General features: G+C 31.3%; 36 protein-coding genes and 1 tRNA gene (1 of these 37 cut by a window edge). 15 read left to right on the plus strand and 22 right to left on the minus strand.

What is annotated here, in order from left to right:
• The 3 genes from AC1XJX_RS06990 to alaS all read right to left on the minus strand — a co-directional run.
• Positions 1 to 1,554: the 5' portion of a PQQ-binding-like beta-propeller repeat protein gene (locus AC1XJX_RS06990; protein ID WP_482003251.1), read on the minus strand. It extends 330 nt beyond the left edge of the window; only the first 1,554 of its 1,884 coding nucleotides appear in the window; the start codon lies at positions 1,552 to 1,554; the stop codon falls past the left edge of the window.
• 77 nt (positions 1,555 to 1,631) lie between these two features.
• Positions 1,632 to 2,588, minus strand: coding sequence for a GSCFA domain-containing protein (locus AC1XJX_RS06995; protein ID WP_482003252.1), 957 nt, complete (start codon positions 2,586 to 2,588; stop codon positions 1,632 to 1,634).
• Positions 2,589 to 2,592: 4 nt separating this feature from the next.
• Positions 2,593 to 5,208 carry an alanine--tRNA ligase gene (gene alaS / locus AC1XJX_RS07000; protein ID WP_482003253.1) on the minus strand — a complete coding sequence of 872 codons (2,616 nt, stop codon included), beginning with the start codon at positions 5,206 to 5,208 and terminating at the stop codon, positions 2,593 to 2,595.
• Positions 5,209 to 5,340: 132 nt separating this feature from the next.
• Here alaS and AC1XJX_RS07005 point away from each other — a divergent pair, with 132 nt between their 5' ends.
• From AC1XJX_RS07005 to AC1XJX_RS07030, 6 genes are all read left to right on the plus strand, one after another.
• A complete protein-coding gene (locus AC1XJX_RS07005) occupies positions 5,341 to 6,312 on the plus strand; it encodes a M23 family metallopeptidase (protein ID WP_482003254.1) in 972 nt (323 codons plus the stop codon).
• Positions 6,312 to 6,641 carry a MerR family transcriptional regulator gene (locus AC1XJX_RS07010; protein ID WP_482003255.1) on the plus strand — a complete coding sequence of 110 codons (330 nt, stop codon included), beginning with the start codon at positions 6,312 to 6,314 and terminating at the stop codon, positions 6,639 to 6,641. Before AC1XJX_RS07005 ends, AC1XJX_RS07010 begins: the two co-directional genes overlap by 1 nt.
• Before the next feature lie 92 nt (positions 6,642 to 6,733).
• The gene (locus tag AC1XJX_RS07015; protein ID WP_482003256.1) at positions 6,734 to 7,330 is read left to right on the plus strand and encodes a LemA family protein; all 597 of its coding nucleotides are present in this window, start codon (positions 6,734 to 6,736) and stop codon (positions 7,328 to 7,330) included.
• A gap of 34 nt (positions 7,331 to 7,364) precedes the next feature.
• Positions 7,365 to 7,805, plus strand: a complete 441-nt coding sequence (locus AC1XJX_RS07020) for a TPM domain-containing protein (protein ID WP_482003257.1) — start codon at positions 7,365 to 7,367, stop codon at positions 7,803 to 7,805.
• On the plus strand, positions 7,805 to 8,623 hold the full coding sequence (locus tag AC1XJX_RS07025) for a TPM domain-containing protein (protein ID WP_482003258.1): 819 nt from the start codon (positions 7,805 to 7,807) through the stop codon (positions 8,621 to 8,623). The genes AC1XJX_RS07020 and AC1XJX_RS07025 overlap by 1 nt, the downstream gene beginning before the upstream one ends.
• 52 nt (positions 8,624 to 8,675) lie before the next feature.
• Complete coding sequence (locus tag AC1XJX_RS07030) at positions 8,676 to 9,815, plus strand: T9SS type A sorting domain-containing protein (protein ID WP_482003259.1); 1,140 nt, start codon at positions 8,676 to 8,678, stop codon at positions 9,813 to 9,815.
• A 2-nt stretch (positions 9,816 to 9,817) separates the two neighbouring features.
• Here the strand turns inward: AC1XJX_RS07030 and der are convergent, their stop codons facing one another.
• Complete coding sequence (gene der, locus AC1XJX_RS07035; RefSeq protein ID WP_482003260.1) at positions 9,818 to 11,122, minus strand: ribosome biogenesis GTPase Der; 1,305 nt, start codon at positions 11,120 to 11,122, stop codon at positions 9,818 to 9,820.
• A 167-nt stretch (positions 11,123 to 11,289) separates the two neighbouring features.
• Between der and AC1XJX_RS07040 the strand changes: the two genes are divergently transcribed.
• Complete coding sequence (locus AC1XJX_RS07040) at positions 11,290 to 11,829, plus strand: GTP-binding protein (RefSeq protein ID WP_482003261.1); 540 nt, start codon at positions 11,290 to 11,292, stop codon at positions 11,827 to 11,829.
• A 96-nt stretch (positions 11,830 to 11,925) separates the two neighbouring features.
• On the opposite strand, the gene era is transcribed toward AC1XJX_RS07040, so the two are convergent.
• The 9 genes from era to AC1XJX_RS07085 form a co-directional block, all read right to left on the minus strand.
• Positions 11,926 to 12,807: a GTPase Era gene (gene era, locus AC1XJX_RS07045; RefSeq protein ID WP_482003262.1), complete on the minus strand. Its 882-nt coding sequence runs from the start codon at positions 12,805 to 12,807 to the stop codon at positions 11,926 to 11,928.
• Between the two features lie 122 nt (positions 12,808 to 12,929).
• Positions 12,930 to 13,634: an FKBP-type peptidyl-prolyl cis-trans isomerase gene (locus tag AC1XJX_RS07050; protein WP_482003263.1), complete on the minus strand. Its 705-nt coding sequence runs from the start codon at positions 13,632 to 13,634 to the stop codon at positions 12,930 to 12,932.
• Between the two features lie 285 nt (positions 13,635 to 13,919).
• A tRNA-Met gene (locus AC1XJX_RS07055) sits at positions 13,920 to 13,992 on the minus strand.
• Positions 13,993 to 14,113: 121 nt separating this feature from the next.
• Positions 14,114 to 14,293 carry a CPXCG motif-containing cysteine-rich protein gene (locus AC1XJX_RS07060; RefSeq protein ID WP_482003264.1) on the minus strand — a complete coding sequence of 60 codons (180 nt, stop codon included), beginning with the start codon at positions 14,291 to 14,293 and terminating at the stop codon, positions 14,114 to 14,116.
• Between the two features lie 69 nt (positions 14,294 to 14,362).
• Positions 14,363 to 15,187: a leucine-rich repeat domain-containing protein gene (locus tag AC1XJX_RS07065; protein ID WP_482003265.1), complete on the minus strand. Its 825-nt coding sequence runs from the start codon at positions 15,185 to 15,187 to the stop codon at positions 14,363 to 14,365.
• Between the two features lie 156 nt (positions 15,188 to 15,343).
• Positions 15,344 to 16,663, minus strand: a complete 1,320-nt coding sequence (locus AC1XJX_RS07070; protein WP_482003266.1) for a TolC family protein — start codon at positions 16,661 to 16,663, stop codon at positions 15,344 to 15,346.
• The gene (locus AC1XJX_RS07075; RefSeq protein WP_482003267.1) at positions 16,653 to 19,847 is read right to left on the minus strand and encodes an efflux RND transporter permease subunit; all 3,195 of its coding nucleotides are present in this window, start codon (positions 19,845 to 19,847) and stop codon (positions 16,653 to 16,655) included. Before AC1XJX_RS07075 ends, AC1XJX_RS07070 begins: the two co-directional genes overlap by 11 nt.
• A gap of 1 nt (position 19,848) precedes the next feature.
• Positions 19,849 to 20,997 (minus strand): efflux RND transporter periplasmic adaptor subunit, encoded by a 1,149-nt coding sequence (locus AC1XJX_RS07080; RefSeq protein ID WP_482003268.1) that lies wholly within the window; start codon positions 20,995 to 20,997, stop codon positions 19,849 to 19,851.
• A gap of 76 nt (positions 20,998 to 21,073) precedes the next feature.
• The gene (locus tag AC1XJX_RS07085) at positions 21,074 to 22,984 is read right to left on the minus strand and encodes an ABC-F family ATP-binding cassette domain-containing protein (protein WP_482003269.1); all 1,911 of its coding nucleotides are present in this window, start codon (positions 22,982 to 22,984) and stop codon (positions 21,074 to 21,076) included.
• A gap of 86 nt (positions 22,985 to 23,070) precedes the next feature.
• Between AC1XJX_RS07085 and AC1XJX_RS07090 the strand changes: the two genes are divergently transcribed.
• A complete protein-coding gene (locus AC1XJX_RS07090; protein WP_482003270.1) occupies positions 23,071 to 23,454 on the plus strand; it encodes a DUF983 domain-containing protein in 384 nt (127 codons plus the stop codon).
• On the opposite strand, the gene AC1XJX_RS07095 is transcribed toward AC1XJX_RS07090, so the two are convergent.
• The 8 genes from AC1XJX_RS07095 to AC1XJX_RS07130 form a co-directional block, all read right to left on the minus strand.
• Positions 23,455 to 24,495 carry an NAD(P)/FAD-dependent oxidoreductase gene (locus AC1XJX_RS07095; protein WP_482003271.1) on the minus strand — a complete coding sequence of 347 codons (1,041 nt, stop codon included), beginning with the start codon at positions 24,493 to 24,495 and terminating at the stop codon, positions 23,455 to 23,457.
• Positions 24,496 to 24,596: 101 nt separating this feature from the next.
• On the minus strand, positions 24,597 to 25,487 hold the full coding sequence (gene porN / locus AC1XJX_RS07100) for a type IX secretion system ring subunit PorN/GldN (RefSeq protein WP_482003272.1): 891 nt from the start codon (positions 25,485 to 25,487) through the stop codon (positions 24,597 to 24,599).
• Between the two features lie 94 nt (positions 25,488 to 25,581).
• Positions 25,582 to 27,144, minus strand: a complete 1,563-nt coding sequence (porM, locus tag AC1XJX_RS07105; RefSeq protein ID WP_482003273.1) for a type IX secretion system motor protein PorM/GldM — start codon at positions 27,142 to 27,144, stop codon at positions 25,582 to 25,584.
• A gap of 59 nt (positions 27,145 to 27,203) precedes the next feature.
• The gene (gene porL / locus AC1XJX_RS07110; protein ID WP_482003274.1) at positions 27,204 to 27,842 is read right to left on the minus strand and encodes a type IX secretion system motor protein PorL/GldL; all 639 of its coding nucleotides are present in this window, start codon (positions 27,840 to 27,842) and stop codon (positions 27,204 to 27,206) included.
• 77 nt (positions 27,843 to 27,919) lie between these two features.
• Positions 27,920 to 29,281, minus strand: coding sequence for a T9SS ring complex lipoprotein PorK/GldK (gene porK / locus AC1XJX_RS07115; protein WP_482003275.1), 1,362 nt, complete (start codon positions 29,279 to 29,281; stop codon positions 27,920 to 27,922).
• 162 nt (positions 29,282 to 29,443) lie between these two features.
• Entirely contained in the window at positions 29,444 to 30,610 is a 1,167-nt protein-coding gene (locus AC1XJX_RS07120; protein WP_482003276.1) for a formimidoylglutamase, read from the minus strand.
• Positions 30,611 to 30,780: 170 nt separating this feature from the next.
• Positions 30,781 to 33,270, minus strand: a complete 2,490-nt coding sequence (topA, locus tag AC1XJX_RS07125; protein ID WP_482003277.1) for a type I DNA topoisomerase — start codon at positions 33,268 to 33,270, stop codon at positions 30,781 to 30,783.
• A gap of 140 nt (positions 33,271 to 33,410) precedes the next feature.
• On the minus strand, positions 33,411 to 34,193 hold the full coding sequence (locus tag AC1XJX_RS07130) for a hypothetical protein (RefSeq protein WP_482003278.1): 783 nt from the start codon (positions 34,191 to 34,193) through the stop codon (positions 33,411 to 33,413).
• 183 nt (positions 34,194 to 34,376) lie between these two features.
• Here AC1XJX_RS07130 and miaB point away from each other — a divergent pair, with 183 nt between their 5' ends.
• The 7 genes from miaB (at position 34,377) to groL (ending at position 40,975) form a co-directional block, all read left to right on the plus strand.
• Complete coding sequence (gene miaB, locus AC1XJX_RS07135; RefSeq protein ID WP_482003291.1) at positions 34,377 to 35,825, plus strand: tRNA (N6-isopentenyl adenosine(37)-C2)-methylthiotransferase MiaB; 1,449 nt, start codon at positions 34,377 to 34,379, stop codon at positions 35,823 to 35,825.
• 1 nt (position 35,826) lies between these two features.
• Complete coding sequence (locus AC1XJX_RS07140; protein ID WP_482003279.1) at positions 35,827 to 37,095, plus strand: sigma-54 interaction domain-containing protein; 1,269 nt, start codon at positions 35,827 to 35,829, stop codon at positions 37,093 to 37,095.
• Between the two features lie 19 nt (positions 37,096 to 37,114).
• Entirely contained in the window at positions 37,115 to 37,624 is a 510-nt protein-coding gene (gene lptE, locus AC1XJX_RS07145) for an LPS assembly lipoprotein LptE (RefSeq protein WP_482003280.1), read from the plus strand.
• Complete coding sequence (locus AC1XJX_RS07150; RefSeq protein WP_482003281.1) at positions 37,624 to 38,553, plus strand: hypothetical protein; 930 nt, start codon at positions 37,624 to 37,626, stop codon at positions 38,551 to 38,553. Before lptE ends, AC1XJX_RS07150 begins: the two co-directional genes overlap by 1 nt.
• Positions 38,553 to 38,909 (plus strand): preprotein translocase subunit SecG, encoded by a 357-nt coding sequence (secG, locus tag AC1XJX_RS07155; RefSeq protein ID WP_482003282.1) that lies wholly within the window; start codon positions 38,553 to 38,555, stop codon positions 38,907 to 38,909. Before AC1XJX_RS07150 ends, secG begins: the two co-directional genes overlap by 1 nt.
• A 141-nt stretch (positions 38,910 to 39,050) precedes the next feature.
• A complete protein-coding gene (locus tag AC1XJX_RS07160; RefSeq protein ID WP_482003283.1) occupies positions 39,051 to 39,326 on the plus strand; it encodes a co-chaperone GroES in 276 nt (91 codons plus the stop codon).
• 20 nt (positions 39,327 to 39,346) lie between these two features.
• Complete coding sequence (groL, locus tag AC1XJX_RS07165) at positions 39,347 to 40,975, plus strand: chaperonin GroEL (RefSeq protein ID WP_482003284.1); 1,629 nt, start codon at positions 39,347 to 39,349, stop codon at positions 40,973 to 40,975.
• A 91-nt stretch (positions 40,976 to 41,066) separates the two neighbouring features.
• Here groL and AC1XJX_RS07170 read toward each other — a convergent pair whose 3' ends face one another.
• Complete coding sequence (locus AC1XJX_RS07170; protein WP_482003285.1) at positions 41,067 to 41,420, minus strand: heavy-metal-associated domain-containing protein; 354 nt, start codon at positions 41,418 to 41,420, stop codon at positions 41,067 to 41,069.
• Positions 41,421 to 41,513: the final 93 nt, after the last annotated feature.

Consider the following 41,513-nt stretch of genomic DNA (forward strand, 5'->3'; position numbering starts at 1 on the left):
AGGACTAGTTCTATTCATACCAGCCTTAGCTGCGTGTGCCATTGCCAAACCTGTTGAAGCTACAGCCATAATACCAGCAAGCGCTTTTACAAATCCACTTTGAGATGGTGATTTAAAATATTCATGAAATAGTTGACTCCCATCATTGCCCAACATGGCTACGTTTTGTGAAGAACTCAAAAATATATTACCATTTCGCATCTCCATAGTATTTGCTACTTCTTTTTCATCAAACTTAACTTTTGAAAACTCGCTTACATCACCTGAATTTGCATCGATTGCAAAAATTTCACCATCTGCAGCAATTAGATATCTATATTTAGAACTATCATAAGTTGAAGCTACGGCCACCGTATTTTTATATTTTAAAGGTTTATTCCAAACTTGGTCTCCAGTTTTTAAATCGACTATATTAGCATCTTCACTTGTTATGTAAATTAAACCCTGTGGAGATTCTGCCATAATCATGATGTTTTCTCCTGTTTTTAATGGTTTTTTGAATAAAGTTTGACCATCAAACGAAATTTTGTTGATACCACCTTGCTGAATTCCAAACAAAATACCATCGTCTTGAACATAGAAATGCTGAACAAAACCTTTAGTTTTTGGAGCTTTTTCCCATAAATCTTCTCCAGTTGAAGCGCTTAAAAAGGCAATTTCAGATTCTTCAGCCGCAACTTTATCACTTACTACCGCTAACCCTTTAAGTAAAATTTGAAAATTTGAAACGTTTCCTTGAACTTTTCTATCATCCTTCCAGAGTTCGGCACCATTACTTCCAATTTTATGTATTCGAGTATTTTTACCATTAACAGTTGTTTCAAACCCATAAATTTCTTTTTCGGTTATATCTGCAACCATCCAGTTAACCCCCTTTATTTTACATTCCCACAAATCTTCTCCTTTATGTGATTTTGCAAGCAAACCTTGGGCTGTAGGAATAATTAAAAAATCCTTAAGTAATAATGGCACACCTGTAACACTAAAATCTTTAGCAATCCCAACTCTACCTGGTTTATCTAAAAAGAAACTATAATCTAATTTTTGTGAACTTAAATCGTAAACTGCCACTTTAGGAGTTATTTTCTCAAACTTATCGCCATTTTTTTGTATGCCACTCACTATCAATTTATTCTGTGGCAACACGATGTTACAGGTATAAATTTGATTCCAATTATCAGTTTCTGAGTTAAAAATTACTTTTCCATTTATGTAATTAATTACAGCTCGTTTTGTTTTAGTTAAACCTGCAAGTTTAGAACCAGCACCCTGAGAAACTACTATGTAAGGAGATTCTGGAATAAACTCCGTTTCTTCTGGTGTTAACCTCCCAAAATTATTAAAAGTAAATGTAGGTTTGCTTTGTTTAGGATCAATCCCAACTAAACCATCGTTGGTAGCAGCAACTAATATACCACCAACTGTTAAAGTCATCTCATTAATTTTTGCTCCTAAATCATAAGTGTTTTCTGGAGTTTCAGCTTTTTGGGCGATAATGTTGTTTACTATTAAAATCCCTAATAATAGTAATACCTTTTGTTTTAATTTTCTCATTGTTGATTTTTATTGTTAATAACAGTTCAAAATTGCAACAGAAAGAAATAGTAATCAATACGATGAATTACGTATATTTAAAAAATGATTTCAGGAAACTCTTTTTGAATTTGATTCTTTTTAGTCTCTAATTGTTGAAGAAAATTAAGATGTGCTTCAGATTTTGGATTAAAAGGTTTATGAAGTATTCCTTTCTGAATAAAATCTATAACATTCATAGTTTTTAAGGATTGTTGAGAGATCCAAACCTTTACAAAACGTTCCCAAATGTAATGGATAGCTGATTGATTTGGATGCACCATATCTTCTGCATAAAAACGATAATCGCGCAGTTCATCCATCATGATTTCGTAGGACGGGAAGTAAAAGCATCTCGACTGTGTTTGATGTGACAAAACATGATGTATAGCGGTAATTAAATGTGATTTACTTAGTGTATTTTCAACAAAACCATCTTTTAAATGTTTTACAGGCGATACCGTAAAAACAATAGAAGCTTTTTCATTTACGCGCTTTATTAAGCTAATAATGGTGTTCAAAGATTGGGTAACATCATCAACCGAAAGTAATTCCTTTTTAAACTGCTTTTGAGAAACTTTATGGCAATTAGCAACAATGGAGTTAATTTCAATAAATCTGTAAACCCAAGCAGTTCCTAGAGTAATTATAATATGGGTTGCATCGTGAATTTGTTTATTAGTTGATTTAAGCTGACTGTTTAAATCAATTAATAAATCTTCTTTTGAATTGTTACTAAGTTTTGAATGTGTATCAAAACAATGCCATTGTTCGTTATTATAAAAAATATCAGCTTCTGAATATTCCTTTTGATTAATACTATAAGTTATTAAAGTTTCAATAGCCTTTGGATGAAACAAAATACCAAATGGGTTTTGATAATTTTGAAACTTAAAGTAAACTAATTTCTTACCAATATTTTCAGAAAAACAAGAGCCAAATAATAAAATATTTGAGTCATAATCTATTTGATTATGTGGTTGTGATATTAATGGTATTTCAGTTAAAAGTTTCAAATAATTATGAAATATAATCTTTTGCTCTATTTAAAGCCTCATATATACCATCAGGATTTTTACCACCTGCAGTCGCAAAAAATGGTTGTCCGCCACCTCCACCTTGAATATACTTACCTAGTTCTCTAACTATTTGCCCTGCATTTAAGCCTCTACTAGCAACGAGTTCTTTAGATATATAGCATGATAATAAAGCTTTTCCATCATTTTCACTACCAAATAATAAAAAGAGATTATCAAATTGACTTCCTAAATCAAAACTTACATCTTTAATTCCTGCGGCATCTAAATCTAATTTTTTAACTAAAAATTGAACACCGTTAATTTCTGTTAATTCATTTTTTAAATCACCCTTTATATTTTTAGCTTTATCATTTAATAAAGTCTCTATTTGCTTTTTAAGATTACTGTTTTCTTCTTGTAAATTTTGAAGCGCTTTTACTGGCTCGATAGCGTTGTTTAGCAAATCCTTCATTTCAAAGAAAACTCGATTATTTTCAAAGTAAAAATCTTTAACGGCATCATTAGTAATTGCCTCAATACGACGAATACCAGCTGCCACAGCACCTTCGGAAACAATTTTAAAATACCAGATATCTCCGGTGTTTTTTACGTGTGTACCACCACAAAGCTCGATGGATTGCCCAAAACGAATAGCCCTTACGGTATCACCATATTTTTCACCAAACAAACTCATAGCGCCTTCTGCAATAGCTGCATCTTTTGGCATATTTCGCTTTTCTATTAAAGGTAATTTACCATCAATTCTAGCATTTACAAAAAGCTCAACATCACGTAATTCCTCAACTGTAAGTTTAGAAAAATGTGAAAAATCAAATCTTAAGTATTTTGAATGAACAGCACTACCTTTTTGCTCTACATGGTCTCCTAAAACTTCTCTTAAAGCTTGATGTAATAGATGTGTTGCTGTATGGTTAGATTCTGTTCTTCTACGTAGTTTTTCATCAACAACAGTGTTAAAAGTTTCATGTAAATGACTTGGTAAATTTTTAACAAAATGAATAATAACGTTATTCTCTTTTTTTGTATCAACTATGTAAACCACATCGCCATGAGTATCTTCTAAATAGCCCTTGTCACCAACTTGCCCGCCACCTTCAGGATAAAATGGTGTGATATTGAAAACCAACTGATACATTTCTCCGTCCTTCTTTGAAGTCACTTTTCTATATCTAGTTATTTTAACTTGAGCTTCTAACGTATCGTAACCAACAAATTCTTGCTCTACATCATCAACTAAAATTACCCAATCATCGGTACTCATTTCACTTGCAGCACGAGAACGTTTTTTTTGTTTTTGAAGCTGTATATTGAAACCTGCTTCGTCTAATTTTAATCCTTTTTCTGATAAAATTAAGGCAGTTAAATCTATTGGGAATCCATAAGTATCATAAAGCTCAAAGGCTTTATCACCCGAAACAGTATCACCTTCAGTCTCATCTACAACCCTATTTAATAAAATTAAACCCTGATCTAGCGTTCTTAAAAAAGAGGCTTCTTCTTCTTTAATCACATTTTTAATAAGTTGTTTTTGGGCTTTTAGTTCTGGAAAAGCAGTACCCATTTTTTCACTCAAAACGTCTACCAATCTATAAATAAAGGGCTCTTTTTGATCTAAAAAAGTAAAACTATACCTAATAGCGCGTCGTAATATTCTTCTAATTACATAACCTGCGCCTGTATTACTCGGTAATTGACCATCTGCAATTGAAAATGCTACGGCACGCACGTGATCTGAAATTACTCGAATAGCAACATCAACTTTATCTTCTTGTCCGTAATTTTTATTTGTAATGATTTCAATTTCCCTAATTATAGGTAAAAAAACATCAGTATCATAATTTGATTGTACACCCTGTAAAACCATACAAAGACGCTCAAAACCCATTCCGGTATCGATATGTTTATTTGGTAAAGTTTCTAAAGTTCCATTCGCTTTTCGGTTGTATTGCATGAACACTAAATTCCAAATTTCAACAACCTGTGGATGGTCTTTATTTACTAATTCTTTTCCTGAAATTTTTGCTTTTTCTTCAGCAGAACGTATATCAACATGTATTTCACTACATGGCCCACACGGACCTTGATCGCCCATTTCCCAGAAATTATCTTTTTTATTGCCTTTTAGAATACGATCTTCAGAAATAAATTGTTTCCACAAACAGTAAGCCTCAGTATCCATTTCCAGATTATCCGCATCATCACTTCCTTCAAAAACAGTAACATACAATATATCTTTATCAATACCGTAAACCTCTGTTAACAATTCCCATGCCCAAGCAATAGCTTCATTTTTAAAATAATCGCCAAAACTCCAATTACCTAACATTTCAAAAAGTGTGTGATGATAGGTATCATAGCCAACCTCTTCTAAATCATTGTGTTTACCAGAAACACGTAAGCATTTTTGAGTATCAGCTATTCTATTGTTTTTTGGTTGCGCATTTCCTAAAAAATATTCTTTAAAAGGAGCCATTCCAGAATTTACAAACATCAGAGTAGGATCATCCTTAAGTACCATGGGGGCAGACGCTACTATACTATGTTTTTTACCTTCAAAAAAACTTAAAAATTTAGATCTAATATCTTGTGACTTCATTAATCTATTCGTTACTGTATTGTTAAATTATATTAATTGCAAAACAATTTTTATATTTACTCGTTTATAGTTAGTTAATTTAAAATATTAATTGCTTATTACATGAAGTGCAAAAATAGTATAAATTAAGAAATGAGTAAGGTAAAATATTATTACGATGCAGAGTCGCTTTCTTACAAGAAAATAGAACGTAAAAAACGTAATACTATTAAGTATGCTTTTTTATTTTTATTAGCCTCTACTTTTTTTGCTTTTATTTTTGTTTTTATTGCTAGCCAATATGTTGAATCTCCAAAAGAACGTGCTTTAAAACGAGAATTGCAAAACGCTCAATTACAGTTCGAATTATTAAATAAAAAAATGGCTGAGGCTGAAAATGTTTTATCCAATATTGCTGACAGAGATAATAATATTTATCGGGTTTATTTTGAAGCAAATCCTATTCCAGAAGAGCAAAGAAAAGCAGGTTTTGGCGGTATTAATAGATACAAAAGTTTAGAGGGTTTTGATAATTCTAAACTAATTATTGAAAGCAATAAACGCTTTGATATTTTACAAAAACAAATAGTAGTTCAATCCAGATCGTTAGACGAAATAGCCAAACTTGCTGAGGAAAAAGAAAAGCTTTTAGCTGCAATTCCTGCTATACAACCTGTAAGTAATGAAGATTTAACCCGTATGGCATCTGGCTACGGGATGCGTTCTGACCCCTTTACTAAAGTAAGAAAAATGCATTGGGGTATGGATTTTACAGCACCAAGAGGTACGCCTATTTACGCATCGGGTGATGGAATTGTTGTAAGGGCTGATGCTAGCGCAACTGGATATGGAAAACATATAAGAATAGACCACGGTTATGGTTATGTGAGTTTATATGCACATTTATATAAATATAATGTTAGAAAAAATCAAAAGGTTAAACGTGGCGATTTAATAGGGTTTGTTGGTAGTACCGGTCGATCTGAAGCTCCACATTTACACTATGAAATATTTAAAGACGAACAACGTATAAACCCTATAAACTTCTATTACGGTAGTTTAACTGCTGAAGAATTTAACAAGTTATTGGAGCGTGCTTCATTAGAAAATCAATCTCTAGATTAATGCATATCAATTTACCTGAAAAACGATATTATGGAATTGGCGAAGTGGCCAAAGCATTTGATGTTAATACCTCATTAATTCGCTTTTGGGAAAAGGAATTTGATGTACTTAAACCTAAAAAAAATGCTAAGGGCAACCGTAAATTTACACCAGAGGATATAAAAAATCTTAAATTCATCTATCATTTAGTTAAAGAAAGAGGATTTACTTTAGAAGGTGCTAAAACGCACTTAAAAGAAGAAAAAAAGCAAGCCCTTACTAGCTTTGAGATTGTAAGTAAACTAGAAGATATAAAAAATCAACTTATAAAGATTAAAGAGCATCTTTAATTTTCTAAAAAACACCTGAAAAATGTAACTTTTATATAAGTTCAATGTCTTATTATCAAATTAAACAACAACCATAAAAAAATCAAACAATTATGAAGAAATTTTTACCATGGATTATTGTCGCTATTTTAGTATTAGGAATTTATTCTTGGGCTAAAGGCTTTAATAACACTGCTGTAAACCTTAAAGAAACTGCTACAAAAACATGGGCAAATGTTGAAAGTAGCTATCAACGCAGGAACGACTTAATAGGTAATTTAGTAAAAACCGTACAAGGTGCTGCTGATTTTGAAAAAGGAACGCTACAAGCCGTTATTGAAGCAAGAGCAAAAGCAACTTCAGTAACTATAGACCCAACTAATATAACACCTGAACAACTAGCAAAATTTAATGAAGTACAAGGTGGGTTATCTGGTGCTTTGAAAAGTTTATTAGTAACTGTTGAACGTTACCCCGATTTAAAAGCTAATCAAAACTTTTTAGAACTACAAAGCCAATTAGAAGGAACAGAAAACAGAATTAATGTTGCAAGAGATCGTTTTAACGAAACTGTAGAGCCTTATAACAAACACATTAAAACATTTCCAAACTCTCTATTGGCAGGGATGTTAAATTTTGATGATATGAGTTATTTTAAAGCTGAAGCTGGAAGTGAAAAAGCGCCAGACGTTAACTTCAATTTTAAATAATTAACTTTTAACCTTTTACAAGAAACAAAATGATATGTCTAATAAAGTTGAAGACTTTTTAAGCGCAACTGAAGAAGAAGAAATTATTGAAGCTATAAGAATAGTAGAATTAAATACTTCTGGAGAAATACGTGTCCATATTGAAAAAACTTCTGATAGCGATGCTTCAAATCGTGCTTTAGAAGTTTTTCATTTATTAAAAATGGACAATACTAAACTTCAAAATGCTGTATTAATTTATGTTGCTGTAGAAAAAAAGACATTTGTAATTTATGGTGATGTAGGCATCAATAAAGTTGTAGCCAATAATTTTTGGGATAGTACAAAAGATGTTATGCAAGTGCATTTCAAGCAAGGGAATTTTAAGCAAGGTTTAGTTGACGGCATATTGAAATCTGGCGAACAACTAAAAAAATATTTCCCATATACAGACTTAGATATTAATGAACTTTCAAACGAAATCTCTAAAGGTTAATGTTTAAATTCAAACATATTATCGTATTATTTCTATTAATCTTTGGGATTAACCATACTGTTATTGCTCAGTTTGAAATTCCAGAGAAGCCTCAATTTGAAACTAGTTTATATGACTATATTGACTTACTTTCAGCCTCTCAAAAAAATGAATTAGAGAAAAAATTAATTAGATACGCAGACACTACTTCTACTCAAATTGTTGTTGCTATTATAAATTCCACCGAAGGCGAAAACATTAATTTTTTAGGAGCCAATTGGGGCCAAACCTGGGGAATTGGCGGTAGTAAAGAAAGTGATAATGGGGTTTTTATCCTATTAGCATACAAAGACAGGAAAATTGCTATTAATACTGGTTATGGTGTTGAGCATGTTCTAACCGATGCTATGTCTAAACGTATTATTGAAAGAGACATTATTCCCTATTTTAAGCAAAATGATTATTACGGTGGTTTAAATAGAGGCTCTGATGCTATTTTTGAAGTACTTACAGGTGAGTATCAAGGAACCAGACAATCAACCAATACAGAATTCCCTGTTGGACTCATATTTGTTCTTTTTTTTATATTTATAATTATAATGATTTCAATATCAAAAAAAAACAAAGGTGGCGGTGGTAACAATAGAGGTCATCGATCAACAGGTTCAGATATTTTAGAAGCTATTATTTTAAGTAATATGGGACGTGGCAGTTATCGCCGTGGCTCTAGCGGTTGGGGCGGAAGCTCCAATAATGGAAGTTTTGGCGGCGGAGGCGGTTTTGGAGGCGGCTTTGGCGGTGGCGGCTTTGGAGGCGGAGGGGCATCAGGTGGTTGGTAGATTTATTAAAGGTTTTTTATTATCTTCCAATGTTTAAAAACTCTAACAAATCATGAAGTTTCATTTTCTTTTTTACTTATGCTTGTTTTCTATTTTTCAGATAAAAGCACAATCCGTTGTTACTTCAGATAAATTTAATTTACCTCAAACGGTTGCAGAAACTTCAGGTTTAATTTACTACAACAACAAACTAATTACCCATAATGATAGTGGCAATGCCGCAGAATTATATGAAATAAATACCATTAATGGTTCTATAAACAGAACCGTTAATATTACCAATGCAAGTAATATTGATTGGGAGGATATTGCTCAAGATAACACTTATATATACGTTGGCGATATTGGAAATAATAATGGAAGCAGAACCGATTTAAAATTTTATAGAATTTTAAAAACCGATTTTGATACAAACACCAATATTACGGCTGAAGTTATTAATTACACGTACGAAAATCAAACTGATTTTACTCCCAATCCTAACAATAATGATTGGGACTCTGAAGGTTTTGTGATTTACGATAATTATATTTTGATTTTTTCTAAAAACTGGGCAAATAATGAAGTTGATGTTTATGCCATACCAAATACTATTGGCTCACATAGTGCAATTAAAGTTAGCAATTACAATGCAGAAGGCCTAGTAACTGGTGCAGATATAGTTGGTTTAAATAAAATATATTTGTCTGGATATTCCGAAGCTGACCTAACCCCCTTTTTGATTGAAATTTACAATTTAAATATTAACACACCATCAAATCTGGATGTGTTTACAAGTAGTAATACTGTTAAATTAGATATTTCTTTGGGAACTTTAAATCAAGTTGAAGCTATTTGTTTTATCGAAACTAATGGTTTTATTGACACGCTTTATATTTCTAATGAAAAGATTACAGCAGGTAGTTTTACCATTCAAGAGGCTAAAATTAGGGAATTAACTGTAGATAATTCTATTTTAAACACTTCAAATTTTATAAAAAATGATGTTATAAAACTATATCCTAATCCATTTGAAAATGTGATTCAGCTAAGTGACAACGTTGAAAGCATTAAAATTTATAACAATTTAGGTAATTGTGTTTTACAACAAGATTTTACAAAAACTATAAATACTTCTAAACTAACTTGTGGTTTTTATATTATTTCATTAAAATACAAGAACAGCGTCATCACAAAAAAAATACTTAAATAGCATTATTTCTTACGCATATAAACACTTACCGGAACTCCAGTAAAATCAAAATGCTCGCGAAGTTTATTTTCTAAAAAACGCTTGTACGGATCTTTTACATACTGAGGTAAGTTACAGAAAAAAGCAAACTGTGGCTGTGGCGTAGGCAATTGCATGATATACTTAATCTTAACGTACTTTGCCTTATAAGCCGGTGGTGGATAGTTTTCTATAATTGGCAGTAAAATTTCGTTAAGCTTGCTTGTTTTTATTTTTTTAGTTCTGTTTTGGTAAACCTCAACAGCCGTTTCAATTGCTTTAAAGATACGTTGCTTAGTTAAAGCAGAAATAAATATAATGGGTACATCTGTAAAAGGTTCCATTTGTTGACGTATAGCTTTCTCATACTCCTTAACCGACTTATGATCTTTCTCAACTAAATCCCATTTATTCACCAAAATAACAATCCCTTTTCTGTTTCGTTCTGCTAACCAAAATATATTTTGCACTTGTCCATCAAAACCTCTAGTTGCATCTAAAACCACTAAACAAACATCACAATGCTCAATAGCTCTGACACTTCGCATTACAGAATAGAATTCTAAATCTTCTTTTACCTTAGCTTTTCTTCTAATTCCAGCAGTATCAACTAAATTAAATTCAAACCCAAAACGATTATATTTAGTATCAATGGCATCACGGGTAGTTCCAGCTATATCGGTAACAATATATCTATCTTCGCCTATTAAGGCATTTATAAAAGATGATTTTCCAGCATTAGGGCGACCTACAACTGCAAAACGAGGTAATTCTACTTCAACTACTTCCTCTTTTTCTGGCAAGGCTTCAACTAATGCATCTAATAATTCTCCTGTTCCACTACCATTTATACTAGCAATAGTATAATATTCTCCTAATCCTAAAGCATAAAATTCTACAGCATCCTCAGCACGTTTTGCATTATCAACTTTATTTACAGCTAAAAAAACAGGTTTATTTACTTTTCTAAGCAACTTTGCCACATCTTCATCCATGCCTGTAACACCACTTTCAACATCTACTATAAAAATAATAGCATCTGCTTCATCAATAGCTAACTCAACTTGTTTATCAATTTCTGCCTCAAAAACATCATCACTTCCTAATACATAACCTCCTGTATCAATTAGAGAAAACTCTTTTCCATTCCAATCACTTTTTCCATAATGACGGTCTCTGGTAACCCCACTAACTGCATCAACAATAGCTTCTCTACGTTGTATTAAACGATTGAAAAATGTTGATTTCCCTACATTGGGTCTTCCTACTATGGCTACTATATTACTCATAATTTTATTTTGTAAAACAGCTTGAAGCTGATAAATGATATTTCTCTTTAGAAATATTTTGCAAAAATAGGAAATCTACTTGACGCAAAGTTGTTTTTTGTTAAAGATTGAAAGTATTTATCATTAAACTAAAAATTAGTAATTTACTGTACTTAAACTAAATAATAATGGTACTTGGTAATGATGTTGTTTTACGACCGCGATTTAAGCTTAAAATACCTCACCATAGTGAGTCCATTTTAAGTGATTTTCAAAATGCAAAAACAATACAATCTGATTTTATAGTTTCACAGGTTGACGAACATGTTTTTATCCGATTTCCTAAAGACAAACAAAATTTTTGGTCACCTCAATTACATCTTCAAGTGGAACCAATTGATGATTATTCTTCTGAAATTAGAGGTTTATTTGGCCCAAACCCAACTGTTTGGACTATGTTTATGTTTTTGCATTTCTTAGTTGCCTGTTTATTTATTGCTTTTGGAATTTGGACTTACACCGATTGGACATTAGAGCAAAACTTTACAATTCCCGCCAGTTTAGCTATTTTTATGATGTTAGTTTGGGTGTCTTTATACTTTGCTGGCAGCTATGGAAAAGCTACAAGTATAAACGATATAAGACTATTAAATAATTTTATGAACGAAATATTAAAAATAGAAAAAGCCCCGACTGAAAATGAACAACCAAAGCTTTTTAAAAACTAACTAACTCAAATATAAATCAAATAGCAATTTGATGTGTGTAAATATCTGATTGTTATATTAACTAATTGTTACCCTATCAAAAAGTTTCTATTACTTTTAATTGTTATAGCCAAAACGCTTTAACTGATTTTGATTACTTCTCCAATTTTTATTCACTTTTACATACAATTCTATATGTATTTGTTTACCAAAGAATTTCTCTAAATCTTTTCTAGCTTCTACACCAACACGCTTTAAAGCAGTACCTTTATGACCAATAATAATTCCCTTTTGTGTTTCTCGCTCAACCATAATAACGGAACGCACTCTAATGATATTTTCTTCCTCAAAAAACTCTTCGGTATCAACCTCAACAGCATAAGGAATTTCTTTTTTGTAATGAATTAGAATTTTTTCACGTATTGTTTCATTAATAAAAAAACGCTCTGGCTTATCAGTTAATTGATCTTTTGGATAAAATGGGGGCGAATCTGGAAGTAATTCAATAATTCTATCAAATACATTTTTAACTTGAAAACCCTCTAAAGCAGAAATTGGAATAATTTCAGCATTTGGTACTTTCGAAGCCCAAAGCTGCACTTGTGTCTCTAGCTGCTCTTGGTCTGATTTATCAATTTTATTAAGCAATAATAAAACAGGGATTTTTGAATTTGTTATTTTGTTGAAGAAAGTTTCATCTTTTAATTCTTGTTCACCAATTTCAACCATGTAAATCAGTACATCAGCATCCTCAAAAGCTGATTTAACAAAGCCCATCATTGATTCTTGAAGCTCGTAAGCTGGCTTTATAATCCCAGGTGTATCACTTAAAACCACCTGAAAATCATCTCCATTTACAATACCCAAAATTCTATGTCTTGTTGTTTGAGCTTTAGAAGTTATAATAGACAACTTCTCACCAACAAAGGCATTCATTAATGTGGATTTCCCAACATTAGGATTACCAATAATATTTACAAAACCTGCTTTATGGCTCATTTTTTATTTTTTAATACGATGCAAAGTTACAACCTTGATAGGTTTCTTTTACAAAAAACTTAATAAACAAAAAAACAGGAAGAACCTTCCTGTTTTTTTGTTTATTTAATGTTATATATTAATTAGTTCATTATTTCTAATAATTCTAAATCAAAAATCAATGCTGCATTTGGTTTAATAACTCCACCTGGTCTTGGGTTAGCACCATATCCTAAATCACTAGGGATAAACAGTTTATATTTAGATCCTACAGGCATAAGTGTTAAACCTTCCGAAAATCCTTTTACAAATTGATTCACTGTCATTTCAATTGGTGTACCTCTATCTACTGAACTGTCAAAAACAGTTCCATCAATTAAAGTTCCATGATAGTGTAGCTTCACTTTATCAGTAGCTAATGGTTTTGCTCCAGTACCTTCTTTTAAAACAAGATATTGTAAACCACTCTCTGTAGTTACTATGCCACTTTTTGTTTTATTTTCTGCCAAAAACTTTTCACCTTCCTCTTTAGTTTTTTGAGCATCTTCTTGTCTCTTAACCATTTCCTCTTGTTGCTTTTTTTGGAAATAGTTTCTAACTAATTCTTGAGCTTTAACGTCATCAATCATTACTTTTAAAGAATCTATAGCGTTAATATAACCTTGAACAAATAAATCATTATCAAACTCCTTAAAACTAGCTTTTACATTTTTAGCTACATCCATACCAACTGCATAACTTACAGAATCTAATTCTGTTTTTAAAGGTTTATTTGATGGGCCATTTTTATCACAAGACACAAGTAGTAATACCATTGTTACTAGACTTAACAATTTCATTATTTTCATTTTTTTATTATTTTATTTTATAGTTTTGGTAAAAGTAATAAATTTATATTCACTAGAAAAGAAAAGATTTTTGGAGATTATTGTTTAATAATACAACTTAATTGAAGTAATCAATTAAAAAAACCTCTTGATTTATCAAGAGGTTTTACTTTTTTATAGTAGAGCGAACAGAAAAAATGTCTAACCTACTTATTAAAGAATTAGAGAAATTTAATTCCATAAATATTTAACTCAATATTTAAAAAATAAAAAACCTCCAACCAAAATGTTGAAGGTTCTACTTTGTAGCGGGAACTGGACTCGAACCAGTGACCTTCGGGTTATGAGCCCGACGAGCTACCTACTGCTCTATCCCGCGATATATTACTAAAACAATTTTCTTAGCTTTTAACTTTCGGTTCATAATGCCGACATAATTGTTTTGGATTGCAAATATACAACCCTTTTTAATTTCTACAAGAATAAATTAGAAAATATTATTATTCTAAATTATCAGCTTGAAAACCAATCATTTCTGAGCTTGAAAACTGAACAGAAATTTGTATTGGATTGCAACACACCTCACAATCTTCAATATAAGATTGATTTGATGTAGAATTATCTATTAACATAGATATGTTTTCCCAACAATATGGGCATGTAAAAAAATGTTCTATCATAGTCACATAGAAATAAAAAAATAGCCATCATTTTGACGGCTATTTGATACAATATTTATAAAATTTATTTTATTCTTTTTCAATATCCATTACAGCAGTAGAACTTTGCATCTCTAAAATCCCTAATGTTGGAGGATTTTTACCAGACACTGAAATATAGTCTTGGTTAAGCTTATTATCACTAACCATTACAGTCGATAATTTTGTTAAATTAATAATACTTAAAGGTAAATCTCCAGTAAACTCATTAGTTGATAATAATAACTCTTCTAAGTTTTTTAATTGTGCTATTTCAGAAGGGATATTTCCATCCATTTTATTATCCATCAAACTTAACTTTTGCAATTTAGATAAAGCGTAAATTTCATTTGGAATATGACCTGTTAAAAAATTACTTCCTAATAAAAGTTCTCTTAAGTTCGTCAAACCCATTATTGAACTTGGTATTTCTCCGGAGAATTTATTACTATAAAGCTTTAAATATTCTAATTTTTTTAACTCTCCGAGTTCAGTTGGAATATGACCTTCTAAACCATTCATAAATAATTCTAAAGAAATTAAATCTTTAAGATTTTTCATTGATGTTGGAAGTGTTCCTGATAATTTATTAAATCCAAAGTTTATTTTTCTTAAATGAACCAAATCACCAAGCTCTTGAGGAAGAAAACCTTCTAAATTATTAAACTGCAAATTAATTTCAATAATTTTATCGTTTTCAATTTTTACTCCATACCAAGATTCAACTGGCGTGTTTAAATCCCATGTAGAATGCCATTCTGATCCGTTAGTTGCATTATAAATAGCAATTAATGCTTCTTTTTCAGAAGAGGAAGTATTAGCAAATGAGAAAAATACTGTAAATAATAGGGCTAAAGTGAGCTTTGTGGTTTTCATATTTTGGTTAAATTCGGGATTAACTTATACGAAAGTACACAGGATATAGATAAAATACCAATTTATTCGATGAAAAGCATAAAAATTTAACAAATGTTACTAGACGAAATGCACTCTAAATAATTTTTAGCTTTAAATAAAATACATAAGTTCTAACTAAAACTCAATATTTAAAATCTCTCCACTAATATTCAATAATAATAGTTCTGCTAGTTTAGCTGAATATTTTGCCTGATTCCTTAATAATTCAGCATTTAAAAGATTAATTTGAGCTTGTCTGAATTCAATAGAATTTAATTGACCAATTTTAAATTTTTCTTGAGTTCTATCAAAATTATTTTGAGACGTTTTAATATTATCCTCTTGAAGTCTAAAAATTCTTAATTTATTTTGATAATCATCCCAAGCATTATTAAAATCCCGCTCTAGGGTTATTAAATATTCTTCTTTCTGAATTTCTTGAGCTTCAAGATTTTTTTGTGCATTTTTAACTCTAGTTATGGTAGTTCCTCCATCAAATAAATTCCATGATAAATTTAAACCAGCTGATAATCCTGTTGATGTATTTTGAAGAACAAACGCTAAGGGACTATTATTTGTAGATTCGTTCCAACCATAAGAACCTGTTAAACCAATAGTTGGTAGATAACTAGTTTTACTTGACCTTATACCATAATTATTAATTAAAATATTTTTGTCTATTTGCATTAAAGTAACGTTTCTGAGTTTGGCTTTTTCAAAAAGTTGATCTTTAATAAGTAAACTTTCAAAGCTTATATTGGAATCAACTTCAAAATCATTATGGATAGTATTCCCTAAAACAACATTTAAATCTCTCTTAGAGTTAATAAGTTGTTGTTTAGCATTCATTAAATTAATACTATCATTATTTATATCAACTTCAGCATTCAATAACTCTAATTTAGTACTTTGCCCATAATCAAACTGATATTTAGCCCTTAGTAATCTATCGTTAGATATATTGAGTGTTTGCTCCAATGCACTATTATTTTCTCTTAATTGTGCAACATTATAATAAACGGTAAACAATTGAAATACAGTGTTTTCAATGGTTTCTCTTGCTTGCAGCTCAGTTAGCTGATAACGCTCTTTAAATTGTTTATAATTATAAAGCCTCCCCAAACCATCAAACAAAGTGTAGTTTAGATTTATTGATGCATTATAACGTCTAGTTTCAGCGCCTTCAGCAATTCGAACGTCACCATTAGCAAGTTGTCCTTCCGTATTTTGCTTATCAATTGTTGCACCTGCATTTCCAGTTAGTGTTGGTAAATAACCAGAATTTAAAATACTTGCATTGTTTTTTGCAACTTCTACCTGAGTATTTGCGAATTTAATGCCATAGTTATTTTCTAAAGCTAACGAAACTGCTTTTTCAGGAGTAACTACCTCTTGCGAAAAAACATTTACAGTAGAAACCAATAAAACACTAAAAAAAATTAATTTAATCTTCATGCGCTTCTTTTTGTTCTTTAATAGCTCTTTCTACTTCTTCTTTGGTAACATGATTACCAGTTATCAACCACTTTATAGTAACTTTTGCGCTGTTTGTAGCAGATAATAAAATTGGTAAAACTATAAGTGTAAGTATGGTAGCCATACCAATACCATAAGCAATTGAAATAGCCATGGGTTGTAAAAACTGAGCTGCTCTACTCTTTTCTAATAAAAGCGGTGCAATACCAGCTATTGTTGTTAAAGATGTTAAAAAGATAGCTCTAAATCTGTTTTTTCCAGCCTCAAATATAGCTTTATCAAAAGACATACCTTCTGTTAAAAATGAATTGAATTTCCCTATCAAAACTAATCCATCATTAACCATAATACCAACTAAAGCAATGATACCTAACATAGAAGATATGTTTATAGGGAAATTATGTAAATAATGTCCCCATCCAACAGCTATGAAACTTAAAGGAATCATTAATATTAATAAAAAGGGTTGGCTGTAACTTCTAAAGGTAAAAGCAATTACTACATAGATCAAAAATATTACGACTGGTATAGTGGTTTTAGCAGAATTTGAAAGTTTATTAGCTTCACGATTTTGACCTTCGTAAGACACCGATATTGTTGGGTATTTTGATAAAATATCAGGCATAACATTCTCTTTAATATCTGTAAGAATTTCGGTAGGGCTTCCTTTTGAATCTGAAAGATCTGCATTCACTTGAATTTCTCGTCTACCATCCAAATGCCTGATACTCTCCTCGCCTCTTTTAATTTCGTAAGTTGCAATTTCACCAAAAGGAATGCGCTCTCCCGTAGGTGTAATAATTCTCATATCATCTAAATCGTTGATTGATTCTCTATTTGAGCGATCATAACGAACCCAAACTCTTATTTCATCTTGTCCGCGCTGAAAACGTTGTGCTTGTAGACCAAAAAATCCTGAACGCACTTGAGACATCACATCTCTAAGATTTAATCCTAAAGCGTAAGCTGATTCTTTTAACTCAATATTAATTTCTTTAATACCTTCTGGATCTGTATCAGTAATATCTGTTAGTTGTGAATTACTTTCTAACTTCGATCTTAATTCTTCAGTAGCGGCTTTTAACTCATCCGTATTGTAACCTAAAAGTGATACTGAAACTGGAGTACCTCCAAAATTTCTCCCAGAGCCAAATGTTAACAATTCCACACCATAAACCTCACCAACTTCTTTACGAATTGCATTGGTAATATCTTGAGCTGGGAAATCTCGTTCCTCACCTCTCAACAAGTTAACCGTTAAACTTGCTTTATTATTTCCAGGTCCTACATTTTTAACAACATTTTGTACAACCTGTTTGTTGTCGGTTTGTTTTTCAGTAAAAATCTTGTTAATTCTCCATGAAGCGTCTTCAATCATAGAAATAAGAGAATCTGTGATTTTTGGATTAGTACCTTCTGGCATTAATAAATTAACGCTTACACTATCACTATCTAAATTGGGGAAAAAGGCACTTTTTATAACACCTCCTTTGTAGGCACCAACTGTTAAAATCATAATTCCTAGAAAAACCGAAAACGTAAAAAATCGTTGCCTTAAGGCAAATTTTAAAACAGGACTGTAAAGTTTGTCTCGAAGATACCTCATCAAATTATCTCCATACTCATTAAACTTCCTTAGTTTTAAAAAGATTTTATCAATACCACGTTGCTTTTTTTCTTCCTTTGGTGTTAATGCATTTAATGCCTTAGAATGTGCAATATGAGCAGGCAAAATTACCAAAGCCTCAAATAAAGACACTACTAATGTTAAAATTACTATTAAAGATACTTCACTAAAAGTATCGCCAATTCGTCCGTCCAAAAACAAGAAAGTAGAAAATGCTAAAACAGTTGTTAATATAGCAGAAATAATAGGTGGTAAAACCTCTATAGTACCATCTATGGCTGCTTGTATTCTAGGCTTTCCTTTCTCGTAATGTTGGTAGATATTTTCTGATATCACAATGCCGTCATCAACTAAAATACCTACAACAATAATCATCCCAAATAAAGATACTAAATTTATAGTAATCCCGAAATATGAAGCGAAAATAAACATTCCTAAAAATGAAACTGGTAAGCCCAATGCAACCCAGAATGCTAAACGAGTGTTTAAAAATAAAGACAGAAATATGAGTACCAATAGAATACCCATGGCACCATTTTCAAGTAATAAGCGTGTTCTATCTCTTAAATTGATAGAACTATCCCTCACAACATCAATTCTTACACCTGTATTTTTCTGATTGAATTCTTCTATGTAATTATTAACATTAGCAGCAGAAACTAATAAGTCTTCATTATTTGTGTTTGTAATTTCAATATTTACAGACGGATTACCGTTAAAATAAGAAGCGTTTGGTGTCTCAGAAAATCGATCTCTGATAGTTGCAACATCTTGAAGAAGCACCACAGTTCCATCTTCTTTTGCTCTAACAATGAGATTGTTTAATTCGATGCCGTAGTAGGAACGATTATTAGCTCTAATTAAATAATCTTCAGCTTCGGTTTTAATATTCCCTCCTGTTGTGAGTATATTTGCTTGAGATACTGCTACTGCAACTTCTGAGAAGGTAAGATTATAAGCTAATAAATCATTTTCACGAACTGCTATTTCTATTTCTTCTTCCGGGTAACCAGAAACATTAATTTGAGAGATACCCTGGATAGCTCGCAAATCATTTTCAACTTGCCTACCAATTATTTTTAGTGTTTTTAAATCAACATTTTGACCATTAATTGCAAAAACAATGGTTTGTCTATAACTTTCTTGCTTAGAAACCACTAAAGGCTCCATACCAACTGGATAATTTGATACTCTATCAACAGCATTTTTAATTTCAGCTAACATGATATCAATATCTTCACCACGTACTACTTCAATAGCAATACTTCCGCCATTTTCTCTGGCTGTTGAAGTGGTTCTATCAATACCTTTTAATCCTTTTAAATTATCTTCAATTTTTAATATAATACCTTCCTCAATCTCTTCAGGTGCGGCACCAGGATAAGTAATATTAATATTAATGTTTTTGGCGTCTTGTAATGGTAAATAAGAAGATTTTAATTGTAATATTCCAAAAACTCCAAATAAAACAAAGCCTATAAGTACTACATTAACTGCAACACTATATTTAATAAAATATGAAATGATTTTTTTCATATTAGTTTTTTACTGATTTGGTTTGTTCTTTTGAATCATTATTGTCATCTGCTACTTTAACCAACATACCAGCAAATGCGCCTGCTAATGGTTTTGAAAGCATTTTAGTTCCATCTGGAACACCTTTAACAACGACGTCATTAGGAGAGAAAAAAACTGGCTCGATTTTTAAAATATCTAAAACACTATCTTTTAAGATAAATATTTCAGAATTATTAACTAATAGTTTTCTTGAAATTTTAATAGCATTTGGCTCATCAGCAGCTTCTAATTGTGCTTCTAAATACATGCCTTCTTTTAAATCATCTCCTTTAACTTCTACAAAAACTTTTATTGTTTGTGTGGTTTGATCAATTCTACTATTGATTCTGGTAACTTTACCTACATAAGCATTTTTTCCGTCTAAAGTTTTCAAATCAACAGACTCGCCAATTTTTAGCAAATCACTGTACGTTTTACCAATTGAAAGTTCAATTTCGTAAATAGATGTATCTATAAACTCACCTAATTTTTGACTAGATCTAATTAAGGTTCCTTTGGTAACCAAAGCCTCAGTAAGTACCCCACTAAAAGGTGCAACAAGTTTGTATTTCACTAAACGTTGCTCTAAATTTTTAACATTATAATAGCTAGAGACAATACCTCTTCCAGTGATAAAATAATTAAGTTTTTCGTCGTTTATTTTAGGCAAATGTGGCGTTGTTTTATTTAAATCAAAACTTCTTATATATCCATCCCAAATATTAAAATAGTTAGGAAAATCTAATCTTAAATCAGGTATAATTGACGTTATTAAATTGTAAAGATTACTTTTTGCAACTTGAACCGATGCAAAATACTCATTTGAATTAATCCTAATTAAAGTTTCTCCTTTTTTGTATGACTGCCCAGGTTTAAAATCGTGTGCTGTACTTTCAAAAATACCTTGAACTTCTGAATACAATTCAAAGCGATTTTTCGCTGTCAAATTACCGTTGGCAGGAATGACTATAGGAACACTTCTATTCTCTACAGTCTCTACAAAAACAGTTTTTATAACTTTTTCAGCTTTAGGCTTTACTTTAACATTACTTTTAATAATGTAATAGGCTCCAATAAAAGACATTCCTAAAATTACAATACCAATACCAAGGAGTATTATTTTACGCATTATTTGTGTTTGATGGTGAGGATACAAAATTACCCATTATGACCCATCGAATAGTTAAAAAAAACTTAAAAAAATACTAACCTTCGAAAGCTTCAATTTCGAATTGAATTTGTTCCCATTTATCCATACAACTATGTAACTCAGATTTCATTTTTTGATAATTATCAAAGAAGTTGGATTTTGAAGTAACTTCAGCATAATTAATTTCTAATTCTAAATCAATCGCTTTAATTTCCCGTTCTAACTGTCCAATTTTAGACTCTAGGTTACTTAACTTATTATTTAGAGATTTTAACTTTTTCTGATCTTCATAAGATTGCTGATTTTTTTCTTTCGGAGTCTCTTTTATAACCGTACGTTTTTCAACTTCTCTTAAACTATCAACTTTACGTTGTTCTAAGTAAAAATCTATATCGCCTAAATATTCTCTTAATTCATGGTCTTTAAACTCATAAACGATGTTGGTTAATCCTTGAAGAAAATCACGATCGTGAGATACTAAAATTAAAGTACCTGCAAACCGTTTTAAAGCTTCTTTTAATACGTTTTTAGATTTTATATCGAGGTGATTTGTTGGCTCATCCATTATTAAAACATTAAATGGTTGCAACATTAATTTGGCTAAGGCTAAACGATTACGTTCTCCACCAGAAAGAACACGCACATATTTATCGACCTCATCGCCTCTAAATAAAAACGATCCTAAAATATCTCGAACTTTACTTCTATTGGTTTCATTAGCAGCATCAATCATAGTATTCAAAACGGTTTTACTACCATCTAAATACTCTGCTTGGTTTTGAGCAAAATAACCTATTTGAACATTGTGTCCTAGCTTTAAATGCCCATTGTACTTTATATCGCCAACTATAATTTTTGCGAGTGTAGATTTACCTTGACCGTTTTGCCCAACAAAAGCGGTTTTGCTATCGCGCTCTATTAATAAATCTATATTTTTTAAAACTTGGTTATCTCCATAATTTTTTGAGATTTTTTCAGTTTCAACCACCACTTTTCCAGGTGTTATAGATACTGGAAAATTCAGAGTCATCACACTATTATCATCTTCATCAACCTCAATTCTATCAATTTTATCAAGCCTTTTTATAAGCGATTGTGCCATAGTTGCTTTTGAGGCTTTAGCACGAAACTTTTCAATAAGCTTCTCTGTTTGTTCTATTTGCTTTTGCTGGTTTTTTTGTGAAGCTAATTGTTGGGTTCTTAGCTCTTCACGTAAAACTAAATATTTAGTATATGGCTTCGGATAATCATAAATACGTCCTAAAGAAATTTCAATTGTTCTGTTAGTTACATTATCTAAGAACATTTTATCGTGAGATACAATAACCACGGCTCCTACATAATTTTTCAAAAAACCTTCTAACCAGATAATAGACTCAATATCTAAATGATTTGTTGGTTCATCCAAAAGTAAGATGTCATTGTTTTGAAGTAATAACTTAGCCAATTCAATACGCATGCGCCATCCACCAGAAAATGTATCGGTAAGTTTATCAAAATCTTGACGTTTAAATCCTAAACCTTGAAGAATTTTTTCGGTATCACCCTGATAATTATAACCCCCTAAAATTTCGTATTGATGTTGTAACTCATTAATGTCAACCATTAATTGATGATATACTTCACTTTCATAATCTGTACGTTCTACCATTTGAGTATTAACAGATTCCATTTTAGCCTCTAAATCCTTAATTTCTGTAAAAGCTTCATAAGATTCCTCAAGAACTGTTCTTCCTAAAACAAAATCAATATCTTGTTTTAAGAATCCTATTTTAAGTTCTTTATCAGTTGCTATTTGACCAGTATCTGGTTCCATTTCCCTAGATAAAATTTTAAGCATAGTAGATTTACCAGCACCATTTTTACCGATAAGCCCAATTCTGTCGCCATTTCCTAGTTTAAAAGTTATATCTTCAAAAAGGTATTCTCCTTGAAATGAAATTGATAAATTATGGATGTTCATCATAGAAATGTAACTTTTATTACAAAAGCTTCTTTATTAAAAATGTATTTTTACAGCATTATTTGCATTTGCAAAAATACATAATTATTATGTTTAAAAAAGGAACTAAATTATATAGTATTTTAACTGGAACTTGCCCTAAATGCCATCAAGAATCCATGTTTAAAAACCAAAATCCTTACAAGCTCTCTGAGGCTTTAAGTATGCACGAACATTGTTCTAACTGTAATACACGTTATAAAATTGAGCCTTCATTTTTTTACGGCTCTATGTATGTTAGCTATGGTGTAGGGATTGCTTTTGCTGTTGCAGCATTTGTGATTTCGCATTTTATCTTTGAGGCTGATATCGATAAAGTTTTTATTTCAATTATAGGAACATTAGTTGTTTTTATGCCAGTTATTTTGCGTTTATCAAGAAATATATGGATTAATCTTTTTATCCATTACGATAAATCGTTGGCTAAAAAGTAATTATTCAAACCTTTTAATATCAATATCATTATCTAAAACTGCATCATTTTCTATAAAATTGTAAAGTTTATTGGCAACATAGGGTCCTATCATAACACCACGAGTTCCCAAACCATTTAAAACATATAAATTTTTAAATTTAGGATGTTGCCCTACTAAAGGCCTTCTATCTTTAACTGTTGGCCTTACACCAGCTACTTGGTTTACAATTTTAAAAGAGCAATTAATAATTTTTTCTAGTTTATTTAGCAATTCATCTTTAGCAGTCTCTGTAACCTTATTACTTAAATCTTTCCACTCATAAGTGGCTCCTACTATATATAAATCATTTCCTAAGGGGATTATAAAAACAGCTGCTTTTAAAACATAATCAATATTTAAATCTGGTGCATGTATCGTTATTAACTCTCCTTTAGCTGGCACTAATGGTAAATAATTAAAATATGGGTTTTCTCTTATCCCAAAACCTTCTGCAAATACCATATTTTTTGCAATTATATTTTGATATTTAATACTGTTGTTTTCAAGAATTAATTGATTGTACTTAAAGATACTTTCATACAATGAATTATTATGAGATAATTCCATTTTAAATGCATCAAGCATCACTTTAACATCTACTCTACCAGTTTCAAAAACTTCACCAAACCCAAAGGGAGCATCAATGTTTTTATTACTATTTCGTATTATTTTAGTTGATAAATAATCTGAAAGTAATGGTTTATCTGAAGCTGCAAACCAATCATTTTGCTCTTCTAAAGAGGCGAATTTTCGATAAACGGGAATTTTATAATCTAACTTTAAGTTTAGTCTCTCTTCAAGTTTCGAATAAAATGTCACAGCTGTTTCCAATTGTTCTTTACTTTTCCAAACGGATGTAAATCGTTTTAAAACAACTGGATTATACAAACCGCCAGCGACTGTTGATGATAATTGAGAATTATTATCAAATACTATAAAAGACTTATTATTAGCTTTTAATTGTTCGCAAAAACTAATTCCTGCAATTCCAATACCAACAATTATATAATCTACATGCATGACTGCGCGAAGATAGTCAGAAAAATTACGCTTTATTTATATTGTTGAACAAAAAAAAACGCTCACTAAATAGTGAGCGTTTTTTTATAAATTTTTGAATTTTAATATGTCCACATATCTAATTCAAAATCTCTAATTTTATCTTTAATCCTTTCAGATTCTAATAATTGCATTAAAGCATTTTGAGATACATACTCGCTTACTGCTCTATCGCCTTGTACATTTTCTTCTCTAAAAATATAACCATGAAAACGTCTTGCGTTTAGCATATGATCAAAAGAAAATGGCATAGAACTATTTTCATTGTTAAAAGATTTAGCCGCGTGTAATACCTCTCTGGCATCTGGGAAAAATATCCAAAATAATGGTACTAAATCTGGTTCTTCTTCATCAATAAAATTAACATCCGGCGCAACGGGAGCAATACCTAGTAATCTGTATTTCATTTCTGCTTGACGCTTATCAAAATACCAAAGTCCTTTGATATGATACTGCTTAATATCAGCTGAAGTAATAGCTCTTTTATTAATGTATTCTGCAGATAATTCTTCACCGGCATTTAATTGCTCGATACCTAATTCTGTAGTGTCAATTTTAACTAAAGCAGCTTCAATATCTTTTAAAGTTCTCTTTGTTGTAAAATAAGAATCGTCATAGATGTTTTTTATTTCACCATCTTTAACGGCCTTCATAAGAACATCATACAATGATCTTCTATCGCTACCAATGTTGTTAGTATCTATCGGATAGTAAAGTGGAAAATTTGAACGTTCATCAAGAACTACTTTTTCCCAAACCATCTTAGAAAACAATATGTCTCTATCGTCAACATATCCATATTCTAATGGTTTATCATTGTCAACTGCCTTTTGAGCTTCTGTTCTCACACCTATTTCATCAGGGCTTTTAGCATTTAATATATTGGCTTGAGCAAACATACTTGATGCTGTAAAAACAGTAGTAACGGTTAATAAAAAACTCTTTAAATTCATGTGATTAATATTTATTGTTCTTTAAAGATGATATTTCATCTTAATCTTATTATACATTTTTATATGGTAATAACTAAACGCCGTAACCAGTAGTTTAGTTTGTTAACTCAACAAAAACTGGAGATACTTTTTTAAGTATGACACTAACACCACTAGCTTTAGCTTCGATGTCAAATATTTGAACATCTGATCCACGTTTTGCTTTACTTAATGCTTGCTGAGCTCTACTATCTAACTTATTTCCGTTAACATTTATTGTTGGCTGTCCAGCAACTTTAAATTTAAATCCAGTAACATTTAGTGTTAATTCAAAATCGAAATCATCAAATTTAGCTCCAATTGTTGAAATTTTAAGTGCATCACGTTGCATTTTTATTGCACCGTCTTCACCTCTAATTGTTCCTGTTGGTTTTGGTAAATCTTTAATTCTGAATTTAGCATTATCACTCACTTTACCTCCATCTGGCAAAGTCCCAGTTACATTAATAGTTACCTCTCTACCTTTAATTAAAGTTGCATCCATAATATAACTACTTCCAGCGCCTCTAGATAATCCTTGAGCACTAGCAGCTACTTTATTATCAGGAATACCAGCAAATGATATAGTCATTGGGTTTTTAACACCACGGTATACAACATTCATTTTATCCGCAGAAATTGTTGCTGCATTAGGCTTTGCTACTGTTGCAAATGATGATTTTACAGGAACTTCAATTTCTTCTCCATCTTGAGCAAAAATTAATTTTCCTTCAATTTTGTGTTCACCAACACCACCAGTCCCAATTTTCAACTTAACTTTACCATCTTCAATTGAATATTGATCAGCATTAAGCTTTCTACCATCTAGAGTTAATTCTACTCTACTAGGTTTTGTAGAAGCATCTTTACGTCCTAAAACGATTTGTCCATCAAACTGCTCGCCATTAAAATAAGCGGATTTAGATGTTTCCATCAAAGTTGTATAGTTTGTCATAGACACCTCACTAGAAAGTGTACCAGCTAACATATTAGACAAAACTTGAGACTCAGTAGTTTTAATATCAGATTGTAAAGACGTTAATTTAGTTAAAGACGCTACTAAAGGGTACCCTTTGTAGTGATAATCTAACCATTCTACTTTTACACCATCTCTATTAACAACTTCATTAGTACTAAATTTGTCATTAACTTCTTTTATAACAGTTTCCATACCTTTCTCGTCTGCTAAAATTTTAGCAACGCCTTCTCGAAAAGCTTTCATTTGACCTAAAAATGCTTGACCATCTTCTTTTATTTTGTCCCCTTTAAAAAAATGTTCATCAAGATAATCACCTTTGTCCATAATCTCATAATCTGTTGGATCATCGATTTTAGCAGTCATTTTAGTTTTTAAATCTTCTAAATAAGCACTAAAATTATGAGCTAAATCATCTATTTGATCAGCTTTAGCTTTTAAAGGTTCGAATTTTTCTTTTTGCTCGTTAGCTTTTACTTCTAGACTTGCTACAAAGCTATTATTTCTAGCTTCAGTAGCTTCGTTAGATTCCGTAAGCTTTTCATTCATTAATCCGAAGGCTGAAAGCACTTCCTTAGACATATTTAAAGCTAGCATTGCTATAAATATTAAATACATCAGATTAATCATTTTCTGTCTTGGTGTTAGATTTCCTCCTGCCATGTTTAATTAGGTTTTTTTGGTTAATTAATAATAAATTTGGGAATTAATAACTCTCCTAATTAGTTTTTATTCATTGCAGAAAGCATACCTCCATAAACACCATTTAATGATGATAAGTTAGAAGCTAAAGATTGCATTTGCTCTTTTAATTTAGCTGCATTTTCTACAGACTCTTCATTAATAGTTGCTTGTTTATTAGCACTTTCTAATTGTACTTTATAAAGACTGTTTAAAGATTCCATTTGAGCTGCAGCTAATGATAGTTCTTCACCATATTTCTTACTTGCTTCTATTGAATCAACAGTTGAAGACATATTTTTAGCAGCACCTTCAAATCCTCTGATGCTTTCTCCTAAACTAGAGATTAATTCACCATCAATTTTAGCTTCTTTTAATAAGTCGTCTAATTTTTTAGACAATAAACCTTGTGCGTCTTCTTTTCCTTCCTTTTTACTTGATTGTCCTCCAGCTAATTCTGGATATACTAATGACCAATCTAATTCATCATCAACTGGTTCGAATGCTGATAATGCAAATATAATTGCTTCGGTTACAAGTCCAATAGTTAACATCACGTTACCTGTAAGTGGTCCTATTTCAAAGTGAATAATTTTGAATAGAGCTCCAACGATTACAATTGCTGCTCCTAATCCATAAGCCATATTCATGAACTTTTTACTTGCTTTTGACTTTGCCATAATTTTCGATTTTTAAATTTTAAGTAGGTTTTACTTAAGTAGGTTAATTAATAGTTATATTGTTTTGATTAAAATTCTTAGTTACCGTTTTTTGTTACTTGTGTCCCCATATAATCTTGAACGGTTCTGAAACCTATGTAACTTCTTGCAGAATCTGCATATTCATAATCTCTAGAACTTACTTGTAAGAAGTATGCAACATCTTTCCATGAACCACCTCTAACAATTTTTCTTTGATTATTTTTATCGTTTACACTAGGGTTAATTGTTGATGTAAACTCATAAGCAGATGGATCATAAGATGCATTTACCCATTCAGATACATTTCCTGGCATATTATATAAATTATAATCATTTGGCTCGTAAGACTTTGCTTCTACCGTATATAATGCGTCATCGGCTGCATAATCACCTCTTACTGGTTTAAAGTTTGCCATAAAACAGCCTCTATCACTTTTAGTGTAAGGTCCACCCCAAGGGTAAGTAGCTGCTTGTAAGCCGCCTCTTGCTGCATATTCCCATTCTGCTTCAGATGGTAATCTAAAAGAATTTACAAATGCGGCACCTTTTCTAGATTTTTGATAAGTATTTTTGTTAATAGTCCTCCACTCACAAAATGCTTTTGCTTGTTTCCAGGTAATACCTACTACCGGATAATCACTGTAAGCATCATGCCAAAAATAATCGTTATGCATTGGCTCATTGTATGAGTAAGCAAAATCCCTAATCCAAACCGTTGTATCTGGATAGACTTCAATTTCTTCTTTTTTGATAACATCTTTACGCTTAATTCCTTTAGCTCTTGCAGCTTCTTGAATGTCCATATAACTATATTGGAATTTAAACTTTTTAACGTCCCAAGTACGTTGTCCGTTATAAGATTCTTCTAAAGGTAAATACATAGTATCCATGACTTCTGTATAATACTCATCTGGATAATCTGAAGTGTCAAAAATTAAATCAATATCTTTATTTAACTTTCTACCTTCATATCCTGTAGGTCCTAAACCTGTATAGTTTTCGAACATATACTTTTCGTAAACAGACATATTTGCGGTATCTGCATCTTTAAATGCAAATTCACCGATACCCCCGTCATCTGGCACTTTACCAACTTCATCAGCTAAAACAGCTAATTTCATTCTTACAATAGAATCTCTTACCCAGTTTACAAATTGACGGTATTCACTATTAGTGATTTCTGTTGCATCCATATAAAAGGCTCTCACTGTAACTGTTTTTGAAGGTGCGTCATTTACGCCTGCAAGATCGTCATCTGCTTTACCCATTATAAATGCACCGCCGGGGATAAGTTCCATGCCATAAGGCTTTTCTGGATGCCATTTTTTTCCTTGAACACCTACTAGTTCGCCCTTGTCTTTAGAGCCACAACTAATTAGTATTGCCATTACTGTAATTGATAATATAAACTTCTTCATATCCATAGAAAACTCGAGGTTAATTATTTTAAGCTTCATTTGAGAGCGTAAACATATTTATATATTTATTAAAAAACAACTTTTTATCTAAAAAATTTACATTTCATCGTAAAAAAAACACATTTTACCGATGAAATTGACTCTTTAACCATACTTTGTCTATTAAACACAATTCTTTTGAATTGCTTTATACCAACGGTCTGGCAACTTATCATTACATGCATCCAGGTAATCTTGATGCATGCAAGGTAATAACGTATGTCTTTTTAATTTATTATTAATTTCTGATAAAAAAGGAATCTCAATCCACCATCTACCAGTTTTATTACTTTTATAAAACACTAATTCTTCAGACTCGACTAAGGTTATAAATTTTTGATAATTCATATCATCTGAAAAATCATCATCTTTTACTCTAAAATTTACTCCCTCAATAAAGTACCAAATCATTTGTGATACTAACATAGATGTTAATTCATCATCTTTTGAAGGTTTATATTCATAAATTCCAAATGAAGTTACTTTATTACTAATACCAGCATAACGGGAAATAGCACAAATCTCCTTACCATCTAAACCATTTGGAGAATATTTTTGTTTTAAACTTACCTCTGCACCTTTTACAGATGTTAAATCTATAGTTACAATATTAGCATCACGCATTACAGGTTCTACAATCTTAATATTCTTTGAAACCTCACCTAATCTATAGGATTCAAAATACAGATTATCCATTAAATCAATTTCTTCTTGAGAATTGAAGTAAGTTTGATAACCCACAGTTGCATAGTTAAAAAGATTATAAGGCTCGTTTAAAATTATTTTTCCAATAAAACTATTATTTTTTATGGGCTTTGTTGAATCTCCTAAATCGAATTTTGCATCAACATTTACTATGTTTACCATTGGTATTAAACCATCATAAGCTCTGTAATTAGGGTAAGTAAGATCTTGAGAACCACCTAAGATAATAGGTATAATATTTTCTTTTAATAATATATTGATAGTTTCTTTTAGTGCAAAATAAGTATCCTCCACACTTTCACCTTTACTTATATCACCTAAATCAGCAATATTTACATTCCAGCTTCCGGGGAATAGACTATAAAATGCTTTTCTTATTTCATCTAAATATATAGTTTCTCCAATATAGTTAATATCATTTCTGTTTTCTAAAACACCAATAATAGCTATTTTAACACCTTCTAAATCTGGAATTCCATTGTGAATTGTGTGAATTTTAAGCTTTCTGCCTATAGCTTGTTGGGATAACAACTCATTGTGAGCAAGAACTAAATCTGAAACAGGTGATAAAAAACTAAAGTTCATTTATAAAAACGAAAATTGATGTTGGTAAATTGAAATTTTAATTTCACACAAATATCAATAGAATAAATGAGTTTTTTATCACCTAAATGTTAAAATAATCGATGAATCACCAATTTTAATTAATTCTTTTTGAGTTATTAATTTTTATTTTAAAAAATAATTAACACTAATTATTTTTTCTTGGAAGCTGATTTTTTAACAGGCGCTTTTTTCTTTGGCATTTTAGCTTCAATTAATTCTTTAGCCTTATCTAAAGTCATTTTAGAAACATCAACAGTTTTAGCTAACTCAACTTTTATTTTTCCTTTAAGAATATTATGTCTTCCCCAACGCGCTTTTTCAACACTAATACCATCTTGTTCCCAATTATGAATAACTTTATCTTTCTCTTTTTGAATCTTATCTTCAATTAACTCAATAATATCATTATTTGATAAATCGTTCCAATCGTATTTTTTATTGACATTTATAAACATATCGTTCCATTTAATAAACGGACCAAAACGCCCTTTACCTTTTTGTACTGGTAAATTTTGATACATATATATAGGAGCATCTGCTTTTTGCTTTTCATTAATTAAAACAATAGCATCATCAAGCTCTACGCTTAAGGCATCAACTCCTTTTGAAAGGGACACAAAAGAATCACCAAATTTCACATAAGGACCAAAACGACCATTATTAACCTCAACCTTTTCTCCTTTGTATTGACCTAAATTTTTTGGTAATTGAAATAAATCCATTGCTTCTTGATAAGTAATGGTATTTAATTGTTGTTCTGGACTTAAACTTGCAAACTGCGGTTTTTCTTCATCATCAACAGTACCTATTTGAACCATGGGTCCAAATTTCCCTAAACGCACACTCACTTGTTTTCCAGATTTAGGATCTGTACCTAATATTCGCTCACCAGATTCTCTATCTGCATTTTCTTGAACATCAATAACAACCGGATGGAAATCTTTATAGAATGATTTCATCACTTTAGTCCAATCTTCATTGCCTTCAGCAATTTCATCAAAATCAGCTTCTACCTTTGCTGTAAAATTATAATCTAAAATGTGTTCGAAATGATTTACTAAAAAATCTGTAACAATCATACCTATATCAGTAGGTACTAATTTCCCTTTATCTGATCCAACTTTTTCTCTCAGTAATTTATCTTTTACAGTACCATTTTTTAAAGTAAGTTGAGTATAACTTCGCTCCTCACCATCAACTGTACCTTTTTCTACATAATTTCTATTTTGAATTGTAGAAATAGTTGGTGCATAAGTAGATGGACGACCAATACCTAATTCTTCTAGTTTTTTAACCAACGATGCTTCAGTATATCTTGCTGGTGGACGCGTATAACGCTCTGTAGCAGTAATATAATTATTAAGCAAAGTCTCATTAGTTCTCATAGCTGGAAGCATGCCTTCTTGTTCAATATCTTCATCATCAGTTCCTTCTAAATATACTTTTAAAAAACCATCAAAAGTGATAACCTCACCATTAGCCGTAAAGGCTTCATTATGGGTTGATGCACTAATTTTAACATTAGTTCGCTCTAATTCTGCCTCACTCATTTGTGATGCAATAGATCGTTTCCAAATTAAATCATATAATCTAGCTTGATCTCTATCGATATCTACTGAATGCAGAGAAAAATCTGTTGGGCGAATAGCCTCATGCGCCTCTTGTGCGCCTTTTGATTTTCCTTTATAATTTCTTGGATTACTATATTTTGAACCGTAAGCACTTTTTATTTCTGCCTCTGCGCCTTTTCTAGCTTCATCAGATAAATTTACACTATCAGTTCTCATATATGTAATCAAACCAGCTTCATAAAGGCGTTGTGCCATATTCATGGTTTTACTTACTGAAAAATATAACTTACGTGATGCTTCTTGTTGTAAGGTTGATGTTGTAAACGGCGCTGCTGGTGCTTTTTTAGCAGGTTTTTTTTCTAAATCGGCTACTTTAAAAGATGCGGCTGTGTTATTTTCTAAGAATTTTTGTGCTTCAGCTTTTGTTGAAAAATTCTTAGGTAGCTTCGCTTTAAAAGTTTGTCCGTCTTCATTTGAAAATTCCGCATCAACTCTGTAAGATCCCACAGGCGTAAACTCTTGAATCTCTCTTTCTTTCTCAACAATTAAACGTACCGAAACCGATTGAACGCGACCTGCCGATAAACCACCTTTTACTTTTCTCCATAAAACAGGAGATAACTCATAACCAACAATTCTATCTAAAACACGACGTGCTTGTTGTGCATCTACTAAATCATAATCTATACCTCTTGGATTTTCAATAGCTTTTAAAATGGCTGATTTTGTAATTTCATGAAAAACAATACGCTTAGTTTTGTTTTTATCCAACTGCAACGTTTCTGCCAAATGCCACGCAATAGCCTCTCCTTCTCTATCTTCATCACTTGCTAACCAAACCATTTCTGCTTTTTTAGCTAAGTCTTTAAGTTTCTTTACAACGGCTGTTTTATCTTTTGAAACTTCATATTTGGGTTTGAAATCACCTTCAACATCTACTCCTAATTCCTTTGAAGGCAAATCTGAAATATGTCCAAAACTAGATTCTACTTTAAAATCTTTTCCAAGAAATTTTTCAATGGTTTTTGCCTTAGCAGGTGACTCAACTATCACTAAATTCTTCGCCATACTACGTTTTTTGTGTGTACAAATGTATATGAAAAAAAGTTTAACTTCCTAATTTTATAAATTTTCTATTTTATTTTTAAATGAAAAAAGCCTGTGTTTTGAGTTATGAACACAGGCTTTTTTCATTGTATTTTTAAAATTTATTCTACATGTTTTTCAAAATTTTCAATAACATTGTTTTCATTAAAACCAACAACGTTTTTATATATTAAATACATAGGATGATACATAAATGGCGATAAAAACAGTGAACCCAAACCACATGTAACGAGAGTTAAAACTATTACACACAAATAAGCAACTACAAACAATCCAAAAGAGAGTAACCATTTTTTGTTTCCTAATTTAAAACTTACATTCACAATATCTCCAACACTTAATTCTGGATTAAAGGCAAAAATTAAAACAAAATATGATAACGGTACAATGGCATATATTAAAGGAATGTAACACAATAAGGCTGCAGGAATAGCAATTATAATTGTTACTACCATTAATAAAAACGTTTTAATTAAATACTTCCCTTTAAAGAAATAAAAGAAATCTGAGGTGGTTACTTGCTCGTTATAATCGAGCTTTTTCATTATTCTGTAAAAACCAGCATTTAACGCTAAAGATATAGCACTTAAAACAAAAACGCCAACAATAACAATTAGAATATATAAAACAGACATACTTGCAAAAAAATTATCAAACAGTTCCGTATCATTATATCCAGTCTCTTGTTGTGCTATTATGAGCCCAAAAAAAGGTACATAAAAAACAATAATTAAAGGTATCATGATTATTAAAATAAAAACTTGCATTAAAAAACCTTGTAATATGGTTTTCTTAAACAACTCAATAGATTCACTAAAAATGGTTCCAAAATCTAAAGCTTGTGCTTGATTTATTTTTTCTGATAATTTTGTAATCGTATTCATTATTGCTTGTATGTTATTGAATGTTTAAATGTAAATTATTTTTAAAACTTAAACTAATTGATTAAAAAGTCAAAACTAACCTTTAAAATAAAATTATCAAAAATTTAAACTGACACTTTGTCATAAAACATAAATTAATTGTATCTTTGCATGCTTATTGGAAGAGTAGGATTTCAAGAAATTATGGAAAAAATTATAGACGAAAATAAACAAGGTGAATCTTTAGTTTTAGAACAAAAAGACACTAATAAACGTAAACTTTTTATTGAAAGTTATGGATGTGCTATGAATTTTAGCGATAGCGAAATAGTAGCTTCTATTTTATCAGAACAAGGTTTTAATACCACTCAAAAACTTGAGGAAGCTGATTTAGTTCTAGTAAATACCTGCTCTATTAGAGATAAAGCAGAACAAACTGTTCGAAAACGTTTAGAAAAATATAACGCCGTAAAACGAGACCATAACCCAAAAATGAAAGTTGGCGTTTTAGGCTGTATGGCAGAGCGTTTAAAAACTAAATTTTTAGAAGAAGAAAAAATTATTGACCTTGTTGTTGGACCTGATGCCTACAAAGATTTACCTAATTTAATAGCAGAAGTTGAAGAAGGTAGAGATGCCATCAACGTTATTTTATCAAAAGATGAAACTTATGGCGATATTTCACCTGTGAGATTAAACACAAATGGTGTTACTGCTTTTGTTTCAATAACAAGAGGTTGCGATAATATGTGTACATTTTGTGTAGTACCATTTACTAGAGGAAGAGAACGCAGTAGAGATCCACAAAGTATTATTGAAGAAATTAACGATTTAAGGAGCAAGGGTTTTAAAGAAGTAACCCTACTTGGGCAAAATGTTGATAGTTACTTGTGGTATGGTGGTGGTTTGAAAAAAGACTTTGAAAAAGCTAACGTTATGCAAAAAGCAACCTCTGTTAACTTTTCTAAATTATTAGAGCTTTGCGCCAAAGCACAGCCTAAAATGCGTATTCGTTTTTCAACCTCAAATCCACAAGATTTTACAATCGATGTGATTGAAACCATGGCAAAATATCAAAATATTTGTAACCATATTCACTTGCCAGTTCAAAGTGGTAGTAATCGCATTCTAAAAGAAATGAATCGTTTACACACAAGAGAAGAATATATGCAACTTATTTATAATATTAAAAAAATCATACCAAACTGTGCTATTAGCCAAGATATGATAGTTGGCTTTCCTACTGAAACCGAAGAAGATTTTCAGGACACAGTATCATTAATGGAGTATGTAAAATATGATTTTGGATATATGTTTACTTATTCTGAACGCCCTGGAACTTTAGCAGAACGCAAAATGGATGATGATGTTCCACAAGCTGATAAAAAAAGAAGATTAGCAGAAATTGTAGAACTCCAACAAGTACATAGTGGTTTTAGAACAAGAGAAAATCTAAACTCAGTGGTTGAAGTTTTAATAGAAAAAGAATCTAAAAAATCAGAAAAACACTGGTCTGGTCGCACACCACAAAGCCTCGTTACGGTTTTCCCTAAAGGAAACTATAAAATTGGAGATTTTGTAAATGTAAAAGTTATAGATTGTACAAGCGCTACACTTATTGGTGAAGCAATTGGATACTCAGAAAATAATTAAAATGGAGTCAGTTCAAGCTATAAAACAACGTTTCGGTATCATTGGAAATTCAGCATCTCTTAACCGAGCTATTGAAAAAGCGATTCAGGTAGCACCAACTGATATTTCTGTTTTAGTTACCGGCGAAAGTGGCGTTGGTAAAGAAAGTATTCCGAAAATCATCCACCAATTATCTCACAGAAAACACAATAAATACATCGCTGTAAACTGTGGCGCCATTCCGGAAGGCACCATTGACAGTGAACTTTTTGGACATGAGAAAGGCTCATTTACAGGTGCAACTCAAACCCGCGAAGGTTATTTTGAAGTCGCAGACGGCGGTACTATTTTCCTAGATGAAGTTGGAGAATTACCACTTACAACTCAAGTACGTTTATTACGTGTTCTTGAAAATGGTGAGTTTTTAAAAGTAGGCTCCAGTAAAGTGCAAAAAACAAATGTGCGTATTGTTGCTGCTACCAACGTAAACATGTATGAAGCCATACAAAAAGAAAAATTTCGTGAAGATTTATTTTACCGCTTAAGCACCGTAGATATTCATTTACCGCCACTTAGAGAGCGTCAGGAAGACATTCATTTACTGTTTAGAAAGTTTGCAAGTGATTTTGCTTTAAAATATAAAATGCCAACCATCAAACTTACAGATAATGCCACTCAAATATTACTAAAACACAGATGGAGTGGTAATATTCGACAGTTAAGAAACATCGCTGAACAACTATCCGTTTTAGAGCAAAACAGAACAATTTCAGCCGAAACCTTAAAAAGCTATCTACCTATTTCAGGAACTAATTTGCCCGCAGTTATAAAAACATCTAAATCCGATAGCGACTTTAGTAGTGAACGTGAAATTCTATACAAAGTGCTTTTCGATATGAAAAGCGATCTTAACGATTTGAAAAAATTGACTATGGAATTAATGAAAACAGGTAACGTTAAAGATGTTGAAAAAAACAACGAAAGTCTGATTCAAAAAATCTATGGAAATGATAATGATGAAGATGCCGATTATGAAGATTCTATTGAAAACACGGAAGTAATTTCAATCCCAGAACATACATCAAATACAGATGACACATTAACAATACACGATAAATATCATTTTGCTGAAGAAATTGAAGAAGAAGAAACCTTGTCGCTACAAGATAAAGAATTAGAATTAATAAAAAAATCCCTTGAGCGTCACAGCGGAAAACGTAAATTAGCAGCTAACGAATTGGGAATAAGCGAACGTACGCTTTACAGAAAAATTAAACAATACGATTTATAATTCAATCGCTATAATATACATGAAAAAGCACTTTTTATACTTTTTACTTTTAGCATTTAGCGTTTCGCTTTCAGGTTGTGGCATCTACTCATTTACAGGTGCTTCCATCCCATCAGGTACTGAAACTTATCAAGTTAATTATTTTGAAAACAATTCGCTTTTAATAGAGCCAGGTTTAGAACGTGATTTTAAAATTGTACTTGAAGATTTAATTCAAAACCAAACAAACTTAACTTTAGTTCCTTCAAATGGCGATTTAGTTTATGAAGGAGAAATCTCAGAATACCGAATTTCACCAACAACAGCAACCTCACAAAACACAGCTGCACAAAACAGACTAACTATTAGTGTAAAACTGCGTTTTTTTAATAAAAAAGATGAAGAAGATGATTTAGAACAAACTTTTTCTTTTTTTTATGATTACCCTGGAAGTGAACAACTAATTGGGTCGCAAAAAACAACAGCGCATGAAGAGATTTTTGAGCGTATAACTCAAGATATTTTCAACGCTACTTTAGCAAAATGGTAATGAATCATACAGATTTTACAAACTTACTCCAAAACCCTCAAAAAATAACACATGAGGAAACCGAAGCTATAAAATCTATCATTGATGAATTTCCTTATTTTCAATCTGCAAGAGCTATCTATCTTAAAGCATTAAAAAAACAAAGTAGTTTTAAATATAACCAAGAACTTAAAACAACAGCCGCTTACACTTTTGACAGAAGTATTTTATTTGATTACATTACTTCTGAAGCTTTCGTTCAAAATGAAATTTCTCAATTTATTAAACAAAACATAGCTCATCTCAAAGATTTAGATGTTATAGTTGAAGATCTTTCAGTTAATAAAAGTGTTAAAATTGACCATACTTTAAAACAACAAATAATTGATACTGAAGGTGTTTTAGACCCTAATTTATTTGAACCAAAAGAATCACGCCCAAAAAAAATTTTTATTTTAGATGAAACAGAATCTATTGAGAATATCACCGAAGAAGTCATAGCCACTGAAGCTACACCTGATGAAATTTTAAATTTAGGAAAACCTCTACAGTTTGATAAAAGAGAAACGCACTCCTTTAACGAATGGCTTAAGCTAACACAATTTAAACCTATTAAAAGAGAGCTAAAAAATGAACCTCTAGGTCTAACATCTGAAGCTCAAGAAAAAGAAAAAAAGTTTCAGCTTATTGATAAATTTATATCTCAAAACCCAAAAATCAATCCTACCAAAGCAGTAACCCAAAAAGGGAATTTAGCTAAAGCCCAAATGATTCAGCCAGAATCATTAATGACAGAGACTTTAGCTAGGATTTATGTCGAGCAAAAAAACTTCAAAAAAGCAATTCAATCTTATAAAATTTTAAGTTTGAAATATCCAGAAAAAAGTAGTTTCTTTGCAAACCAAATCAAAGCAGTAGAACAATTACAAGAACAAAACAATAAAGAATAATGAGTACGTTTACAATATTTTTAGCATTAATAGTTGTAGTAGCCTTTTTACTAATCGTTGTAATTATGGTGCAAAACCCTAAGGGTGGTGGATTATCTTCATCTTTTGGTGGCGGTGGCACACAACAATTAGGTGGTGTGAAAAAGACAACTGACTTTTTAGATAAAAGCACATGGACTTTAGCTACACTTTTATTAGTATTAATTTTACTTTCTAATGTAGCCATCAATAAAGGTTCAGAAACTTTAGATTCTAAAGCATTAGATTTAGATGCTACAACAACACAACCCTTACCAGCAATTCCTGCTGATACAACTAATGATACTACTACACCAGCAGATTCAACAGAAGAATAGGTAATACCAAAAAAATAAAAAAAATGCCAACTTATACAGTTGGCATTTTTTATTTCTGCAAGTTTGTCAGTAATGATCTATTGGCACATTTTTAGCTTGATAATAAAAACAAATAATAATTTAATTAAAAGTAATATAACAATGAGCTTAAACATTAAACCATTAGCAGACCGCGTTCTTATTGAACCTGCTGCTGCTGAAACTAAAACAGCATCTGGAATTATCATTCCAGATAACGCTAAAGAAAAACCACAAAAAGGAACTGTTGTAGCTGCCGGACCAGGCACTAAAGACGATCCTATTACCGTAAAAGTTGGCGATACTGTTTTATATGGCAAATATGCTGGAACAGAGCTTAAACTAGAAGGTAAAGATTATTTAATAATGCGTGAGAGTGATATTCTTGCAATTGTTTAATTAAAGTAAAATTTAAAAAAATGGCAAAAGATATAAAATTTGATATTGAAGCACGCGACGGTTTAAAACGTGGCGTTGATGCATTGGCTAATGCAGTAAAAGTAACATTAGGACCTAAAGGACGTAACGTCATTATTAGTAAAAGCTTTGGTGCTCCTCAGGTAACTAAAGATGGTGTTTCTGTAGCTAAAGAAATAGAATTAGAGAATCCACTTGAAAACATGGGTGCTCAAATGGTTAAAGAAGTTGCCTCAAAAACTAATGATTTAGCAGGAGATGGCACAACTACAGCTACCGTTTTAGCACAAGCTATTGTAAAAGAAGGTTTGAAAAATGTGGCTGCAGGCGCTAATCCAATGGATTTAAAGCGTGGGATTGACAAAGCAGTAGAAGCTATTGTTAAAGACCTTGAAAAGCAAGCTAAAAAAGTTGGTAATTCATCAGAAATGATCAAACAAGTAGCATCTATTTCTGCTAACAATGATGATACCATTGGTGATCTAATTGCTAAAGCCTTTAGTAAAGTTGGGAAAGAAGGTGTTATTACCGTTGAAGAAGCTAAAGGCATGGATACTTATGTTGATGTTGTTGAAGGTATGCAATTTGATAGAGGTTACTTATCTCCTTACTTTGTAACAGATGCAGATAAAATGATTGCTGATTTAGAAAATCCATATATTTTATTATTTGATAAAAAGATTTCTAACTTACAAGAAATTCTTCCAATATTAGAACCTGTTGCACAATCTGGTCGTCCATTATTAATTATTGCTGAAGATGTAGACGGACAAGCGTTAGCCACATTGGTTGTAAACAAATTACGTGGCGGACTTAAAATTGCTGCTGTAAAAGCACCTGGTTTTGGAGACAGACGTAAAGCCATGTTAGAAGATATAGCTATATTAACTGGCGGAACTGTAATTTCTGAAGAGCGAGGGTTTACGTTAGAAAATGCTGATTTAAGTATGTTAGGTACTGCAGAAACCGTAACTATTGATAAAGACAATACTACTATTGTAAATGGTTCTGGTGATGCAAAAGACATTAAAGCTAGAGTAAATCAAATTAAAGCACAAATTGAAACTACCACTAGTGATTACGACAAAGAAAAATTACAAGAGCGTTTAGCTAAATTAGCTGGTGGTGTTGCAGTTTTATATGTTGGCGCTGCAAGTGAAGTTGAAATGAAAGAGAAAAAAGACCGTGTTGATGATGCTTTACATGCCACAAGAGCTGCCGTTGAAGAAGGTATTGTTGCAGGTGGTGGTGTTGCATTAGTAAGAGCAAAATCAGTTTTAGAAAAACTTACTACTGATAATTTAGACGAAACAACTGGTGTTCAAATTGTAGCACGTGCTATCGAATCTCCATTACGTACTATTGTTGAAAATGCTGGTGGCGAAGGAAGCGTTGTAGTTTCTAAAGTTATGGAAGGCAAAGGCTCATTTGGTTACGATGCTAAATCTGAAACTTATGTAGATATGTTGAAGGTTGGAATTATTGATCCCAAGAAAGTTACTCGTATAGCTTTAGAAAATGCAGCTTCAGTTGCTGGAATGATTCTTACAACAGAGTGTGCTTTAATAGATATTAAGGAAGAATCTGCAGGTCATCCTCCAATGGGTGGCGGCATGCCAGGAATGATGTAAATTGAAAGTTTTCAATTAATATAAACTAAAACGCTTCAAAATAATTTGAAGCGTTTTTTTTGTAAATTTAATTATAGAAATAAGAATAAAATTATTCTTTATGATCTCCAACGATTTGTTCGTCTCTATATTTACAACAAGGATGTACCAAAGCATAAGCTTCATCAGTTGCTTTTATTTGCTTAGTATCATGTCCAACTGCCGCTATATTTTTTTCAATAGCTTTTAAATTGGTTTTGTTTTCATCGAAAAACAATTTCAATTCATGCGTTTTAACATCCCAACTAGCACTTTTTACTCCTTTAGTTGCTAAACATGCTTTTTCTATTCTAGATTTACACATCATACAAACGCCATCTACTTCCAAAGAAGCTTTTGCATTTTTGTTTTGAGCAAAAAGTGTCATTCCCGTAAATAGCATAGCTATAATTATTATTTTTTTCATATTGTCTATTTTAATTTGTTTTAATTTATTTTAAATCTGAATCCAGCGTAATACATACTTCCAAAAATTGGTCCATATACAAAGTTAGTATCA

The organism is Flaviramulus sp., assembly GCF_982512915.1.

What these genes read in the sequence shown, in the direction of transcription:
- AC1XJX_RS07040 (WP_482003261.1), top strand. Translation starts at nt 11,290, where the DNA reads ATGGTACTTGGTAATGATGTTGTTTTACGACCGCGATTTAAGCTTAAA.
- porN (WP_482003272.1), bottom strand. Translation starts at nt 25,487, where the DNA reads ATGAATTTAAAGAGTTTTTTATTAACCGTTACTACTGTTTTTACAGCA.
- AC1XJX_RS07075 (WP_482003267.1), bottom strand. Translation starts at nt 19,847, where the DNA reads ATGAAAAAAATCATTTCATATTTTATTAAATATAGTGTTGCAGTTAAT.
- AC1XJX_RS07140 (WP_482003279.1), top strand. Translation starts at nt 35,827, where the DNA reads ATGGAGTCAGTTCAAGCTATAAAACAACGTTTCGGTATCATTGGAAAT.
- AC1XJX_RS07085 (WP_482003269.1), bottom strand. Translation starts at nt 22,984, where the DNA reads ATGATGAACATCCATAATTTATCAATTTCATTTCAAGGAGAATACCTT.
- porL (WP_482003274.1), bottom strand. Translation starts at nt 27,842, where the DNA reads ATGGCAAAGTCAAAAGCAAGTAAAAAGTTCATGAATATGGCTTATGGA.
- AC1XJX_RS07020 (WP_482003257.1), top strand. Translation starts at nt 7,365, where the DNA reads ATGTCTAATAAAGTTGAAGACTTTTTAAGCGCAACTGAAGAAGAAGAA.
- porM (WP_482003273.1), bottom strand. Translation starts at nt 27,144, where the DNA reads ATGGCAGGAGGAAATCTAACACCAAGACAGAAAATGATTAATCTGATG.
- groL (WP_482003284.1), top strand. Translation starts at nt 39,347, where the DNA reads ATGGCAAAAGATATAAAATTTGATATTGAAGCACGCGACGGTTTAAAA.
- AC1XJX_RS07060 (WP_482003264.1), bottom strand. Translation starts at nt 14,293, where the DNA reads ATGATAGAACATTTTTTTACATGCCCATATTGTTGGGAAAACATATCT.
- secG (WP_482003282.1), top strand. Translation starts at nt 38,553, where the DNA reads ATGAGTACGTTTACAATATTTTTAGCATTAATAGTTGTAGTAGCCTTT.
- AC1XJX_RS07030 (WP_482003259.1), top strand. Translation starts at nt 8,676, where the DNA reads ATGAAGTTTCATTTTCTTTTTTACTTATGCTTGTTTTCTATTTTTCAG.
- porK (WP_482003275.1), bottom strand. Translation starts at nt 29,281, where the DNA reads ATGAAGAAGTTTATATTATCAATTACAGTAATGGCAATACTAATTAGT.
- AC1XJX_RS07090 (WP_482003270.1), top strand. Translation starts at nt 23,071, where the DNA reads ATGTTTAAAAAAGGAACTAAATTATATAGTATTTTAACTGGAACTTGC.
- AC1XJX_RS07050 (WP_482003263.1), bottom strand. Translation starts at nt 13,634, where the DNA reads ATGAAAATAATGAAATTGTTAAGTCTAGTAACAATGGTATTACTACTT.
- AC1XJX_RS07005 (WP_482003254.1), top strand. Translation starts at nt 5,341, where the DNA reads ATGAGTAAGGTAAAATATTATTACGATGCAGAGTCGCTTTCTTACAAG.
- AC1XJX_RS07010 (WP_482003255.1), top strand. Translation starts at nt 6,312, where the DNA reads ATGCATATCAATTTACCTGAAAAACGATATTATGGAATTGGCGAAGTG.
- era (WP_482003262.1), bottom strand. Translation starts at nt 12,807, where the DNA reads ATGAGCCATAAAGCAGGTTTTGTAAATATTATTGGTAATCCTAATGTT.
- AC1XJX_RS07160 (WP_482003283.1), top strand. Translation starts at nt 39,051, where the DNA reads ATGAGCTTAAACATTAAACCATTAGCAGACCGCGTTCTTATTGAACCT.
- lptE (WP_482003280.1), top strand. Translation starts at nt 37,115, where the DNA reads ATGAAAAAGCACTTTTTATACTTTTTACTTTTAGCATTTAGCGTTTCG.
- topA (WP_482003277.1), bottom strand. Translation starts at nt 33,270, where the DNA reads ATGGCGAAGAATTTAGTGATAGTTGAGTCACCTGCTAAGGCAAAAACC.
- AC1XJX_RS07080 (WP_482003268.1), bottom strand. Translation starts at nt 20,997, where the DNA reads ATGCGTAAAATAATACTCCTTGGTATTGGTATTGTAATTTTAGGAATG.
- AC1XJX_RS07170 (WP_482003285.1), bottom strand. Translation starts at nt 41,420, where the DNA reads ATGAAAAAAATAATAATTATAGCTATGCTATTTACGGGAATGACACTT.
- miaB (WP_482003291.1), top strand. Translation starts at nt 34,377, where the DNA reads ATGGAAAAAATTATAGACGAAAATAAACAAGGTGAATCTTTAGTTTTA.
- AC1XJX_RS07025 (WP_482003258.1), top strand. Translation starts at nt 7,805, where the DNA reads ATGTTTAAATTCAAACATATTATCGTATTATTTCTATTAATCTTTGGG.
- AC1XJX_RS07095 (WP_482003271.1), bottom strand. Translation starts at nt 24,495, where the DNA reads ATGCATGTAGATTATATAATTGTTGGTATTGGAATTGCAGGAATTAGT.
- AC1XJX_RS07065 (WP_482003265.1), bottom strand. Translation starts at nt 15,187, where the DNA reads ATGAAAACCACAAAGCTCACTTTAGCCCTATTATTTACAGTATTTTTC.
- AC1XJX_RS07120 (WP_482003276.1), bottom strand. Translation starts at nt 30,610, where the DNA reads ATGAACTTTAGTTTTTTATCACCTGTTTCAGATTTAGTTCTTGCTCAC.
- AC1XJX_RS07015 (WP_482003256.1), top strand. Translation starts at nt 6,734, where the DNA reads ATGAAGAAATTTTTACCATGGATTATTGTCGCTATTTTAGTATTAGGA.
- der (WP_482003260.1), bottom strand. Translation starts at nt 11,122, where the DNA reads ATGAGTAATATAGTAGCCATAGTAGGAAGACCCAATGTAGGGAAATCA.
- AC1XJX_RS07130 (WP_482003278.1), bottom strand. Translation starts at nt 34,193, where the DNA reads ATGAATACGATTACAAAATTATCAGAAAAAATAAATCAAGCACAAGCT.
- AC1XJX_RS07070 (WP_482003266.1), bottom strand. Translation starts at nt 16,663, where the DNA reads ATGAAGATTAAATTAATTTTTTTTAGTGTTTTATTGGTTTCTACTGTA.
- AC1XJX_RS07150 (WP_482003281.1), top strand. Translation starts at nt 37,624, where the DNA reads ATGAATCATACAGATTTTACAAACTTACTCCAAAACCCTCAAAAAATA.
- alaS (WP_482003253.1), bottom strand. Translation starts at nt 5,208, where the DNA reads ATGAAGTCACAAGATATTAGATCTAAATTTTTAAGTTTTTTTGAAGGT.